66 protein-coding genes (2 of these 66 running past the window's edge) are annotated in these 53,659 nt (G+C 65.5%); 20 read left to right on the top strand and 46 right to left on the bottom strand.

All coding sequences use genetic code 11. The features are described 5' to 3' along the window. A protein-coding gene (locus NUH86_RS17350; protein ID WP_267250649.1) for an ABC transporter transmembrane domain-containing protein crosses the window boundary here: on the top strand, window positions 1–805 show its final stretch. It extends 980 nt beyond the left edge of the window; 805 of the gene's 1,785 nt are visible here — the last part of the coding sequence; its start codon lies off the left edge, out of view; it ends in the stop codon at window positions 803–805. A gap of 169 nt (window positions 806–974) precedes the next feature. Here NUH86_RS17350 and NUH86_RS17345 read toward each other — a convergent pair whose 3' ends face one another. The 5 genes from NUH86_RS17345 to NUH86_RS17325 form a co-directional block, all read right to left on the bottom strand. Then, a complete protein-coding gene (locus NUH86_RS17345) occupies window positions 975–1,292 on the bottom strand; it encodes a PilZ domain-containing protein (protein WP_267250648.1) in 318 nt (105 codons plus the stop codon). A 338-nt stretch (window positions 1,293–1,630) separates the two neighbouring features. Continuing rightward, entirely contained in the window at window positions 1,631–2,053 is a 423-nt protein-coding gene (locus tag NUH86_RS17340; RefSeq protein WP_267250647.1) for an ExbD/TolR family protein, read from the bottom strand. 20 nt (window positions 2,054–2,073) lie between these two features. Further along, complete coding sequence (locus NUH86_RS17335; protein WP_267250646.1) at window positions 2,074–2,562, bottom strand: ExbD/TolR family protein; 489 nt, start codon at window positions 2,560–2,562, stop codon at window positions 2,074–2,076. 114 nt (window positions 2,563–2,676) lie between these two features. Further along, window positions 2,677–3,435 (bottom strand): MotA/TolQ/ExbB proton channel family protein, encoded by a 759-nt coding sequence (locus tag NUH86_RS17330; RefSeq protein ID WP_267250645.1) that lies wholly within the window; start codon window positions 3,433–3,435, stop codon window positions 2,677–2,679. A 69-nt stretch (window positions 3,436–3,504) separates the two neighbouring features. Next, window positions 3,505–4,161 carry an energy transducer TonB gene (locus NUH86_RS17325; RefSeq protein WP_267250644.1) on the bottom strand — a complete coding sequence of 219 codons (657 nt, stop codon included), beginning with the start codon at window positions 4,159–4,161 and terminating at the stop codon, window positions 3,505–3,507. 250 nt (window positions 4,162–4,411) lie between these two features. On the opposite strand from NUH86_RS17325, the gene NUH86_RS17320 reads away from it, so the two are divergent. The 3 genes from NUH86_RS17320 (at window position 4,412) to glpX (ending at window position 7,865) form a co-directional block, all read left to right on the top strand. Next, entirely contained in the window at window positions 4,412–5,290 is an 879-nt protein-coding gene (locus NUH86_RS17320; RefSeq protein ID WP_267250643.1) for a hypothetical protein, read from the top strand. A 94-nt stretch (window positions 5,291–5,384) separates the two neighbouring features. Continuing rightward, the gene (locus NUH86_RS17315; RefSeq protein WP_267250642.1) at window positions 5,385–6,704 is read left to right on the top strand and encodes a homoserine dehydrogenase; all 1,320 of its coding nucleotides are present in this window, start codon (window positions 5,385–5,387) and stop codon (window positions 6,702–6,704) included. 177 nt (window positions 6,705–6,881) lie between these two features. Further along, entirely contained in the window at window positions 6,882–7,865 is a 984-nt protein-coding gene (gene glpX / locus NUH86_RS17310; RefSeq protein WP_267250641.1) for a class II fructose-bisphosphatase, read from the top strand. A gap of 89 nt (window positions 7,866–7,954) precedes the next feature. Here the strand turns inward: glpX and NUH86_RS17305 are convergent, their stop codons facing one another. From NUH86_RS17305 to NUH86_RS17275, 7 genes are all read right to left on the bottom strand, one after another. Further along, window positions 7,955–8,332 carry a MerC domain-containing protein gene (locus NUH86_RS17305; RefSeq protein ID WP_267250640.1) on the bottom strand — a complete coding sequence of 126 codons (378 nt, stop codon included), beginning with the start codon at window positions 8,330–8,332 and terminating at the stop codon, window positions 7,955–7,957. 207 nt (window positions 8,333–8,539) lie between these two features. Continuing rightward, a complete protein-coding gene (locus NUH86_RS17300; protein WP_267250639.1) occupies window positions 8,540–10,321 on the bottom strand; it encodes a sensor domain-containing diguanylate cyclase in 1,782 nt (593 codons plus the stop codon). A gap of 52 nt (window positions 10,322–10,373) precedes the next feature. Further along, a complete protein-coding gene (locus NUH86_RS17295) occupies window positions 10,374–11,855 on the bottom strand; it encodes an FGGY family carbohydrate kinase (RefSeq protein WP_267250638.1) in 1,482 nt (493 codons plus the stop codon). Then, window positions 11,852–13,360 (bottom strand): glycerol-3-phosphate dehydrogenase, encoded by a 1,509-nt coding sequence (locus NUH86_RS17290; RefSeq protein WP_267250637.1) that lies wholly within the window; start codon window positions 13,358–13,360, stop codon window positions 11,852–11,854. The genes NUH86_RS17295 and NUH86_RS17290 overlap by 4 nt, the downstream gene beginning before the upstream one ends. An 84-nt stretch (window positions 13,361–13,444) precedes the next feature. Beyond that, window positions 13,445–13,852: an ATP-dependent Clp protease adapter ClpS gene (gene clpS, locus NUH86_RS17285; protein WP_267250636.1), complete on the bottom strand. Its 408-nt coding sequence runs from the start codon at window positions 13,850–13,852 to the stop codon at window positions 13,445–13,447. Window positions 13,853–13,916: 64 nt separating this feature from the next. Continuing rightward, a complete protein-coding gene (locus NUH86_RS17280; RefSeq protein WP_267250635.1) occupies window positions 13,917–14,120 on the bottom strand; it encodes a hypothetical protein in 204 nt (67 codons plus the stop codon). A gap of 39 nt (window positions 14,121–14,159) precedes the next feature. Further along, the gene (locus tag NUH86_RS17275) at window positions 14,160–15,098 is read right to left on the bottom strand and encodes a right-handed parallel beta-helix repeat-containing protein (RefSeq protein ID WP_267250634.1); all 939 of its coding nucleotides are present in this window, start codon (window positions 15,096–15,098) and stop codon (window positions 14,160–14,162) included. Window positions 15,099–15,283: 185 nt separating this feature from the next. On the opposite strand from NUH86_RS17275, the gene NUH86_RS17270 reads away from it, so the two are divergent. Together NUH86_RS17270 and NUH86_RS17265 are read left to right on the top strand one after the other, a co-directional pair. Beyond that, window positions 15,284–16,771 (top strand): ABC transporter substrate-binding protein, encoded by a 1,488-nt coding sequence (locus NUH86_RS17270; protein WP_416365372.1) that lies wholly within the window; start codon window positions 15,284–15,286, stop codon window positions 16,769–16,771. Between the two features lie 20 nt (window positions 16,772–16,791). Beyond that, window positions 16,792–17,214: a DUF4112 domain-containing protein gene (locus tag NUH86_RS17265; RefSeq protein ID WP_267252175.1), complete on the top strand. Its 423-nt coding sequence runs from the start codon at window positions 16,792–16,794 to the stop codon at window positions 17,212–17,214. A 127-nt stretch (window positions 17,215–17,341) separates the two neighbouring features. On the opposite strand, the gene NUH86_RS17260 is transcribed toward NUH86_RS17265, so the two are convergent. Both NUH86_RS17260 and NUH86_RS17255 read right to left on the bottom strand, forming a co-directional pair. Beyond that, the gene (locus tag NUH86_RS17260) at window positions 17,342–18,472 is read right to left on the bottom strand and encodes a M14-type cytosolic carboxypeptidase (protein ID WP_267250632.1); all 1,131 of its coding nucleotides are present in this window, start codon (window positions 18,470–18,472) and stop codon (window positions 17,342–17,344) included. Further along, window positions 18,469–19,068: a DUF4136 domain-containing protein gene (locus tag NUH86_RS17255; protein WP_267250631.1), complete on the bottom strand. Its 600-nt coding sequence runs from the start codon at window positions 19,066–19,068 to the stop codon at window positions 18,469–18,471. The genes NUH86_RS17260 and NUH86_RS17255 overlap by 4 nt, the downstream gene beginning before the upstream one ends. Before the next feature lie 200 nt (window positions 19,069–19,268). On the opposite strand from NUH86_RS17255, the gene ykgO reads away from it, so the two are divergent. After that, complete coding sequence (gene ykgO, locus NUH86_RS17250) at window positions 19,269–19,394, top strand: type B 50S ribosomal protein L36 (protein WP_004210176.1); 126 nt, start codon at window positions 19,269–19,271, stop codon at window positions 19,392–19,394. 62 nt (window positions 19,395–19,456) lie between these two features. Next, window positions 19,457–20,092 carry an HAD family hydrolase gene (locus NUH86_RS17245; RefSeq protein ID WP_267250630.1) on the top strand — a complete coding sequence of 212 codons (636 nt, stop codon included), beginning with the start codon at window positions 19,457–19,459 and terminating at the stop codon, window positions 20,090–20,092. 46 nt (window positions 20,093–20,138) lie between these two features. On the opposite strand, the gene pyk is transcribed toward NUH86_RS17245, so the two are convergent. Further along, a complete protein-coding gene (gene pyk, locus NUH86_RS17240) occupies window positions 20,139–21,596 on the bottom strand; it encodes a pyruvate kinase (RefSeq protein WP_267250629.1) in 1,458 nt (485 codons plus the stop codon). A gap of 106 nt (window positions 21,597–21,702) precedes the next feature. Between pyk and NUH86_RS17235 the strand changes: the two genes are divergently transcribed. The 5 genes from NUH86_RS17235 to ruvC all read left to right on the top strand — a co-directional run bounded on the left by NUH86_RS17235 (window position 21,703) and on the right by ruvC (window position 23,983). Then, window positions 21,703–22,002, top strand: coding sequence for a DUF1244 domain-containing protein (locus NUH86_RS17235; protein ID WP_267250628.1), 300 nt, complete (start codon window positions 21,703–21,705; stop codon window positions 22,000–22,002). Window positions 22,003–22,043: 41 nt separating this feature from the next. Beyond that, window positions 22,044–22,286 (top strand): DUF2312 domain-containing protein, encoded by a 243-nt coding sequence (locus tag NUH86_RS17230; protein WP_267250627.1) that lies wholly within the window; start codon window positions 22,044–22,046, stop codon window positions 22,284–22,286. A gap of 24 nt (window positions 22,287–22,310) precedes the next feature. Next, window positions 22,311–22,637 (top strand): heavy metal-binding domain-containing protein, encoded by a 327-nt coding sequence (locus NUH86_RS17225; RefSeq protein ID WP_267250626.1) that lies wholly within the window; start codon window positions 22,311–22,313, stop codon window positions 22,635–22,637. Window positions 22,638–22,705: 68 nt separating this feature from the next. Then, window positions 22,706–23,449 carry a YebC/PmpR family DNA-binding transcriptional regulator gene (locus tag NUH86_RS17220; protein WP_267250625.1) on the top strand — a complete coding sequence of 248 codons (744 nt, stop codon included), beginning with the start codon at window positions 22,706–22,708 and terminating at the stop codon, window positions 23,447–23,449. Window positions 23,450–23,491: 42 nt separating this feature from the next. Then, the gene (gene ruvC / locus NUH86_RS17215) at window positions 23,492–23,983 is read left to right on the top strand and encodes a crossover junction endodeoxyribonuclease RuvC (RefSeq protein WP_267250624.1); all 492 of its coding nucleotides are present in this window, start codon (window positions 23,492–23,494) and stop codon (window positions 23,981–23,983) included. A gap of 182 nt (window positions 23,984–24,165) precedes the next feature. Here ruvC and grpE read toward each other — a convergent pair whose 3' ends face one another. The 3 genes from grpE to NUH86_RS17200 are packed head-to-tail and all read right to left on the bottom strand — an operon-like array spanning window position 24,166 to window position 26,317. Then, window positions 24,166–24,717: a nucleotide exchange factor GrpE gene (grpE, locus tag NUH86_RS17210; protein ID WP_267250623.1), complete on the bottom strand. Its 552-nt coding sequence runs from the start codon at window positions 24,715–24,717 to the stop codon at window positions 24,166–24,168. Further along, window positions 24,714–25,757, bottom strand: a complete 1,044-nt coding sequence (gene hrcA, locus NUH86_RS17205; RefSeq protein WP_267250622.1) for a heat-inducible transcriptional repressor HrcA — start codon at window positions 25,755–25,757, stop codon at window positions 24,714–24,716. Before hrcA ends, grpE begins: the two co-directional genes overlap by 4 nt. 44 nt (window positions 25,758–25,801) lie before the next feature. Further along, complete coding sequence (locus tag NUH86_RS17200) at window positions 25,802–26,317, bottom strand: DUF6438 domain-containing protein (protein WP_267250621.1); 516 nt, start codon at window positions 26,315–26,317, stop codon at window positions 25,802–25,804. Between the two features lie 96 nt (window positions 26,318–26,413). On the opposite strand from NUH86_RS17200, the gene rph reads away from it, so the two are divergent. Together rph and rdgB are read left to right on the top strand one after the other, a co-directional pair. After that, entirely contained in the window at window positions 26,414–27,130 is a 717-nt protein-coding gene (gene rph / locus NUH86_RS17195; protein WP_267250620.1) for a ribonuclease PH, read from the top strand. A gap of 1 nt (window position 27,131) precedes the next feature. After that, entirely contained in the window at window positions 27,132–27,761 is a 630-nt protein-coding gene (rdgB, locus tag NUH86_RS17190; protein WP_267250619.1) for an RdgB/HAM1 family non-canonical purine NTP pyrophosphatase, read from the top strand. 19 nt (window positions 27,762–27,780) lie between these two features. Here rdgB and NUH86_RS17185 read toward each other — a convergent pair whose 3' ends face one another. Further along, window positions 27,781–28,440: a CAP domain-containing protein gene (locus NUH86_RS17185; protein ID WP_416365332.1), complete on the bottom strand. Its 660-nt coding sequence runs from the start codon at window positions 28,438–28,440 to the stop codon at window positions 27,781–27,783. Here NUH86_RS17185 and hemW point away from each other — a divergent pair. Beyond that, window positions 28,439–29,629, top strand: a complete 1,191-nt coding sequence (gene hemW, locus NUH86_RS17180; RefSeq protein WP_267250618.1) for a radical SAM family heme chaperone HemW — start codon at window positions 28,439–28,441, stop codon at window positions 29,627–29,629. The two genes, NUH86_RS17185 and hemW, sit on opposite strands and share 2 nt — an antisense overlap. 262 nt (window positions 29,630–29,891) lie before the next feature. On the opposite strand, the gene NUH86_RS17175 is transcribed toward hemW, so the two are convergent. The 10 genes from NUH86_RS17175 to NUH86_RS17130 form a co-directional block, all read right to left on the bottom strand. Beyond that, window positions 29,892–31,352: a M56 family metallopeptidase gene (locus tag NUH86_RS17175; protein WP_267250617.1), complete on the bottom strand. Its 1,461-nt coding sequence runs from the start codon at window positions 31,350–31,352 to the stop codon at window positions 29,892–29,894. Then, window positions 31,349–31,717, bottom strand: a complete 369-nt coding sequence (locus NUH86_RS17170; RefSeq protein ID WP_267250616.1) for a BlaI/MecI/CopY family transcriptional regulator — start codon at window positions 31,715–31,717, stop codon at window positions 31,349–31,351. The genes NUH86_RS17175 and NUH86_RS17170 overlap by 4 nt, the downstream gene beginning before the upstream one ends. Before the next feature lie 352 nt (window positions 31,718–32,069). Beyond that, window positions 32,070–32,402 (bottom strand): Grx4 family monothiol glutaredoxin, encoded by a 333-nt coding sequence (gene grxD / locus NUH86_RS17165; protein ID WP_267250615.1) that lies wholly within the window; start codon window positions 32,400–32,402, stop codon window positions 32,070–32,072. A gap of 56 nt (window positions 32,403–32,458) precedes the next feature. Then, window positions 32,459–32,692, bottom strand: a complete 234-nt coding sequence (locus tag NUH86_RS17160) for a BolA family transcriptional regulator (RefSeq protein WP_267250614.1) — start codon at window positions 32,690–32,692, stop codon at window positions 32,459–32,461. Window positions 32,693–32,711: 19 nt separating this feature from the next. Then, window positions 32,712–33,035, bottom strand: coding sequence for a DUF1476 domain-containing protein (locus NUH86_RS17155; protein WP_267250613.1), 324 nt, complete (start codon window positions 33,033–33,035; stop codon window positions 32,712–32,714). Window positions 33,036–33,095: 60 nt separating this feature from the next. Further along, window positions 33,096–33,689 carry a 3-isopropylmalate dehydratase small subunit gene (gene leuD, locus NUH86_RS17150; protein ID WP_267250612.1) on the bottom strand — a complete coding sequence of 198 codons (594 nt, stop codon included), beginning with the start codon at window positions 33,687–33,689 and terminating at the stop codon, window positions 33,096–33,098. Next, window positions 33,689–33,817, bottom strand: a complete 129-nt coding sequence (locus NUH86_RS17145) for a hypothetical protein (RefSeq protein ID WP_267250611.1) — start codon at window positions 33,815–33,817, stop codon at window positions 33,689–33,691. The genes leuD and NUH86_RS17145 overlap by 1 nt, the downstream gene beginning before the upstream one ends. Beyond that, window positions 33,814–35,268 carry a 3-isopropylmalate dehydratase large subunit gene (leuC, locus tag NUH86_RS17140; protein WP_267250610.1) on the bottom strand — a complete coding sequence of 485 codons (1,455 nt, stop codon included), beginning with the start codon at window positions 35,266–35,268 and terminating at the stop codon, window positions 33,814–33,816. The genes NUH86_RS17145 and leuC overlap by 4 nt, the downstream gene beginning before the upstream one ends. 104 nt (window positions 35,269–35,372) lie before the next feature. Further along, window positions 35,373–36,059, bottom strand: coding sequence for a glutathione S-transferase family protein (locus tag NUH86_RS17135; RefSeq protein WP_267250609.1), 687 nt, complete (start codon window positions 36,057–36,059; stop codon window positions 35,373–35,375). 250 nt (window positions 36,060–36,309) lie between these two features. Next, a complete protein-coding gene (locus NUH86_RS17130) occupies window positions 36,310–37,902 on the bottom strand; it encodes an isocitrate lyase (RefSeq protein WP_267250608.1) in 1,593 nt (530 codons plus the stop codon). 142 nt (window positions 37,903–38,044) lie between these two features. On the opposite strand from NUH86_RS17130, the gene NUH86_RS17125 reads away from it, so the two are divergent. Then, window positions 38,045–39,442, top strand: a complete 1,398-nt coding sequence (locus tag NUH86_RS17125; RefSeq protein ID WP_267250607.1) for a helix-turn-helix domain-containing protein — start codon at window positions 38,045–38,047, stop codon at window positions 39,440–39,442. A gap of 59 nt (window positions 39,443–39,501) precedes the next feature. Here NUH86_RS17125 and NUH86_RS17120 read toward each other — a convergent pair whose 3' ends face one another. The 6 genes from NUH86_RS17120 to NUH86_RS17095 form a co-directional block, all read right to left on the bottom strand. Next, window positions 39,502–39,672 (bottom strand): Trm112 family protein, encoded by a 171-nt coding sequence (locus NUH86_RS17120; protein ID WP_267250606.1) that lies wholly within the window; start codon window positions 39,670–39,672, stop codon window positions 39,502–39,504. Window positions 39,673–39,682: 10 nt separating this feature from the next. Beyond that, a complete protein-coding gene (locus NUH86_RS17115) occupies window positions 39,683–40,291 on the bottom strand; it encodes an LON peptidase substrate-binding domain-containing protein (RefSeq protein ID WP_267250605.1) in 609 nt (202 codons plus the stop codon). Window positions 40,292–40,305: 14 nt separating this feature from the next. After that, complete coding sequence (locus tag NUH86_RS17110; protein ID WP_267250604.1) at window positions 40,306–41,217, bottom strand: tetratricopeptide repeat protein; 912 nt, start codon at window positions 41,215–41,217, stop codon at window positions 40,306–40,308. A gap of 111 nt (window positions 41,218–41,328) precedes the next feature. Continuing rightward, on the bottom strand, window positions 41,329–41,727 hold the full coding sequence (locus NUH86_RS17105; protein ID WP_267252173.1) for a DUF2141 domain-containing protein: 399 nt from the start codon (window positions 41,725–41,727) through the stop codon (window positions 41,329–41,331). A gap of 35 nt (window positions 41,728–41,762) precedes the next feature. Then, on the bottom strand, window positions 41,763–42,488 hold the full coding sequence (locus tag NUH86_RS17100; protein WP_267250603.1) for a sterol desaturase family protein: 726 nt from the start codon (window positions 42,486–42,488) through the stop codon (window positions 41,763–41,765). Between the two features lie 31 nt (window positions 42,489–42,519). Further along, window positions 42,520–43,410 carry a prephenate dehydratase gene (locus tag NUH86_RS17095; protein WP_267250602.1) on the bottom strand — a complete coding sequence of 297 codons (891 nt, stop codon included), beginning with the start codon at window positions 43,408–43,410 and terminating at the stop codon, window positions 42,520–42,522. Between the two features lie 187 nt (window positions 43,411–43,597). Between NUH86_RS17095 and NUH86_RS17090 the strand changes: the two genes are divergently transcribed. Further along, entirely contained in the window at window positions 43,598–44,224 is a 627-nt protein-coding gene (locus tag NUH86_RS17090; RefSeq protein WP_267250601.1) for a c-type cytochrome, read from the top strand. A 198-nt stretch (window positions 44,225–44,422) separates the two neighbouring features. Here the strand turns inward: NUH86_RS17090 and NUH86_RS17085 are convergent, their stop codons facing one another. Then, window positions 44,423–44,584: a hypothetical protein gene (locus NUH86_RS17085; RefSeq protein WP_267250600.1), complete on the bottom strand. Its 162-nt coding sequence runs from the start codon at window positions 44,582–44,584 to the stop codon at window positions 44,423–44,425. Between NUH86_RS17085 and NUH86_RS17080 the strand changes: the two genes are divergently transcribed. Continuing rightward, the gene (locus tag NUH86_RS17080) at window positions 44,516–44,944 is read left to right on the top strand and encodes a GNAT family N-acetyltransferase (protein WP_323749025.1); all 429 of its coding nucleotides are present in this window, start codon (window positions 44,516–44,518) and stop codon (window positions 44,942–44,944) included. The two genes, NUH86_RS17085 and NUH86_RS17080, sit on opposite strands and share 69 nt — an antisense overlap. Before the next feature lie 26 nt (window positions 44,945–44,970). Here the strand turns inward: NUH86_RS17080 and NUH86_RS17075 are convergent, their stop codons facing one another. Beyond that, window positions 44,971–45,786: a kinase gene (locus NUH86_RS17075; RefSeq protein ID WP_267250599.1), complete on the bottom strand. Its 816-nt coding sequence runs from the start codon at window positions 45,784–45,786 to the stop codon at window positions 44,971–44,973. Window positions 45,787–45,788: 2 nt separating this feature from the next. Continuing rightward, complete coding sequence (locus tag NUH86_RS17070; protein ID WP_267250598.1) at window positions 45,789–47,105, bottom strand: hemolysin family protein; 1,317 nt, start codon at window positions 47,103–47,105, stop codon at window positions 45,789–45,791. A 154-nt stretch (window positions 47,106–47,259) separates the two neighbouring features. Here NUH86_RS17070 and NUH86_RS17065 point away from each other — a divergent pair, with 154 nt between their 5' ends. Then, window positions 47,260–47,940, top strand: a complete 681-nt coding sequence (locus NUH86_RS17065; protein ID WP_267250597.1) for an OmpA family protein — start codon at window positions 47,260–47,262, stop codon at window positions 47,938–47,940. 45 nt (window positions 47,941–47,985) lie between these two features. Here NUH86_RS17065 and NUH86_RS17060 read toward each other — a convergent pair whose 3' ends face one another. The 8 genes from NUH86_RS17060 to NUH86_RS17025 all read right to left on the bottom strand — a co-directional run. Then, complete coding sequence (locus tag NUH86_RS17060) at window positions 47,986–48,603, bottom strand: MarC family protein (RefSeq protein ID WP_267250596.1); 618 nt, start codon at window positions 48,601–48,603, stop codon at window positions 47,986–47,988. Then, a complete protein-coding gene (locus NUH86_RS17055) occupies window positions 48,600–49,226 on the bottom strand; it encodes a hypothetical protein (RefSeq protein ID WP_267250595.1) in 627 nt (208 codons plus the stop codon). Before NUH86_RS17055 ends, NUH86_RS17060 begins: the two co-directional genes overlap by 4 nt. Beyond that, window positions 49,223–50,116 (bottom strand): bifunctional methylenetetrahydrofolate dehydrogenase/methenyltetrahydrofolate cyclohydrolase FolD, encoded by an 894-nt coding sequence (gene folD / locus NUH86_RS17050; protein WP_267250594.1) that lies wholly within the window; start codon window positions 50,114–50,116, stop codon window positions 49,223–49,225. The genes NUH86_RS17055 and folD overlap by 4 nt, the downstream gene beginning before the upstream one ends. Then, window positions 50,113–50,442 carry a DUF167 family protein gene (locus NUH86_RS17045; protein WP_267250593.1) on the bottom strand — a complete coding sequence of 110 codons (330 nt, stop codon included), beginning with the start codon at window positions 50,440–50,442 and terminating at the stop codon, window positions 50,113–50,115. Before NUH86_RS17045 ends, folD begins: the two co-directional genes overlap by 4 nt. Then, window positions 50,439–50,729 (bottom strand): YggT family protein, encoded by a 291-nt coding sequence (locus NUH86_RS17040; RefSeq protein ID WP_007688568.1) that lies wholly within the window; start codon window positions 50,727–50,729, stop codon window positions 50,439–50,441. The genes NUH86_RS17045 and NUH86_RS17040 overlap by 4 nt, the downstream gene beginning before the upstream one ends. 120 nt (window positions 50,730–50,849) lie before the next feature. Next, window positions 50,850–51,767, bottom strand: coding sequence for an acetylglutamate kinase (gene argB, locus NUH86_RS17035; RefSeq protein ID WP_267250592.1), 918 nt, complete (start codon window positions 51,765–51,767; stop codon window positions 50,850–50,852). A 25-nt stretch (window positions 51,768–51,792) separates the two neighbouring features. Next, window positions 51,793–52,464 (bottom strand): queuosine precursor transporter, encoded by a 672-nt coding sequence (locus tag NUH86_RS17030; RefSeq protein ID WP_267250591.1) that lies wholly within the window; start codon window positions 52,462–52,464, stop codon window positions 51,793–51,795. 178 nt (window positions 52,465–52,642) lie between these two features. Next, on the bottom strand, window positions 52,643–53,659 hold the 3' portion of the coding sequence (locus tag NUH86_RS17025) for a Ppx/GppA family phosphatase (RefSeq protein WP_267250590.1). It continues 498 nt past the right edge of the window; only the last 1,017 of its 1,515 coding nucleotides appear in the window; its start codon lies off the right edge, out of view — the gene reads right to left on this strand; its stop codon occupies window positions 52,643–52,645.

The following is a 53,659-nucleotide window of genomic DNA, read 5'->3' as shown; positions in this document are numbered from 1 at the left end:
CGCGACGCCGCAGATCATGGCCCCGCCACGCCCCGTGCCGGTGCCGCGAACCGAGCATGGCGCGCATATCCAGTTCGAGGATGTGCATTTCCGTTACCCCACCCGGCCCGATCAGGCGGCCCTGCATGGCATTTCGATCGACATCGCGCCGGGCGAGACGGTGGCCATCGTCGGCCCGTCCGGTGCCGGAAAATCGACGCTGATCCAATTGGCGCTGCGCTTCTACGATCCCGATTCGGGGGTGATTCGGCTGAATGGGGTTCCCCTGCCCCAGGCCGATCCGGCGGCGGTGCGCGACATGATGGCGATGGTGCCGCAGGAAAGCATCATCTTCGCCGCGTCGGCGCGCGACAATCTACGCTATGGCCGGTGGGATGCCAGCGATGAGCAGATCTGGGCGGCGGCCCGCGCCGCCAATGCGGAAACATTCCTGCGCGCCCTGCCGGAAGGCCTCGACAGTTTTCTGGGCGAGGGGGGCGCGCGCCTTTCGGGCGGCCAGCGCCAGCGCCTGTCGATTGCCCGCGCCCTGCTGCGCGATGCGCCGATCCTGCTGCTGGACGAAGCGACCTCCGCGCTGGACGCCGAATCGGAACGATTGGTGCAGGATGCGTTGGGGCGGCTGATGCAGGGCCGCACGACCATCGTCATCGCCCATCGCCTGGCCACGGTGCGGGCGGCGGATCGCATCCTCGTGCTCGATGAAGGGCGGTTGGTCGAACAGGGCGATCATGCCGCGCTGATGCAGCGCAAAGGCCTCTATGCCCGGCTCGCCAGCCTTCAGTTTCAGGATGTTCCCGTGGCTTGACGGGCCGTTATTCTTGGGTGGAAGCCCGACATCATTTCGTCATCCCATCGAAAGCTGGGATCTGAGGCGATAGCGCACGACCTGGCCTCACGAGATCCCAGCTTCCGCCGGGATGACGTCGGCCAATGGTCAAATCCGCTACGCTAAGCACTTGCCCGGTAAAGGGAATTTACTGGCCGATTTTGAGGATATGATCTAGAATTGCCGGATGCAGCGGGCGCTCGAAAACGCAGCCCGACTCATGGGAACGGCTCCACAACACGCGGGCGCGGCGGCCTTCGAAACCTGGCAGCATGATCCACAGATCGTCATCCGCCGCCAACTTCATGAAGCTCTTCAGGCGAAAGCCGACCTCGGAAACGTCGGCAATATGGCTCTTGAACCAGGTTTCGCCGGGGCGACGGACCCGGACGCCGATCAAGGCCGCACGACGGTCTGCCAGACGGTTATTGCCGTGATACGGGTTTGTCTGAAGTTTGGCGCCCATGATCCAATGCCGATTTTGACCGTAGGCATCATCGCTCTTCCCGATGAAGAAAGCATTAAGCCGCAATCGGTCCGAAACATGGGAGGCACATAAGAAAGGGGCCGCCGAAGCAGCCCCTATCCAGGTCGGCGCATCACAAGGCCGATTGCGTCACCCCAGCCCGCGCCCGGAAACGGGAAGTCGAACATTCCCGGCCAGACGGCGGCGGCGTATTCGTCCCTTGGGAACCCGGCGGCGTCCGACGATCTGTCCGACACCGATTCCGCGCTCCTGTTCGATGCGCACTTTATTCTTTCCTGAACCGGGCTTCGGCGCTGCCGGACCCGGTCCCGGTGGCTTTAGAAATTGCCGTACTGTTCGTTGCCGACGAAGCCAAGCTTCGTCACGCCAGCACGCTTGATCTCCGCCAGCACCTCGTCGACCACGACATAGCGGGTCGCCGCATTCGGCTGGAACTGCAGTTCAGGCTCGACTGGCAACCGCAGCGACTGCTGCAGATACTGACGCAGGGTCAGCAGGTCGATGGCCGAACCATTCCATGTGATGACCCCGCCCGCATCGATCGCCACCTTGTTCTTGACAGGGTCGATGACGCTGTCGGTCGGCGGCGCGTTTTGCGGTAGGTCGATTTTGACCGCGTGGGTCTGGATCGGGATGGTGATGATGAACATGATGAGAAGAACGAGCATGACGTCAATCAACGGCGTCGTGTTCATTTCGACCATCGGTTCGCCATCTTCTGATCCGGCACTCATTGCCATGGCGATACTCCTAAAACTTCTTAAAGCCGCTTCGTCGTCGTGCCCGGTTCGGGCTCGGAGATGAAGCCGACCTTCGGGAAACCGGCGCGCTGCATCGTGTAGATGGTGCCGCCGATGCACCGATAGGGGACGTTGATGTCACCGCGAATATGCACTTCGGGCAGATCCTCCGGCGTCAGGTTTTCAACGCCGCCGGCCTTCTTGATGTCCGCCTCCAGCTTCGCGACCGCGCGGTCGAGCAGCTCGTTGGAGGACACGCGGGTCAGGTTCCAATAAACCGCGCAGCTACCGTCGGAAGCCTGCGTGATCGACAGGGAAACATTTTCCGGTTTCGTCGTCGTCGGCTCGAACGCGACCTTGGGAAGCTGCAGCTGAACCGTCTGGACGACGACCGGGACCGCGATGAGAAAGATGATGAGCAACACCAGCATGACGTCGACGAGCGGCGTCGTGTTGATGTCGGACATCGGCTTGTCGTCACCGCCGTCAGAGCCAACACTCATTGCCATTGATTATTTCCTAACATGCTTGTCGATGGCGCCCCGGCAATCCGGGACCCACGTCCGGCAAGGGGAACTCGGCAGTCGCAGCCGCCGCCGGCCCCTTGTCGGCATCTCAGCCTATCAGGCCTTGGTCGCGGCGGCAGCCGGCTTGGCGGCGGCAGCGGCCGGAGCAGCGGTGACCACGGGCTTCACGGCGCCGTTCGACACCAGATAGGCCAGCAGGTCGACGGTGAAGCCGCTCAACTGTTCCGCGATCGACTTGTTACGGCGCTGCAGGAAGTTGTAGGCGAGCACCGCGGGAACGGCCACGGCCAGACCCAGCGCGGTCATGATCAGAGCTTCACCGACCGGGCCGGCGACGGCGTCGATCGAGGCCTGACCGGCGGCGCCGATCTTGATCAGGGCGCGGTAGATGCCGATAACCGTACCGAACAGACCGATGAACGGCGAGGTCGAACCGACGGTCGCGAGGAACGCCAGGCCACCGCCGAGCTTCGAGTTGATCGAGGCTTCCGAACGCGCCAGCGAGCCGTGCAGCCAGTCATGCGCCTCGACCGGGTCGGTCAGCTTGGTGTGTTCTTCCTGGGCCTTGATGCCGTCGTCGACGATCTGCTTGTAGGCCGAGTTCTTTTCGAGCTTGGCGGCGCCTTCCTTCAGGCTGGCCGCGCGCCAGAAGGTCGCGCGAACCTTCTTGCCCTGGTTGATCACCTTCTGCTGTTCGATCAGCTTGGTGAACAGGATGTAGAAGGTACCGACCGACATACCGCAAAGGATGATGAAGACGGTCCAGGCGATGGTGCCGCCCTGTTCCAGGGCTTCCATCAGGCCATAGGGGTTCTCCGGCTTGGGCGCCGCAGCAGCTGCGAGATACATCAACATGTTCAAGACTTCCCTCTCAAAGGATCAATAAAGGGGAAGGCGGCGACGACGCCAGCCTTCCCATTACAATTATTCCGGCAAACGCCACGTGATGCGGCCATTGTACGTGTCCGACATCGGACCACCCCCGGCTGCCACCGCGGGCTTGAACCTCGCGCGCCTGGGCAGAAGGCGACAGGTCGCCTCGTCGAGGTCGGCATGGCCGGTCGAAGAGGTGATCGTACAATTGGTCACACGACCGTCCGGACCGATTTCCAGCCGGAACCCTGCCGTCCCCGAACGTTCTTCACGCTGAGCGCGGCTCGGATAATCGGCGTCGCTGAGCCAACTGCCGGGGGCGCTGCGCGGAGACGCACGAGAGGCGGGAACCTCCGGCGGCGGTGGAGCGGGCGGCGGCGGAGCGGCGACCGGGACCGGATTGAAGACCGGTGGCGGGGTCCGAACCGTCTGAATCGACGGCGCGGGGGCCGGGGTCTGAACGATCGGCGGAGGCGCGACGACCGGCGGCGGTTCGACCGGCTGGTCTGGCGGCGGCGGCGGCGGCTCCTCGTCCGGTGGTGGCGGTTCCTCCTTCACGTCGATCACGTTCAGCTGTTCCGCCGCCTTTTTGACATATTTCATGCCAAGACCGGTGACGAAGGCATAACCCAGAACAGCGTGAATCAGGGCGACGATGATGATCGAGATCGTGCGACTCGATCCTTGCGAGTGGTCAGCATAGGCCATTCGGCAACGACACTCCTTAACTCAGCTTTACCAGTTGATTATCGGCAAATAAGCCAAAAACGGCCCGAGCTGGCCAGGTCCCCCTGGTCATCTTGGCCCCTATCCGTCCATTTGCTACCGTGCGAACTCCTATCGCGGCGCATCGTGGCACGCAAACGCTTTATCGATATGATCATTTGCGACCGCCATTACACACCAGAAAGACTTGCATGTGACAAACTTGTCACGGACTGCCATTAGTAGGACGAAGATGAAAATGAAATCCACCATCGCCTTGCGGAAGCTGGCCCTGTTTTGCCTCATTTCCGCCGCACAATCGCAGATTTCCGTGGCTCAGACGCCGTCGAACCGGTCGGCGGCGGCGGCGTCGGAACGGGTCGCGGGCCTCTCCTACGCCGATATCGCCGACCTTGCGGACGGCGCGGCGCTGGTGGCGCAGGCGCGGATTGGCAACATCGTCAAATTGAAGCCGGAGCAGGCCGGCGCCGTCCCGGCAGGGTATCAAAGGGTCTATGTGGAGGCGAACGTCGCCAATCTGATTCGCGGCGAAGGCGGAATCAGCCCGACCGTCCGTTACCTGTACGACGCGCCGCTTGACGCGCGGGGCAAGTTGCCCAAGCTGAAGAAGGCCCAGGTCATCCTGTTCGCCCGGCCCGGGGCGCGCCCCGGGGAAATTCAACTTATCGCGCGCGATGCGCAGATCGTCGCCTCCCCCGCCGAAATCGAGCGGGTGAAGGCAATTCTCTCCGAATTGGTCGCCCATGACGCGCCGCCGCGTATCATCGGCCTTGGCGACGCTTTCCATGTCGCCGGCACGATCGCCGACGAGGGCGAGACGCAAATTTTCCTGCGCACCGAAAATGGCGACCCCGTGTCGCTGTCGATCCTGCGCCGACCCGGGCAGGAACCGCGCTGGGCCGTGGCGCTGGGGGAAATTGTGGACGAAGCGGCCCGTCCCCCGGCGCAGGGCAGCCTGCTCTGGTATCGCCTGGCCTGCGGCCTGCCCGATTCGCTGCCGGCGCGGTCGGTGCGCGCCCTTTCTCCTCAGGACGCCGCGGCGGCCCGCGCGGATTACCAGGTGGTTCTGAGCGCCCTGGGCGCGTGCGGCCGGACTCGCGCCGTCCGCTGATCGCGGGAGGCGGGGCGGTTCCTTTTCCTTGGACAGACGCGCAGAGGCGGCTATCAGCGCGGCTTCGCATGATCAGTAAGGATGAAGAGAAGCCATGACCAATCTGCACCGCCATGCCCCGCTGCGCGTCGCGCTCGTCGGCCTCGGCACGGTGGGCGGCGGGGTCATTCGGCTGCTTCAGACCAATGCGGACCTGATCGCCCGCCGCGCCGGATGCCCGATCCAGATCGTCGCCATCTCCGCGCGCGACCGGAACAAGGATCGCGGCGTCGACCTGTCGCCCTATGAATGGGTGGACGACATGACGACGCTGGCGATGCGGGACGATATCGACGTGGTGGTGGAACTGATCGGCGGGGCGGACGGCCCTGCCCTCACCCTCGCCCGCCAGTGCCTGACCGTCGGCAAGCCCTTCGTCACCGCGAACAAGGCGATGCTGGCCCATCATGGCCTGGACCTGGCCGGACTGGCGGAGAAGGCCGGCGTCGCGCTCAAATATGAAGCGGCGGTGGCAGGCGGCATCCCGGTCATCAAGGGCATGCGCGAAGGCGCGGCGGCGAACGAGATCAGCCGGGTCTACGGCATTCTGAACGGCACCTGCAACTATATCCTGACCACCATGGAGAAGGCCCAGGAATCCGGAAATCCCCGGGGCTTCGACGATGTGCTGAAGGAAGCGCAGGAACTGGGCTATGCCGAGGCCGATCCCAGCTTCGACATCGACGGCGTGGATGCCGCGCACAAGCTGACCATCCTTGCCAGCCTGGCCTTCGGCACGGAACTGGATTTCGATTCGGTCGCGACCACCGGCATCCGCCACGTCATCGCCGCCGACATCGCAGAGGCGGCGGCCTTGGGCTATCGCATCCGTCTGGTCGGCATGGCGGAAAATGGCCCGGACGGGCTGTTCCAGCGCGTCCACCCCATGCTGGTGCCGCTGAATCATCCGCTGGCCCATGTCGACGGTTCGCTGAACGCCGTGGTGGCGGAGGGCAATTTCGTCGGCCGCCTCTTCTTCCAGGGGCGCGGCGCGGGCGACGGGCCGACCGCTTCGGCGGTGGTCGCTGACCTGATCGACGTGGCGCGCGACGAATATGGCGATGCGCTCGCCATGCCGGTCGCGGCGCTGGCGCAGCAGAAACCGGCCGATGCGGGCAAGCGGGTGGGCCGCGCCTATATGCGCTTCAAGGTGCAGGACCGCCCCGGCGTGCTGGCGGAGATCGCGGCGGCGACCCGGGACGCGGGCGTCTCGATCGAGAGCATGATCCAGCGCGGCGCCAACCAGGCGGACGGCGTGCTGGTGGCGATCGTCACCCATGCGGGCGAGGAGCGCTGCGTGCGCGAAACGCTGGACCGGCTCGCCGGGTCGGACAGCCTGCTCCAGACGCCGATCGTCATGCATATTCTGGATTGAGGCGTGAAGGACGCATTTGGCCCAAGGCCGGGAGTCATTTGCGGACGTCGATGATATCGTCACCCCATCCGGCAAACGTCCTTCCATTGCATCGGCTTCACGAAAAGCGCACCCTCGACATTGGTAGAGCGACATCCTATCGCGCTCCCCAAAATAGCGGCTGAAGAGGGAAACGACATGGTGCAGGCAAGCTCGATACTCGATCGCGTGCTGGTGCTGGAAATGGTGCGCGTGACCGAGGCGGCCGCCATCGCCGCTTCGAAGCTGATCGGCCGGGGCGACGAAAAGGCCGCCGACGCCGCGGCGGTCGAAGCGATGCGGCTGGCCTTCAACGACCTCTATATGGACGGCACCGTCGTCATCGGCGAGGGCGAGCGCGACGAGGCGCCGATGCTCTATATCGGCGAAAAGGTCGGCAATGCGATCGGCACCGGGCCGAAAATCGACATCGCGCTCGATCCGCTGGAAGGCACGACCATCACTGCCAAGGCCGGTCCCAACGCGCTTGCCGTGCTGGCCATTTCGGAGGAAGGCGGCCTGCTCAACGCCCCCGACGTCTATATGGAGAAGCTGGCGGTCGGCCCCGGCCTGCCCGACGGCATCATCGACCTCAACAAATCGGTGAAGGAGAATGTGGAGGCCGTCGCCAACGCCAAGGGCGTCGACGCGCATGAGATCATCGTCTGCGTGCTCGACCGGCCCCGTCATGAAAAGCTGATCGCGGAACTGCGCGCCATCGGTTGCGGCATCATGCTGATCCCGGACGGCGACGTGGCGGGGGTGATCGCCACCACCAATCCCGAAACCAATATCGACATGTATATGGGGTCGGGCGGCGCGCCCGAAGGCGTTCTGGCCTGCGCGGCGCTGCGCTGCGTGGGCGGGCAGTTCAAGGGCAAGCTGCTGTTCCGCAATGAAGATGAACGGGCCCGCGCCCGCAAATGGGGCATCACCGATCTCGACAGAATCTATGACCTGAAGGAACTGGCGAAGGGCGACTGCATCTTCGCGGCGACCGGGGTCACGGACGGATCGCTGCTGAACGGGGTCAAGCGGCTGCCGGGCGGCAAGCTCACCACCGACAGCGTCGTGATGCGCGCCAGCACCGGCACGGTGCGCTGGGTGAAGGGCGAGCATCGGCTGGACCGGAAGCCGATCTGACCGAACTCCGTTAAATCAGACGCAGGACGCGCGCTCCAGGTTTTTGTTTTCGCATCGCCTTTGCGCGCGATGCTCTATCGGAGCCGTGCCTACCGGCCCGCGCGGTGGTTCAGATCATGCCCCAGCGCCAGGATCGCAACGCCCAGCAGCGTATAGGCGCTTTCCTGCCAGCCATGATCCATGGTGAGCGCCCCGGCCATGATGCCCAGGCCCAACGATCCGATGGCGGCCGGCATCATATAGCCGTGCGCCACCGCGCCATGGCCCAGCGCCACCGCGCCAAGCAGGATCGCCAGCGCCAGACCGGCTTCATGGAAGATCGGGCTTTCGAAAATTCCGCCCGCCGACGCCAGCACGCCCAGCAACACGGCGGTGCCGAAGCAATGCGCCACGCACATGCCCGACAGCGCTATCGCGATGCGGTCTATCCGACCGTTAAGCAGATGCTGGCGAAGAGTGATTGGCATGACGCATGCAACATAGGCGAGGCGGAGAAAAGTTACAACATATCATCGCTCGATTTTATGCGGTGATGTGATAGCGGGTTTTGGCCAATGGCTGACGCTGAAAATATCGTCATCCCAGCGAAAGCTGGGATCTCAGGCGATAGGACACGCCCTAGCCTCACGAGATCCCAGCTTCCGCTGGGATGACGGATTTAAATGGCCGCCACCCTAAGCCGCCAGGCGCAGGCAGTTCCGTCCGCTATGCTTGGCGTCGTAAAGGGCTTTATCCGCAGCATCCAGCACTGCCTGGCCGTCGCTCCGATTGCCCAGCGCCACCAATCCCGCGCTGAACGTCACCCGGATCGCCTCTCCCGAATCGATTTGCACGGGATGGGCCGACACCATTTCGCGCAGCCGTTCGCAGATCATGCTCGCCCGCTGGACATCGGTGCCGCTCAGCAGGATGGCGAATTCCTCACCGCCCAGGCGGCCGATGCTGTCGACGCCGCGCAGCCCCGGACGCAGCCGTTCGACAAAGGCCGCCAACACGCGGTCGCCGGCGCCATGCCCATGGCAATCGTTGACCGCCTTGAAATGATCGATGTCGATCAGCAACAGGCAGGCGCGCCCGCCCCGCCGCACAAGCGACATCTCCTCCTCCAGCTTTTCCAGGAAGGCGCGCCGCGTATCGGCCCCGGTCAGCGAATCGAGCGACGCCGCCTGCTGCAACGCCTGTTGCCGCGCCTTGTGCCGGGACATGTCGCGGATCGTGCTGATGAGGCCGGTGGGCATGCCGCGCTCGTCGACCACGGCGCGCACCACCATCTCGCACCATTCCCGGCCCTCGTCGGATATGAAGGGCCTGAATTCGACCGTCTGCACATCGCCCGGATGCGCCAGCGCACGATGCAGCGCCGCGATCATCTGTTCCCGATCCTTCGGATCGACCAGATTGGCGGCGTCCTGTCCGATCAGCAGTTCCGGCGCGCAGCCAATCTGTTCCGCGACGGCGGGCGATGCATATTCGATGACGCCCTCTACACTGATGTTGAGCACGATATCGCCGCTATTTTCCGCGATGGCGCGATAACGCGCCTCGCTTTCCTGCAACATCTGGCACAGGCGGCGGCGGCTGTTCAACTCCGCCGCGATCGGCATGGACAGCAGGAAGCTGAAAGCCAGGAAAAGCTGAAAATATTGCGTCCTTTCGCCCAGCGTGCCGGGGATCATGTGCAACGGCCCATGGCCGGTCATGGTCGCCATGCCGCCGATGATCGCCAGGACCATGACCGATGCCGCCGCCCCCAGATTGCCGACCCGAAAAACGATGGCCACCATCGGCAGCAGCAGCGCGAACAGCATCGGAAAATGCGCGAGGTAGAAGACATAGGCCGTCGCCAGCGCGAACAGCAGCAGCAAACCCACCGCTTCCCATTTCGCATTGCTGGTGGTCTGGCCGAACCAGCGCCGCAATTCGCCCTGCATCAGCATCATCAGGATCGGCGCGCAGGTCAGCCCGCCCAGCACATGCCCGGCATACCATTGCAACCAGGATGCGCCGAAGGGCACCGGAGTCAGCGTCGACGCGACCAACGCGGCCGCCAACCCCGCGATCAGATTCGCCGGACCGCAAAGGGCCAGGATGAAGACGAACAGCGGCCGCATCGATCCGGCAAACTTCCCGTCCGGCACGAACCGGCGGCAAATCAGCACGACGATCAGCGCTTCCAGCAGGTTGACCGCCGCCATCGGCACGGCGGCCGGCAATCCCATGCCCCACAGCGCCGTCGACAGCGCGCTCGCCACGGCGCAGGCGATCAGGGCCGATGGCCAGCCGCTGGTCCGCGACGTCAGCAAATAAGCCATCAACAGCGCATTGGCGCCCCAGACGAAGGCCAGTCCACCTTCAAAGCGCGAACTGACGAGCGCCAGCGACGCCATCAGGAAATAGGCGCAACCCAGCGCGACCGGCGCAAGATGGGATGAAGAATGTCGAAGAGACGTCTGCATGTTCCCTCCGGCCATAGACGCTTATCGTTAAAATATACTCACGATCACGATCTTACACAGGAGAAAATGCGGAAGCCGCCAACAGCGCCCGCCATCCGTCCAGCCTTGCCGCCCGCCGATCGTCGGGCAAGGCCGGGGTGAATCGCCGCGCCCCGGCCCCCATCGCCGCCGACGCGGCGGGGAGCGTGGGGAACAGGCCGCCGCCCACCGCCGCCAGCATCGCCGCTCCCTTGGCGGTCGTCTCCACATCGGCGGGACGGTCGACGGGCAGGTCCAGAATGTCGGCCAGATCCTGCGCGATCCAGTCATTCGCGCTCATCCCGCCATCCACCTTCAGGCCGCGCCACGGCACGCCGTCTGCGGCGAAGGCGCTGGCCAGGTCATGAATCTGGTGCGACAGCGATTCGAGGGCCGCGCGCACGATATGCGCCCGCTTCGTGCCCAGCGTCAGGCCATGGATCATGCCCTTGGCCTCCGCCCGCCAGTGCGGCGCGCCCAGCCCCGCCAGCGCGGGCAGCATGGCGACGCCGCCACTGTCCGGCACCGACCGGGCCAGCGCCTCCGTCTCTTCCGCCGTGGCGATCAGGCGCAGTTCGTCGCGCAGCCATTGGATCAGGCTGCCCGCGACGAACAGCGATCCTTCCAGCGCATAGCTCGTCTCGCCCGGCAACCGGCAGAGCAAGGTTCCCAGCAGGCGATGCCGCGAAACCGGCACGGCGCTGCCCATATGGGCGAGGACGAAGGCCCCCGTGCCCAATGTCGCCTTGGCGTCGCCCGGCGTCAGGCAACCCTGGCCGATGGTCGCCGCCTGCTGGTCCCCCATCAATCCCCGGATCGCGATGGGCCGCCGGAACCATTCCGCCCGCGTCTCGCCAACGGCGCCGATATTGTCGCAAATCTCCGGCAGGGCGCGCAGCGGCACGCCGAACAGGTCGCAAAGGCCCCGGTCCCATTGCGCGCCGTCCAGCGCCATGAGCTGGGTGCGGCTGGCGTTGCTGGCGTCGCTGACATGCAGGCCGCCGGTCAGCTTCCAGACCAGCCAGCTTTCCACCGTGCCGAAGGCCAGCGCGTCCCCCGCCTCCGCCACCCCGGGCGCATGGTCCAGCAGCCAGCGCATCTTGGTCGCGGAAAAATAGGGATCGAGCACCAGCCCGGTCCGCCGCTGGATCGCCTCCTCCTCGCCCGCCTCGCGCAGGGCCGCGCAATGACTGGCGGTGCGGCGGTCCTGCCAGACGATGGCGGGGGCCAGCGGTTCGCCCGTCCGCCGGTCCCAGGCGACCACTGTTTCGCGCTGGTTGGCGATGCCGATGGCGGCGATATGATCCGCCCCGCCCGCCAGCGCCACCATCTCGCGTGCGCAGGCCAGCGTCTTTTCCCAGATTTCCGCCGCGTCATGTTCGACCCAGCCGGGCTGCGGATAATATTGGACGAGGTCCGCCTGCGCCATGCCCAGCCGCCGCCCGTCCGGCGCATAGAGCATCGCCCGCGTCGACGTGGTGCCTTCGTCCAGCACCAATATACGCGGTTCGCTCATGCCCTTTCCCCCAGCCATCGCTCGACCCGCGCTTTCTGCTGCGCGTCCAGGCGCAGGCCCAGCTTGGTCCGGCGCCACAATATATCGTCGGCGGTCATCGCCCATTCCCGCTCCACCAGATAGCGCAACTCCGCCTCCGTCAGGCCATGGCCGAAATAAGTCCCCAACCCGTCCCTGTCCTGCGCCCCGCCCAGCCAGTCCCAGGCGCGGGTGCCGTAGGCGCAGGCGATGCGCTGCACCGACGCAAAGTCCAGAAAGGGATAGTCGCAGCCCAGATCGGCGATGAGTCGATCGCGCCCCTGCATCGGGAAATCGCCGCCCGGCAACGGCGCCTTCGCGGTCCAGTCGCTGCCCGACAGGCTGGGGAGAAAGGGTTTCAGCATCGCCACCGCTTCAGCGGCGAGATGACGATAGGTGGTGATCTTGCCGCCGAACAGGCTGAGCAGCGGCGCCTCGCCCTGCGGCGCGTCCAGCTCCAGCCGGTAGCCCCGTGTCGCCGCCTCCGGCCTGGCGGAGCCGTCGTCGATCAACGGGCGCACCCCGGCATAGGACCACAGCACATCCCGCGGCGCGATGGCCTTGCGGAAATAGCGATTGGCCCCGTCGCACAGATAGGCGATTTCCTCCGGCTCCGGACGCACATCGTCGACCGGCCCGGTATGATCGCGGTCGGTCGTGCCGATCAGGGTGAAGTCCCGCTCATAGGGCAGAGCGAAAAAAATCCGGCCATCGGGCAGTTGGAAGAAATAGGCGAAGCCATGGTCGAACAGGCGCGGCACGACGATATGCGATCCGCGCACCAGCCGCATGTGGCGCGTCGTGTCGCCATGGGCGCGATGGAGCAGGTCCAGGACCCGCGGCCCGGCTGCGTTGACCACCGCCCTTGCCCGGAAACGCGCCGCCGGACCGTCCGGCCCCTGCGCATGAATCGTCCAGCCGCCATTTTCCCGTTCCAGATGCAGCACTTCGGTCCGGGTGCGGATATCGGCGCCCCGGTCGGCGGCGTCACGGGCGTTCAGGATGACGAGGCGCGCATCGTCCACCCATCCGTCCGAGTAAATATAGGCCTTGCCGAAGCCTGTTTTCAGCGGTCGTCCGGCGGGATGGCGGCGCAGGTCGACCCCCTCCGTCGCTGGCAAGGCGCGGCGGCCGCCAATATGGTCGTAGACGAACAGGCCCAGGCGCAGCAGCCAGCGGGGCCGCAAGCCCGGCACCCAGGGCAGCACGAAGCGCAGCGGATGGATGATGTGCGGCGCGATCGCCCAGAGCCGCTCGCGTTCGGCCAGCGATTCGCGCACCAGGCCGAATTCGCGATGCTCCAGATAGCGCAGCCCGCCATGGATCAGCTTGGTGGAGGCGGAGGACGTGCCCTGCGCCAGATCGCCGCGTTCCAGCAACAGCACCCTGGCCCCGCGCCCGGCGGCATCGCGGGCGACGCCGCAGCCATTGACGCCGCCGCCGATCACGGCGAGGTCATAGTCGGCTGGTTCCGTCTCCCTTGTCACGGGAGGATGTTAGCGTGGTTGGGTGGCGTGGGGAACAGGATTGCCATTTTGCTCCCCCGCGTCATGCAAGGGGAGAATAATCCGTCAGGCCTTTTCCAGCGTGCACTGGAGCGGATGCTGATTCTGCCGGGCGAAGTCCATCACCTGGTTCACCTTGGTCTCCGCCACCTCATAGCTGAAGATGCCGCAGACGCCGACGCCGCGCTGGTGGACGTGCAGCATCACGCGGGTCGCCTCCTCCATGTCCATGCGGAAGAATTGCTGGAGGACATGGACGACGAATTCCATCGGCGTATAATCGTCGTTCAGCATCAGCACCTTGTAGAGCGAGGGCTTTTTCGTCCGGGCGCGGGTGCGCGTGGCGATGCCGACATTGGGTCCGCCCGGCCCATCGCCCTGGTCGTCCTGATCCCTGCCCGCCATCATCGCGGGATATGCCGATGTCGAAATATTGGTCATGATGCGGGAGGATATGGCGATTCTCCCGTTCATGGCAAGGGGTCGGGCAGGGCGTAAACCATGGTTCCGCCAGGCCGGGCCAGGATAGGCGCCGGAATCATCCCTCCAGCAAATCCAGATAGGCCACCACATCATTGTCGGTGGCGAGGAACAGGCCGTCCTGCACATCCTGCGGCTGCCGCTCCGCAATCGCCATGGCTTCGCTCAGCGAACCGTAGAACAGGGTGGTCGCGGCCCCGCCGCCATCGGCGTCGCTCAGATGATAAAGGCGGACGGTGGCCGAATTATAGGTGGTGCGCATAGACCGCATATCGGACGGACGGCGCCGCCGCGCAAGCGGTCAACGCCGGTCGGTGATCCTGATCCCGCTGGCGAGCCGGTTCGGCCCGATCTTCACCGCGTCGCCGGTGAAGTTGGCGACGAAGCTGCTGCTGCGCTGCAACCCCGGCACGAAGGAGGCGCTGTTGTTTACGATGGAGAGATGTGCGCTGTCCTGTTCCCGTCCCTCCGGCGCGACGGTGATGAAGGCGCTGTAATTGTCCTTGTCCCGGCCCTGCACCATTTCATTGCCGCTGATCGTGCCGCTCGCCCCGTTGGACAGGTCGATCATATAGTTGGTGAGGCGGCCCGCGCTGTCGTCGAAACTATTGTCGGTGATGGTGACGCGCGGCGTGCGGGTCTTCAGATAATGACCGCCATCCCCCTGGTCGAAACGCGAACGGGTGACGGTCAGGCTGCCATAGCGGCCCACATAAACGCCGTGCGCGCAGGCAAGGTCGCGGTCGCACCGGCCCAGATGGCGGAAGGTCGATTTGTCGATGCTGATGGCGTTGCCGGGGGCGTCGCCCGTCAATATGCCTTCCTCGCTGTCGCGGAACAGGCTGTTGCTGACGGTCAGATCGCCGCTTTCCAGCCTGATGCCCGCGCCATTGCCGTCGGGCACGCGCAGATTCTGGAAGATCAGGCCGTCGACCGTGCTGGACCGTCCGCGCAGGACCAGCGCCGCCTTCTGCTCGCAGGCCACGCCGTCCAGGATCGCGGTGCCCGGCTTCTGCGCGCGGATGGTGACGTCGCCGCCCTGCTGCACCGCGCATTGGGCGTATCTGCCCGGCGCCACCAGAACGGTGCCGCGACCATTGCCGATGGCGTTGATCGCATCGCTCAGCGTCGCATAGCTCCGTCCGCTTTCCGCCACGGTGAAGGGCGACGTCACGCCCTGCGCCAGCGCGGTTGCCGTCACGGCGGCGGACACGAGCAGGATGGTGGAGAAGAGACGCATATCGAAGGATATAGCCGGGAGCGCCCCATCGACCAATGCAGAGTCATGGTTAACAAAATATTGTGCCGCTATGGGACATTCGGGAAGATAATCTTAATCCTGCGCGCACTCTTTTCGTCCACGCGCGAAACCATGCCATGGCGGTTGGCGCGGGCGCGGTTGCGGGTTAAGGCTTTCGGGACATGATGTCCCGCCGCCCCCGCCTGCCCCTTGCCTGCCTGACCCTTGGCGGGGCCGCCCTGATGGCGGCGATGCTGACCGGCTGCTCGGACGAAGGCAGCGGGACGGTGACGGTCAGTGTCGTGGGCGACCCCGCCGATTTCGCCAAGCCGCTGGAAAACCTGCCCGATCCGGGAGCGAAACTGTTCCTGGAAACCACCGCGCAGGGGCTGGTGGCGTTCGACGCCAGCGGAGAGATATTGCCCGCCCTGGCCCAGCGCTGGATCGTCGAGGATGAAGGGCGCAGCTATATCTTCCGCCTGCGCCGCGCCTTCTGGCCGGACGGTAGGAAGGTCATGGCGAAGGATGTCGGGCGGCTGCTGATGGCGCGGATAGAGGCGCTGCGGCGGCTGGACCCCGCCGGGCCGCTCGACGCGGTGCAGGATGTCGTGGCGATGACCGGCGAAGTGATCGAGATCCGCCTCGCCGCGCCGCGCCCCTATGTGCTGCAAATGCTGGCCCAGCCGCAAATGGCGATCCTGTCCCGCGACGGCGGCACAGGCCCTTATCGGCGCGCCGCGCGGGGCAAGGCGCTGGTGCTGACGCCGGTGGAGCGGGCGACGAACGAGTCCGGCGACGAATTGCCGGTGCCCGCCTGGCAGACCCGGATCGTCCGGGCGGAGCGGGCGGCGCTGGCCATCACCCGTTTCCAGCAGGGGAAATCCGCGCTGGTGCTGGGCGGGCGCTTTGCCGACCTGCCGCTGCTGGTGCCCGCCGGGGTCGACCGGGACGATGTGCGGATCGATCCGGTGCAGGGGCTGCTGGGGCTGGCGGTGACTGGTACCGGCAAGCTGCTGGACGATGACGGCGTGCGGCGGGCGATCAACATGGCCATCGACCGCAGCCAGCTCCCCACCATGTTCCCCGTCGGCGGATGGGCCACGACGGAGCAGATCGTGCCGGGGCAGATCGACCTGCCGGCACCCCCCGCGGCGCCGGACTGGACGGGGCTGTCGCTGGAGGATCGCCGGGCGCAGGGGCAGGCCGTCATGAAACGCTGGCGCAGCGAGCATGGCGATCCGCCGGTGCTGCGCGTGGCGTTGCCGAAGGGGCCAGGCGCGACGCTGCTGTTCGGGCTGGTGCGGCATGACCTCAGCATGATCGGCCTGTCGGTGGAGCGGGTCGACATGAAGGCCGACGCCGACCTGCGGCTGGTGGACGAGGTCGCGGCCTATGACAGCGCGCTCTGGTATCTGGGGCGGATCGGCTGCGCGCGGAAAGTGCATTGCTCCCCGCAGGCCGAGGCGCAGTTGCAGGCGGCAAGCCTTTCCAACAGCCTGGACGAACGCATGGCGCGGGTGGCGCAGGCGGTGGCGCTGATGCAGGCGCATAACGGTTATATCGCCCTGGGATCGCCGGTGCGCTGGTCGCTGGTGGCGCGGCGGCTGACCGGCTTCATGCCGTCGCCACGCGCGCGGCACCCATTGAACCATCTGTTCAGCAGCACCAATTAGGCTGTGTTGGAGGACAGATGATGGCGATTTCCCAGGACCAGTTCGACCGGATCATGCGCGACATGCCGGGATTCGGCCGCGATCCGGCTTCGGTGCGCAAGCGGATCGAGGCGATGGAGGCGTTGCTGGAGGGGCTGTTCGTCCTGCCCGGCACCAACCGGCGCGTCGGCCTGGACAGCCTTGTCGGCCTTATCCCGGTGGTGGGCGATTTCGCCACGGCGGCGGTGGGCGCGTGGATGGTGTGGGAAGCACGGAATCTGGGCATGTCGAAATGGCAACTCACCCGCATGGCGGCCAATGTCGGCTTCGATACGCTGATCGGCGCCATTCCCTTCGCCGGGGATATTTTCGACTTTTTCTACAAGTCCAATACGAAGAATCTGCGGATCATCCGCAAGCATCTGGACCGGCATCATCCCTCGACGGTGATCATCGAGGGCTAGAGCGATTTCCAGGCAGATGGCATCATCTGATGTTTAAGAAATCGCGGTAAAACAAAGGAATAGAGCGGTCGATCTGATTCAATCGGATCGAGAACCGCTCTAGAGCCGATCCAGATTCACAAGACGATCAGATTTCGCCGATCATCTCCGCCAGCACGCCCAGGCAATCCTTGGCCAGTTGAGCAGACCGCGCCGGCGACCAGCCGAAATCGGCGTCGGGCAGGTCGTCATTATCCTTGAACGGCATTTCCAGCGTCATCGCCACCGCGCCGAACCGCTCGGCCAACTGGTTGGTGGACATGGACAGGTTCGCCTTGCCCTCCGGCGCAGTGGGATAGCCCTTCCTCATCTGGAAATCGGGCGTCCGGGCGGCGAGCGTGTCACGATAACGGCGATATAATTCCAACTGCCGCTCGGTGATCGAGGGAATCCCCTCGAACCCGGCCAGGAACACGGCGGCGATCGCCTCATCGCCATGCACGTCCATGGCGAAGTCGACCCCGGCCTCATCCATCGCCCCGCGCACCAGGAAAACCTCCGGACTCTTCTCCATCGATGGTTCATGCCATTCGCGGTTGAGGTTGATCCCCGCCGCATTGGTCCGCAAATGGCCGCGGCGGCTGCCGTCCGGGTTCATATTCGGCACGATGTAGAAGGTCGCCTTCTTCCGCAGCAGGCGCGCCACGGCGTCCTCCTCGTCGCACAGCCGCTCCAGCGCGCCTTCCATCCACCATTCGGCCATGCTCTCGCCCGGATGCTGGCGGGCATAGAGCCAGACCTTCTTCGGCCCCTCGCCCACGACCAGCAGGTCCAGCGGCTGCTTGTCCAGCGTCAGCCCCAGTTCGCGATGCTCCACCCCCGGCTGGGACGCCGCCCAGGCGACCAGATCATGATGCCGCTCCATCGAATAGGGCGCGAAATAGGCCACCCACACCGCATTGGCGCCCGGCGCCAGGCGAATCGTCAGCGTGCCGTCGGCATAGCCGGTGTCCGCCAGCAGCCAGTTCTCCCGATCCTCGCTATAGCGCGCCTTATAACCCGGCCAACCATCGGGATAGGCCGACGTGCCGCAATTGGTGATCGCCAGTTCGACCTCTCGCCCGGCCACGCCCGCCACGCGGAAGTGGAACCATTGGTAGAAGTCGCTCTGCCGGTCCTTGACGATCTCCAGCTCGGCGCGGACGCCGGAAGGGCTATCGTCAAGGGAAATAAGGCGAATATTGCCGCTGTCGAAAGCGCTCGTGATCGATGTGGTCATTTGACGGTTATAGTGCGGCCCGATTCTCCCGGATAGCCCCCGATGAGCGCCGCTGCGAGCTTCTGCGCCGCCAGCCCCGGCTGCGATGCGGGAGCGCCTTCCCGCGCTTCGGTCTGGGCGCGGCCTTCCCAGATGGTGGTCGAATCGGCGCGGCGCCGCAACTGCACCTGCAATTCGGTGACGACCTGCCCCTTGGGCTTGCCCGACAAATTGATGCCGATACCCACGCCCAGGCCGGAATAACCGCCGCTGCCCACGGCCCCGCCCACGCCGACGCTCACCGGCTTGCCATTGGCGCCATAGCTGTTCGGTTCGCGGAAGGTCCGGCGAAAGCCCACCAGCGCGACATAATCGCTCTTCGCCCCATCCCCGGCGCGGGTGAAGCCGACGCGCTGCAATTCCTGGTCCACAGCGGCGGCATAGGTCCGGAATTCCAGCCCGACATCGGGATTTCCGGCCATTTCCTCAATGGCGATTGTCCCGCTGCGCGCCGGATTGTCGATATGGAATCGCGTCACCTCCACTGGCGGAACGGCGGTCGCGCAGGCGCTCAGCGAAAGGGCGAGCAGGGAAGGAAAGACGATCTTTTTCAACATGGACTGAACTCCAGGGGATGCTGCCCCTTTACACGACACGGCGGCGCTAATCCCCTAAAAGCGTTGAACCCATGGCGTTGCTGCATGGGGGATGAACGGAGCTGATATAGGGGCAGTTCCCCTTGACTTTCGACCGCCTCGCCCATAGGGGCAGCGCTTCGATTTTTCGATCACGCAAGATTCATTCAGAGGCTGGTTCCATGAAGATCCGCAATTCGCTCAAGTCGCTCAAGGGCCGTCACCGGGATAACCGCGTGATTCGCCGTCGCGGCCGCACCTATGTCATCAACAAGACCAACCGCCGCTTCAAGGCCCGCCAGGGCTGATCCAAGCATCGCGAGGAAAAGTGGGAACCGGTTTTCCGCTTAAGCGATGCGATGAAAAAGAAGTGGCTGCGGTTGCCGCCGTCATATTCGACGTCGGCAATGTCCTCTACCACTGGAACCCCCGGGTTCTGTACGAGCGCCTGATCGATGACGATCGGGCGCTCGACGCATTTCTCGGCGATGTGGTGACGCTGGACTGGCATTTGCAGCATGACCAGGGCCGTCCTTTCGCGGAAACCAGCGCCGAACTGATCGCCCGCCATCCCGAACATGCCGGCCTGATTCGTCTCTGGGGCGAAAAGTTCATCGACAGCGTGGGACCGGCGATCGACGGCATGCCGGACATCGTCCGCGAACTGGACGATGGCGGCGTTCCGCTCTTCGCCATCACCAATTTCAGCGATGAATTCTGGACGCCCTTCCATGAACGGGAAGCCAGGCTGTTCGCACCCTTCCGCGACATCGTCGTATCCGGCGCGGAAAAGCTGGTGAAGCCCGATCCGGCAATCTACCGGCTGGCGCTCGACCGATTCGGCCTGTGTGCGGAACAGGCGCTTTTCGTGGACGACCGGGAGGACAATATCCTCGCCGCCCGGGCAGAGGGGATGCGCGGCCACCTGTTCCGCGACGCAGCGACATTGCGGAAAGAACTGGCCTCTCTCGGCCTGCTCAAAGTCGAAATCAACGCGCGGGGGTAGCCCGGCCGCCACAAAGGGAGAAGTCAGCTTCCCCCTCCCCAACACATCAACCCTCGTCCCGTCCCCTCAGTTCATCCCCCCGGATCGCGGCCACATGCAGCACATTGGTCGATCCCGGCGTCCCGAACGGCACGCCCGCCAGCACGACGATCTTGCCGCCCTTCCCGACCATATCGTGCCGCAGCGCCATCCGCCGGGCCTTGCCGACCATTTCCTCGAACGTGCCGATGTCCTTGGTCCGCACCGCATGCACGCCCCAGGTCAGCCCCAGCTTGCGCGCCGTGTCCGCCCGCGGCGTCAACGCCAGGATCGGCGTCATCGGCCGCTCGCGCGCAACGCGGCGCACGGTGCTGCCCGATGAGGTGAAGCAGGTGATCGCGCTCGCCCCGACCACCGAAACGATACCGCCCGCCCCCTCCGCCAGCGCGTCGGCGGTGGTCGGATCGGGCTTTGTCTCGGTATAGTGCAGGCGCCCGAAATAGCCCGGATCGCGTTCCACGCTATTTGCGATGCTGTCCATCATCGTCACCGCCTCGACCGGCCAGTCGCCCGCCGCCGTCTCCGCCGACAGCATGATCGCATCCGCCCCGTCATAGACCGCCGTCGCCACGTCCGACACTTCGGCGCGGGTGGGCGTCGGCGCCTTGATCATCGATTCCAGCATCTGGGTCGCCACCACGACAGGCCGCCCCATGCGCCGCGCCGCCGCCACGATCTGCTTCTGGAGCGGCGGCACGGCTTGAGGAGGAAGCTCCACGCCCAGATCACCCCGCGCCACCATCACGCCGTCGGCCAGTTCGATAATCTCCTCCAGCCGCTGCACGGCGGAGGGTTTCTCGATCTTCGCCATCAGCGCGCCATGGCCGCCCATCAGCTTGCGCGCCTCGGCCAGATCCTCCGGCCGCTGCACGAAGCTCAGGGCGATCCAGTCGCAGCCCTGCTCCACCGCGAAGCTCAGGTCGCGCCGGTCCTTCTCGGTCAGCGCCGGCACCGGCACGACCACGTCCGGCACATTGACGCCCTTGCGGTTGGACAGGGCGCCGCCGACCTCGACCACCGTGTCGATGCGATCCTCCGCCACCTTCTTGACCCGCAGCACCATCTTGCCGTCGTCCAGCAACAGCCGGGTTTCCGGCACCAGCGCCGCATAAATCTCCGGGTGCGGCAGGTTCACGCGGTTGGCGTCGCCCGGCGCCGGATTGCTGTCGAGAACGAAAGCGGCCCCGGTTTCCAGCACCGCCAGCCCGCGTTCGAAGGTGCCGACGCGCAGCTTCGGCCCCTGAAGGTCGCCCAGGATCGTCGTCGGGCGGCCGAATTCCTTCTCCAGCGCCCGGATCGCCGCGATGCGCGCCGCATGATCCTCATGCGTGCCATGGCTCATATTGATGCGAAAGGCATCGGCCCCGGCGACGAACAGCGCCCGGATCATCTCCGGACTGTCGCTCGCGGGCCCAAGGGTCGCGAGGATGCGGACCTTGCGCGTGCGGGGCGGTAATTTCGTCATTCTTCCCTAACTCCTGACCGTCATGGTCGCCGCTGGTTTGCCAGGGCGCGGTTTTCGATTATCCGTGCTGCACGACAGGATGATGTAGATCAGCGAAAGGTCCGCCGTGAGCGACAACATACTCAGCGACGCGGTTGCCGCAACCGCCTTCCGACGGCTGGTGGCGCATTTGCAGCACCGCACCGACGTGCAGAATATCGACCTGATGGGCGCGGCCGGCTTTTGCCGCAACTGCCTGGCCGACTGGATCGCGGAGGCCGACGGCACGCTCGGCAAGGATAAGGCGCGGGAAATCATCCACGGCATGCCCTTTGCCGAATGGAAATCCCGCTACCAGGGCGAAGCGACGCCGGAACAGATCGCCCGCATGCAGGAGAGTGTGGCGAAGAACGCCGACAATCATTAGGAGCGGTCGCCGACCGATTCACATTCGCATGGAGATTCAGAATGAGCGAGGGCAACGTCGCCGCCGAACAGCTACGCCTTTTCATCGAGCGCATCGAGCGCCTGGAGGAGGAGAAGAAGGGCATCGCGGATGACATCAAGGACGTCTATCTGGAGGCGAAGGCCAATGGGTATGACGTGAAGACGATGCGGTCGATCGTGCGCCTGCGCAAGATGGAGCGCAACGCCCGCATGGAAGCCGAGGCGCTGCTGGAAACGTACAAGAACGCGCTGGGGCTGGAATAACCCCAACAACGAAGGAGAACGCCCATGACCGGGATCATCGTCAGCACCACCCCCTCTCTGGAGGGGCGTCCCGCGAAGGAATATCTCGGCATCGTCACTGGCGAGGTGATCGTGGGCGCCAATCTCTTCCGCGACCTGTTCGCCAGCGTGCGCGACATCGTCGGCGGGCGCTCCGGCGCCTATGAGGATGTGCTCCAGCGCGCTCGCGAGCAGGCCATCGGCGAAATGCGCGCCCGCGCCGCGACGCTGGGCGCCAATGCGGTGGTCGGCGTCGATCTCGATTATGAGACGGTCGGCTCCAGCGGATCGATGTTGATGGTGACGGCTTCCGGAACCGCGATCCTCGTCTGAGTTGCGCTCGCCCGATGCGCCCGCTAGAGAGCGCGCTTCGGACAAACAGACAAGTTTAGGAGCAGGCCGTGGCCGGCCATAGCAAATTCAAGAACATCATGCATCGCAAGGGCGCGCAGGACAAGAAGCGCTCCTCGATGTTCTCCAAATTGAGCCGCGAAATCACCGTGGCGGCGAAGATGGGCATGCCCGACCCGGACATGAACCCGCGCCTTCGCCTGGCGATCAACGCCGCCAAGGCGCAGTCCATGCCCAAGGACAATATCCAGCGGGCCATCGACAAGGCGATCGGTGGCGACACGGAGAATTACGAGGAAATCCGCTACGAGGGCTATGGCCCCGGCGGCGTCGCGATCATCGTCGAAGCGCTGACCGACAATCGCAACCGCACAGCGACCAACGTGCGCACCGCCTTCTCGAAAAATGGCGGCAACCTTGGCGCTTCGGGCGCGGTGAGCCATGGTTTCGACCGGATGGGCCTCATCACCTATCCGGCGAGCGCGGGCGACGCCGACGCGATCTTCGAAGCGGCGCTGGAAGCGGGTGCGGAGGATGTCTCCTCCAACGAGGATGAGCATGAGATCTGGACCGCCATGGATGCCCTCCATGAAGTGGCCAAGGGTCTGGAGGCCAAGCTGGGCCCGGCCGAAGGCGCCAAGCTCGCCTGGAAGCCGCAGACCACCGTCGAGGTCGATGAAAGCAACGCTGCCACGCTGATGAAGCTGGTCGATACGCTGGAGGATGACGACGACGTCCAGACCGTGTGGGGCAATTACGAAGTGTCCGACGAGGTTATGGAGAAGCTGGGTTGATCAGCCCCCTTCCCTCTCCCCTGAAGGGGTGAGGAAAAGATCATGATCATCCTTGGTCTGGACCCCGGCCTCGGCACCACCGGCTGGGGGCTGATCGCGGCTGACGGCAATCGGCTCACCCATATCGCCAATGGCCAGATCAAGACCGACTCCGACATGGCGCTGGCGTCCCGCCTGCTGGTGCTGGACCTGGCGTTGACGGACCTGATCCTAGAACACCAGCCCAACGGCGCGGCGGTCGAGGAGGTGTTCGTCAACGTGAACCCGCAATCGACGCTGAAGCTGGGCCAGGCGCGGGGCGTGGTGCTGCTCGCCGCTTCACGCTCTGGCATGGAGGTGGGCGAATATGCCGCCCGGCTGGTCAAGAAATCCGTCGTCGGCGTCGGCAACGCATCGAAGGATCAGGTTCACGCCATGGTGGCGCGCCTGCTTCCCGGCGCGAAGGTCGCGGGGCCGGATGCGTCGGATGCGCTTGCGGTCGCGATCACCCACGCCCACCATCTGGCGAGCGCCCGGCGTATCCCGCGCAAATGATGCGCCAGCGATCCGGCGCTTTGCTTTAGAGCGATTTCCAGTCCGATGGCATCATCTGACGTTTAAGAAATCGCGGTAACAAAGAAATAGAGCGGTCGATCTGATTCAATCAGATCGAAAACCGCTCTAGAGCGTGCTCCGCTTCAACCCAAGCGGAGCACGCTCTAAAATTCAGGCAGCGATCAGTCGGGCTTCTTCGCCACGCTGACCAGCGCGGGACGCAGCAGCCGATCCTTGATCGTGTAACCCGCCTGCATTTCCACCAGCACCGTGCCCGGCTCGGCATCGGCGGAGGGCACTTCCATCATCGCCTGATGCTTGTTGGGGTCGAGCGGCTGGCCGACCGATACCAGCTTCTCGATGCCGTTGCGGCCGAACACGGCCTCCAGTTCACGGCCGGTGGCTTCCAATCCGGCGACCAACCCCTTGAACTTCTCATCCTCGCGCAGGTCGGCCGGGATCGTCTGGAGCGCCCGCCCCAGATTGTCCGCCACCGACAGCATGTCGCGGGCAAAGGCCGTCGCGGCATAGGCGCGCGCGTCGGCCAGTTCCTTTTCCAGCCGCCGCCGCACATTCTGCGTTTCGGCATGGGCGTAGAGGACTTCCTGCTTCGCCGTGGCCAGTTCATTCTCCAAGGCGGCAATCCGCTCCGCCGCGTCGCCGGCGGGCGCCGCATCCTCGGGCAGTTCGTCCACGACTTCGGTATTTTCGATATTCTGTTTATCTTCGCTCATCTCATCAATCTCGACAGCGTCTGTGCGGTGAAATCCACCATGGGGATCACCCGCGCATAGTTCAAGCGCGTCGGCCCGATTACGCCGACCACGCCGACCACCCGGCCATCCCCGCTCCGGTAAGGCGCGGCTATGACCGAAGAACCCGACAGGGAAAAGAGCTTGTTTTCCGATCCGATGAAGATTTTGGTCGCGCTGCCCGCCAGCGCGCTTTCCAGCAGGCTGGAAATTTCCTGCTTGCCCTCAAGCTGCTCCAGCAATTGCCGCACCCGCTCCAGATCGGCGGCGGTGCCGTCGTCCAGCAAATGCGCCTGTCCCCGCACGATCAGGACGGGACGGTCATCGGCATCCTGCGACCAGACCGCGATGCCCCGCGCCACCAGCTCCCGCGCCGCGCCCTGGAGCGCGTGACGCTCCTGCTCCAGTTCGCGCTGGAGCGCCTCACCCGCCTGCGCCAGCGTCAGCCCGCCGAAGCGCGCCGACATGAAATTGGCCGCCTCATTCAACATCATCGGCGTCACGCCCGGCGGCAGGTCGACCACGCGATTCTCGATCGATCCGTCCTGCCCCACCAGCACGGCCAGCGCCTGCCGCTCATTCAGGGGGACGAAGCCAAATTGCCGCAGCACCGGCTCGCGCTTGGGCACCATGACGATACCGGCGCAGGCGGAGAGGCCCGACAGCGCGGCAGTCGCGGCCGACAGCGCCTCCTCGATCGGGCCGCCCTCCGAAATGCCGGCCTCGATGGCGCGCCGCTCCTCGACCGAAGGTTCCGCCGCCTGCATCATGCCGTCGACGAACAGCCGGAGACCCGTTTCGGTCGGCATCCGTCCCGCCGAGGTGTGCGGCGCGGCGAGCAGGCCCAGTTCCTCCAGATCCTGCATCACATTGCGGATGGAGGCAGGCGACAGGCTGAGCGACGCCATCTTGCTGATCGTGCGCGAGCCGACAGGCAGTCCGGTGCCGAGATAACTCTCAACCACCAGCCGGAAAACGTCGCGGGCGCGCTCGTTCAATTCGGTGATCGGGGTGACCGCCATGGCCTTTATCTAGGCAAGCATCGGGCGGCGCTCAAGCCCGTCCGTCATTTGCCCTTGGCCAGCGTGGGCTTCACCATCGGCGCGATGTCGAGCATCCTGGGGATGGAGGCGATGGTGGCGCGCAGCTTGCCATAGTTGGCGTCCATGCAGCCGGACTGGAATTCCAGGCGCGTCGGCGGCGCTTCGCCCCGCGTCCATTCGATCAGATAGCCGGGCATATCGGTCGCGAAACGGGTGCAATTTTCCCCCTGCCCGATCCGCTTGACCGTCCCCTGCGCCGGGCGGAACTGCGCCAGCGCCGTGCGGAGGCGGCGATATTGCACCGGCGTCACCGTGAAGCGCGTCGGGCCAGGGACGGCGGTGAAACGCTGCGGCTCGATCAGTCCCGAACCGTCCGGCGTCACGCGCAATGTATAGCTGGGGCAGGCGCCGAAACAGGGACCGGCGGAAAATCGGATCGTATCCCCGGCGGCCGTCGGCTTTTCCAGTTCGGCCCGCTCCATCGCGCAAGCCCCCAACAGTGCGGTGGCCGCCAATATTCCTGTCGCTTTCGTCCCCATGCCCCACTCTCTACCATCTTTCGACTCGATCGCCACTGGCAAGACTGTGCGCCTGCCGCTAAGCCGCACCCGACCAACGCTTCGGAGAATAAAATTATGCGTCCTTCCGGCCGCGCGCCCGACCAGATGCGCGAAATCACCATGGAACCCGGCTTCACCATCCATGCCGAGGGTAGCTGCCTCATCAGCTTCGGCGACACGCGGGTTCTCTGCACCGCCTCGATCGAGGAGAAGGTGCCGCCCTTCCTGCGCGGCAAGGGTTCGGGCTGGGTCACGGCGGAATATGGCATGCTGCCCCGCGCCACCCACACCCGCGGCAGCCGTGAGGCCGCCAAGGGCAAGCAATCGGGCCGCACCCAGGAAATCCAGCGCCTGATCGGCCGGTCGCTGCGCGCCGTGGTCGACCTGGAAAAGCTGGGCGAGCGGCAGATCGTCATCGACTGCGACGTGATCCAGGCCGATGGCGGCACCCGCACCGCCGCCATTTCGGGAAGCTGGGTCGCGCTGCGCATCGCCGTCGACAAGCTGCTGGCCTCGGGCGCGCTGAAGGAAGACCCCATCGTGCAGAAGGTCGCGGCCATAAGCTGCGGCATCTACAACGGCACGCCGGTCCTCGACCTCGACTATATCGAGGACAGCAATGCGGAGGCTGACGCCAACCTGATCCTGACCGGCGACGGCAAATTTGCCGAGGTGCAGGCGACCGCCGAAGGCGCTACCTATGATGAGGAAGAACTGCTGCGCCTGCTGCGCCTTGCCCGCATCGGCTGCGCGCAGATCTTCGCGGCGCAGGACAAGGTTACGGGACGATAAGATGAGCGACGAGTTCGGACAGGAACAGGCGGTCCGCAAACTGGGGCCGGGCAAGCTGGTGATCGCCAGCCACAATCCCGGCAAGGTGCGAGAGATCGGCGCGTTGCTGGCGCCCTATGGCATTGAAACGGTGTCGGCGGGCGCGCTGGACCTGCCCGAACCCGACGAAACCGGCACGACCTTCATCGCCAATGCCGAATTGAAGGCGATGCAGGCGGCGGACCTTTCCGGCCTGCCCGCCCTGGCCGACGACAGCGGCCTGTGCGTGGAGGCGCTGAACGGCGATCCAGGCATTTTTTCCGCCCGCTGGGCTGGGGAGTCCAAGGATTTCGGCATCGCCATGCAACTGGTCTGGGACAATATCCAGGCGAAGGGGCCGGAAGCGGGCCATGGCGCGCATTTCGTCTGCGCGCTGGCGCTGGCCTGGCCGGATGGTCATGTCGAGGCGTTCGAAGGGCGGGTCGACGGCACCATCATCTGGCCGCCGCGGGGAGACAAGGGCTTCGGCTATGACCCGATCTTCCAGCCGCACGGTCACGCCATCAGCTTCGGCGAGATGGAGCCGGAGAAGAAGCATGGGATGAGCCACCGCGCCGACGCCTTCGCGCAACTGGTGGCGGCGGTTTTCTGATCGCTCCCATGCCGCCGGATCAGCGCCCGCCCCCGGCATATTGCGACGGCGCGCCCTCGTCCCGGTCCAGCGGGTTCCGGCCAAAGACATTCCCTGCCGGAAAATAACGGCAGACCAGATAGTCGTAGTTCCGGTTTTCGGCCAGCGCGCAGCCGACCTTGCGGGTGCCCCGCCAGATGATCTGGGTATAATGGCCGACATCCTCCCAGCGGCCCGTGGTGCTGAGGTCGGGCAAGGCGCCGCCGCGCCGGAAATAGCGCTTCTCGTCCAGGAACGAACCGACCATCACCTCATAATCGTAGAGGCGGCGCGATCCCATCCAGAGATTCTCGCCACTGGGCATGGCGCGGCTGGCGCGCACCGAATGGCGAAAGAGATTGGTCTGCGCCATTTCCCGCGCATAACGGGCCGCGTCCGCCGCCAAGGCGCTGTCCCAGGCCAGGGGAGAGAGGCCGAGCGCCTCGCGCTCCTCATTATGCATGCCCAGGACGATTTCGCGCATCAGCCCCTCATCCCGGTCCGCTTCCTCCATCCCGTAATAGGAGGCGGGCATGGCAGGCGGCAGGGGCCGCGCGCCCTCACGGGAAGGCGCGGCGCCGCCCTGCCCCGCAAGCGCCGGCAAAAGACCAGCCAAAGCTAGCCGGGCAAGCCAAAGCCGTTTAAGAACGCCCCCACTCATGCCATCCGACCTCTTTATACCCGCTTCCGCGCCGCACGCATCGGACCTGGCCGACCCCCTGGCTTTATATGTGCATTGGCCATTTTGCGTTTCCAAATGTCCTTATTGCGATTTTAACAGTCATGTGCGGGCGGACATCGATACGGATGCGTGGCGGGATGCGCTGCTGAAGGATCTCGCCCATGAAGCGGGACTGAACGGCGGGCGGCCGCTCTCCTCGATCTTCTTCGGCGGCGGGACGCCATCGCTGATGCCGCCCCGGATCGTGGAGGCGCTGATCGACGCGGCGGCGCGCCATTGGGCGCCGACGCCCGACATCGAAATCACGCTGGAGGCCAATCCCAGTTCGGTCGAGGCGGCGCGCTTCGCGGATCTGGCGGCGGCGGGGGTGAACCGCGTGTCGCTCGGCCTGCAGGCGCTGGAGGATGAAGCGCTGCATTTCCTGGGCCGCGCCCATGACGTGCGGGAGGGAGTGGCGGCGCTGGATGTCGCGCAATCGGTTTTCAAGCGGGTGAATTTCGACCTCATCTATGCCCGGCCCGGCCAGAGCGAGGCGGATTGGGAAGCGGAACTGGCGCGGGGCCTGTCCTTCGGCACCGATCATCTTTCGCTCTATCAACTGACCATAGAGCCGGGCACCCGCTTCGCGACGCTGGCGGCACAGGGCAGGCTGACCCCGGCCGATCCGGACCATGCCGCCACCCTCTATGAACAGACTCAGGCGATGACGGCGGCGGCGGGTATCCCCGCCTATGAGATCAGCAACCATGCCAGGCCGGGGCAGGAAAGCCGTCATAATCTCTCCTATTGGCGCTATGGCGACTATGCGGGCGTGGGGCCGGGCGCGCATGGCCGGCGCGGGGGGCTGGCGACGCTGCGGCACCGGAAGCCGGAGAATTGGATGAATGCGGTCACCCGCAACGGGCATGGACTGCAAAGCGAAGAACCGCTCGGCCCCGAAGACCGGGCGAGGGAAGCGTTGCTGATGGGGTTGCGGCTTGGCGAAGGCGTGGACCTGGAACGGATCGCGCGCTTGTCAGGGCTGGCGGTCGGAACTTTGGTGGATGCGGAGGCGGTGACGCGACTGACTGGCCATGGCCTGGTCCGGCGACAAGGCCAGCAGATCCTTATCGAACCGGCGGGCATGTTGCTGCTGGACGCTATCCTGCCGGAGATCGTGGCGGTTTAGGGTGGAGAGCGGACGTTCCAAATCCCTCTCCCTTGAGGGAGAGGGTTGCGCAGACTTGGCAGCTTGCTGCCTTAGTCGTAGCTGGGTGAGGGGGTTGCGATCCAACGGATCGCGCGGGCCGAAGGCCCGCTCCCCCTCATCCAACTCCGCCTAGGCTCCTTCGTCGCCAAGGCTCCATATCCTTCTCCCTCAAGGGAGAAGGAATGTCCGCCATTGCCCACTTCCCGACATTCCGAATTGGCCGATATGCTCCATAGCCGCCTCATTCTTCCCCATCCATCTGCGCGATTTCCTTGTCCAGATCGCGCAGCACATCGGCCTTGATCTTGTCGGACATCCTTGCGGCGGCGGCGATCTGTGCCCGTGCCGCGATCAGCCCGGCGCGGGCGGCACGATGCGCCTGCGCCGAAATCTGCGCTTCACAGATGCGGACGCGGATATGGCGGTGGCCATCGGCATCCACCGTCTCCCGTCGGCTCACGCCCTTGCCATCCTCGCAACCATTGGCGACGTCGACATGCGGCACCATGCGGCGGATTTCGGCTTCGCTGGGGATGGCATGGCCTTCATCGCGCAGGCCGAGCGGCGGCGCCATGTCCGCAACGGGCGCCGGAGGCGCGGGCGGAGCCGGAGGTGCAGGCGGCACGCCCTCGACCTCCGCCTCAACCCCGGCATGGGAGAGCGGCTGTGGCACGGGGGGGGCGTTCGGCGCTTCGGGCCGCGCAATCTCGCTGGCGGAGGCGGGCTGCGCGACCAGATCGGCAAGCCGGCCGAAATTCATCGACTCGACCTTCTCCGTGATCGCCGCGACCTGCCGCGCCGCCCGGCTTCCGGATGCGGTCAACATCAGTCCGGACACGGTGACCAAAGCGACCGCGGCCATGCCCCAGCTTATCCTGCGCAGCGACATTTCATGGGCAGACAGCATTTTCAGCCTCCCTTTGAGCGCGGTGACGCGATTGAGATGACAGGCGCCCGCAAATGGACGCCCTGCCGCAGCCTTCAATATGGCGCGGCCATAGATAGGGGCCTGATCCGGCCCGTAAAGCGCCAACACCCGCGCGTCGCAGGCCTGCTCCTGATCCGCCCGATAGGCGCGATAGGCGATCCAGGCGATGGGATTGCACCAGTGCAGGCCAAGCAGCAGCAGCGCGACCATATTGGCGGCCAGATCGCCGCCCCGATGATGGGCGCGTTCATGGGCGATGGCCATGGCCTGTTCCTGCCTGTCGAAGCGCAGGGCGAAATCGGCGGGCAGGACGATCATGGGCCGCAACACCCCGAAAGCGAGCGGCCCGGCCGCTTGCGGGCTGGCGACGATGCGGATGCGGCCTTCCTCTCCGACCGGGGCCGCGCCCCTCAGTATGCAATGACGGAAACGGACATAGCCGACCGCCTGCACGGCCAGGAAAAGGACAAGCCCCGCCAGCCAGAGCGACACACCGATCTCCAGCCAGGGAATGGCCCATTCCGGCTGGGCCGCCATGTTCGGTCCCGCGTCAAACAGGCTGGGCAGCCCCGCCTGATCCACCGCCACCTGCAAGGGCGAAGGCCTGGCGACATCCTGCGGCAGCGCGGGCAGCGCCATGCGCGCCAGCGGCAGCAGCCACAGCCAATAGGCCGCGCCCGCCCCCAGCCATCGCGCCACCGGCCGCCGCAACAGCATGACCAGCGCCATCAGCAGGGTCGATGCGATCAACGTTTCGGCGATCCAGACGCTCATGATTTCAATCCCTTCAGGATTTCCTCAAGCTCGGCGATATCCTCCGCCGTCAACCGGTCCTGGCTGGCGAGTTGGGCCACCAGCGGCGAGACGCGCCCGCCGAACAGCCGGTTGACCAGCCGTCCCGACTCGCCCGCAACATACTCCTCCCGGGGCACGAGCGGACGATATAAAAAGCGGCGGCCGTCCTGATCGGCGGCGATCACATCCTTGGCCATCAGGCGGAACAGCAGCGTCTTGACCGTCTGGACGCTCCAGTCGCGTCCGGCGGCGACGCGGTCCGCCACATCGGCGGCGGTCTGGGGCGCGCGTTCCCACAGCGCCTCCATCACCACCAGTTCCGCTTCGCTGATCTTCTCGCTCATTGCCCGCTCGCTCGACAGGGACTCGACAACTACAGATGTAATCGCATTGATTACATCTGTAGTCAAGCGGTGCGGCATAACTGTCGGAGGAGTTTACACAGCGCGTTTTCGCGAGTGCGCCATTAACCTTCACAAGCGCCGATATGCCGCATTCTCCCATGGCTGGCACGGGGCTTGCGACGATTTGGACATACCCAAGCGTTTAACTACCGGGAGGGTGCGGCGACAGTCTCCGCTGCATCCTCCCACCCGGTTTCACCCCAAATCCTTCAGTATCCGGCATTTTGCCCGATCAAAAAAAAGCGGCCCGGAAACCGGACCGCCTGCTCAGTTCGCGTTTTTTTCGAGCCGTTCAGTTGGCCGGGGCAACGCCCTGATCGGCCATCAACTGCTGCAATTCGCCAGCCTCATACATTTCCATCATGATGTCGCTGCCGCCGACAAATTCGCCCTTCACATAAAGCTGCGGAATGGTCGGCCAGTCGGAAAAGGCCTTGATCCCCTGACGGACGCCCTGATCCTGCAGGACATCGACGCTCTCATAGGCGACGCCCAGATGTTCCAGGATCGCGATGGCCCGGCTGGAAAAGCCGCATTGCGGAAAGAGCGGCGTGCCCTTCATGAAAAGCACGACGTCATTGCCGTTCACGATGTCGGCGATCCGCTGCTGCACGGCGTCGGTCATTATCTGGTCCATTCCTGTCAGGCGCCGCGATCAAGGCGCATTTTGTCCAATGGCCGTTAATTGGGAACGGCGGTGGTCAGTTGCAAGGCATGAAGCACGCCGCCCATGCGCCCGCCCAGCGCGGCATAAACCGCCCGCTGCTGCGCCACGCGGTTCATGCCCCGAAAACTCTCTGCCACGACGCGCGCCGCATAATGGTCGCCATCCCCGGCCAGATCGGTGATCTCCACCTGCGCATCGGGGATCGCGGCGCGGATCATGTCCGCTATTTCATCGGCTGCCATCGGCACGGTGGAACTATCCCGACGCTTATTGGGCTTCGATGAACATGCGGCGGGCGATGACCTGCTGCTCGTCCAGCGCGGCGCGGACGCCTGCTTCATCGATGTCGATGCCCGCCTGGGTCATGTCGCCCACCAGCTTGCGGATGACGTCCTCATCGCCCGCTTCCTCGAAATCGGCCTGAACCACCGCCTTGGCATAGGCGTCGGTCTCTTCGGGGGTCAGGCCCATTTTCACCGCCGCCCATTCGCCGAGCAGGCGGTTGCGTCGCGCCTGGATGCGGAACTGCAACTCCTGGTCGTGCGCGAACATATTTTCAAAGGCCTTTTCGCGGTCGTCGAAGGTGGTCATGCCTGTGCCCTGTACAAATGGAAACGGATCGTCTGGTCCGAAATAGGGGGAGCGCGCCGCTTACGCAACGGCCGGAACGAGCCAGGGCCGCGTTTCCGCGTCCTTTGCCTCGAAAGTGCCGATCCGGTCCGCCCGATCCAGCGTCAGGCCGATCTCGTCCAGGCCACCCAGCAGGCAATGTTTGCGGAACGGGTCGATCTCGAACTGGAAGCGGTCCTGGAACTGCGTCGTGACGGTCTGATGCTCCAGATCGACATGGATCGGGTCGGTCCTGGCGACCTCCATCAGCCGGTCGATCGCCTCCTGCGGCAGGACCACGGTCAATATGCCGTTCTTGAAGGCGTTGCCGGAGAAAATGTCGGAGAAACTGGGCGCGATCACCACCTTGATGCCCAGGTCGGCGAGCGCCCAGGCGGCATGCTCGCGGCTGGACCCGCAACCGAAATTGTCGCCCGCGATCAGGATCGGACTGCCCGCATAGTCGGGGTCGTCGAAGACATTGCCCGGTTCCTTGCGCAGCACTTCGAACGCGCCCTTGCCCAGGCCCGCGCGGCTGATGGTCTTCAGCCAATGCGCCGGGATGACGATGTCGGTGTCGACATTCTTCATCCCGAACGGATAGGCTTTGCCGTCAACGATATTCAACTTTTCCATCAATGCGCCTGTTTTTCGGCGGGGCGCGTTTTGGAAGCGGAGGACGAATCCTCCGCGCGCCCCAGGGTCGCCGCCATGGCGGCACTGGCCAGCGCGCCCAACGCCAGCACCCAGAATATCTTCTTCATGCGACCGCCTCTCCCCTTTTTTCACCCATCAGTTCGCGTACGTCCGTCAGATGTCCGGTGATGGCGGCGGCAGCGGCCATGACGGGCGAGACGAGATGCGTCCGCGATCCCGGCCCCTGCCGCCCCATGAAATTGCGGTTGCTGGTCGATGCGCAGCGCTCGCCGGCGGGCACCTTGTCCGGGTTCATGCCCAGGCAGGCGGAGCAGCCCGGCTCGCGCCATTCGAAACCCGCGTCGGTGAAGATGCGGTCCAGCCCCTCGGCTTCGGCCTGGCGCTTGACCAGGCCCGATCCGGGAACGACCATCGCATGCTTGATGCCACTCGAAATATGGCGGCCCTTCAACAGGTCGGCGGCGGCGCGCAGATCCTCGATCCGGCTGTTGGTGCAACTGCCGATGAAGACATGCTCGATCGCCACATCCTCCATCCGCTGCCCGGCGGTAAGGCCCATATAATCGAGCGACTTCTGCGCGGCTGCCCGCTTGGAGGCATCCGCGAAGCTTTCCGGATCGGGCACCACGCCGGTCACGGGCACGACGTCCTCAGGGCTGGTGCCCCAGGTGACGTTGGGCACGATGTCGGCGGCGTCGATCACGACGCTCTTGTCGAACACAGCGCCTTCGTCCGTCGCCAGCGTCTTCCAATAGGCGATGGCGGCATCCCATTCCGCGCCCTTGGGGGCCATGGGGCGGCCCTCCAGATAGGCGAAGGTTTTTTCGTCGGGCGCGAACAGGCCCGAACGCGCGCCCGCCTCGATCGACATGTTGGCGACGGTCAGACGTCCCTCGATCGACATGTCGCGGAACACCGATCCGCGATATTCCATGACATAGCCGGTACCGCCCGCCGTGCCGATGCGGCCGCAGATCGCCAGCGCCACATCCTTGGGCGTGACGCCGAAGCCCAGTTCGCCCTCGACCACGACTTCCATCGTCTTCGACTGTTTCAGCAGCAGCGTCTGGGTGGCGAGCACATGCTCGACCTCCGACGTGCCGATGCCGAAGGCCAACGCGCCCAGCGCGCCGTGCGAACTGGTATGGCTGTCGCCGCACACCAGCGTCGTGCCCGGCAGGGTGAAGCCCTGTTCCGGCCCGACGACATGGACGATGCCCTGCTCCGCATCGGCGTCGCCAATGTAGCGGATGCCGAATTCGGGTGCGTTCTTTTCCAGCGCGGCAAGCTGTTGCGCGCTTTCCGGATCGGCGATGGGAATGCGGTTGCCCGCCGCATCCCGGCGCGCCGTGGTCGGCAGGTTATGATCCGGCACTGCCAGCGTCAGGTCGGCGCGGCGCACCTTGCGGCCTGCAAGGCGCAGCCCTTCGAAAGCCTGTGGACTCGTCACCTCATGCACGAGGTGGCGGTCGATATAGATCAGGCATGTTCCGTCGGGCTGCCGTTCGACGACGTGCGCGTCCCAAATCTTCTCATAGAGCGTGCGGGGCTTTACCATAATGATTTCCCCCTAGACCCAGACAGGGCGAGGGAAAAGGGGGAAAGCGGCCAATTTTCCTGTTTTCGCGGATAGGCCCGGCACGATGACACAAGGTCGGACGGTCAGGCGGCGCGATGATCCTCCACGATGCGCCCGGCCGCGCCGACTTCCGCTTCATGGCTTTCCTCACGCCATGTTTCGGCAAGCGCCGCGCTTTCCCATTCGCGCATGGCGGGGATCGCCAGCATATGATCGACCCAGGCCTGCGCCAGCGGCCCGACATTCAGCCCATAGGTGCGCACCCGGAAAACCACCGGCGCGTAAAAGGCGTCGACGGCGGTGAAGGCGTCCCCGCCCAGAAACGGCCCGCCGAAACGGGAAAGCCCCTCCCCCCACAGTTCGGCAAGCCGGGCGATGTTCCGGTTGAGCGCGGGCGAAGGCAGATGCGGCTCCACCCGCACCCCGACATTCATCGGGCAATCGTTGCGCAACGTCGCGAAACCACCGTGCATCTCTGCGACAGCGCATTGCGCCCAGGCCCGCGCCGCCTCTTCCTGCGGCCAGACGCCGGGATGACGGTCCGCCAGATAAAGTGCGATGCCCAGCGAATCCCATAGCGTCCGGTCGCCGTCGATCAGCACGGGCACCTGCCCCGTCGGCGAAAACTCCCGGAAGACCGCGTAATTTTCCGTGGCGGCGAATGGCTCCATCCGGTCGGTAAAGGCTATGCCCAACGCCTTCATCAGCACCCAGGGGCGCAGCGACCAGCTTGAATAATTCCGGTTGGCGGTGATGAGGGTGTAGGACATCGGCTGTTCCCCTTTGCTGAACGGCGCGAAGGATAAGCGTCTTCTCTTCAAGGCAAAAGCGGGAACGGCCGAGGCGTACACAAGCTGCGCTTATGAAAAAACGGCCCGGAGCGCGAAGCTCCGGGCCGTCCAGTCCTTCCACCCTGATCGCGGGGCTTGCACCCCCACGACCCGGACTCGTTAGCAGCCTTTAGGCCGCAAACTGGTTCCCCCGCAGCCTTCAGGCTGCAAACTGGTTCCCCCGCGGCCTTTAGGCCGCAAACTGATTCATCGTATTGTGGATGCCGCCCGCCTTCAGCGCCGCTTCACCCGCGAAATATTCCTTGTGGTCGTCGCCGATGTCGGAACCCGACATGTTCTGATGCTTGACGCAGGCGATGCCCTGACGGATTTCCTTGCGCTGGACGCCCTCGACATAGCCGAGCATGCCCGCCTCCCCGAAATATTCCTTGGCCAGATTGTCGGTCGACAAGGCAGCCGTGTGATAGGTCGGCAGGGTGATAAGGTGATGGAAGATGCCGGCCCGCGCCGCCGCATCCTTCTGGAAGGTGCGGATCTTCTCATCGGCTTCACGGCCCAGATCGGTCGCGTCATAATCGGCGCTCATCAGCTTCGCCCGGTCGTAGGCGCTGACGTCCTTGCCCTCGGCGGCCCATGCGTCGAACACCTGCTGACGGAAGTTCAGCGTCCAGTTGAAGCTGGGCGAGTTATTGTACACCAGCTTCGCATTGGGAACGACTTCACGGATGCGGTCGACCATGCCGGCGATCTGCTGGATGTGGGGCTTTTCGGTTTCGATCCACAGCAGGTCCGCGCCGTTCTGGAGCGAGGTGATGCAGTCGAGGACGCAGCGGTCCTCGCCGGTTCCCGCGCGGAACTGGAACAGGTTCGACGGCAGGCGCTTGGGACGGAACAGCTTGCCGTCGCGGGCCAGGACGACATCGCCGCGCAGGCTGTTCAAGTCCGTGACCTCCTCGACGTCGAGGAAGCTGTTATACTGGTCGCCCAGGTCACCCTCTTCCTTGCTGTAGGCGATCTGCTTGGTCAGGCCCGCACCCAGCGAGTCGGTGCGCGCCACGATGATGCCGTCGTCGACGCCCAGTTCCAGGAAGGCGTAGCGGACGGCGCGGATCTTCGCGAGGAAGTCCTCATGTGGCACGGTGACCTTGCCGTCCTGGTGACCGCACTGCTTTTCGTCCGAGACCTGGTTCTCGATCTGGATGCAGCAGGCGCCCGCTTCGATGAACTTCTTGGCCAGCAGATAGGTCGCCTCGGCATTGCCGAAGCCCGCGTCGATATCCGCGACAATGGGAACGACGTGGGTTTCATAATGGTCGATGTCGTGCTGGATCTTCTGCGTCTTGACCTCGTCGCCAGCTTCGCGGGCAGCATCCAGATCGCGGAACATCATGCCCAGTTCGCGGGCGTCGGCCTGCTTCAGGAAGGTGTAGAGTTCCTCGATCAGTGCGGGGACGCTGGTCTTCTCATGCATCGACTGGTCGGGCAGCGGACCAAATTCGCTGCGCAGCGCCGCGACCATCCAGCCGGACAGATACAGATAGCGGCCCTTGGTGGTGCCGAAATGCTTCTTGATGCTGATCATCTTCTGCTGACCGATGAAGCCGTGCCAGCAACCCAGCGACTGGGTGTAATTGGCCGGATCGGCGTCATAGGCGGCCATGTCGCGGCGCATGATCCCGGCAGTGTAGCGCGCGATGTCAAGGCCCGTGTGGAAACGGTTCTGAAGGCGCATGCGAGCGACCGATTCGGCCGCGATGCCGTCCCAATGGCCCTGTCCGCCGATGGTGGTCCCGGCCTTGGTGATTTCCTGCTGGTAGGTCATGCTCAAATCCTTGGTCGCTCTATGGATATGGGGCGGACCTAATCCCCTTTTGTGCGGCGCGGCAGAGGGCGCGAAGTTCAGTTGTAGAAGTTTACAAGATTTGCGTGTAAAGTTGTAAAGCCTGCACAGGAGCGTTTACGACATGGCCAAGGATCGTCCGGTTTATATGGGGCCGCGCCTGCGCAGGCTGCGCCGGGAACTTGGCTTGACGCAGGCGGACATGGCGGCGGACCTGGAGATTTCGGCCAGTTATGTCGCCCTGCTGGAGCGCAATCAGCGCCCCCTGACCGCCGACATGCTGCTGCGCCTCGCCCGCACCTACAGGATGGACATGAGCGAGCTGGCGGGCGACGGCGGCGCGGAGCAGACGGCGCGTTTGCAGGCGGTGCTGAAAGACCCGATGTTCGCGGACATCGACCTGCCGGTGCTGGCGACCGGGGATGTGGCGGTCAATTATCCGGGAATCACCGAAGCCTTGCTGCGGTTGCACACGGCCTATCGGGAGGAGCAACTGGCGCTCGCGGATCGCGGCGTCGAGCAGGAGGACGCCAACGACGCGCCCGATCCGGTGGCCGAATCGCGGCGCTTCCTGGGAGCGCGGCGCAACAGCTTTCCCCTGCTGGACGATGCGGGGGAAAAGCTGGCCCAGGAGGTGGAGGCGGCGGGCGGCCTGGCTGGGTGGCTGAAGGCGAAGCATAATCTGCGGGTCCGGCGGTTGCCGTCCCACGTGATGGCGGGATCGATGCGGCGGCTGGACCGGCATCGCGACGCGGTGCTGCTGGACGATGCGCTGGACGGGGCGAGCACCCAGTTCCAACTGGCGTTGCAGATCGCCTATCTGGAAATGCGGCGCGATTTCGACGCGCTGCTGAAGGACGGCCAGTTCGCCAGCGAGAGCGGGCGGCGGCTGACCCGGCGGGCGCTGGCCAGCTATGGCGCCGCGGCGATCCTGATGCCCTACACCGCCTTCGCCAGGGCGGTGGAGGCGCGGCGTTACGATGTGGAGGCGCTGGCCCGGCAGTTCGGCGCGAGTTTCGAACAGACCGCGCACCGGCTGACCACGCTGCAAAAGCCGGGGCAGGAGCGCATCCCCTTCTTCTTCCTGCGGGTCGACCATGCGGGCAATGTCAGCAAGCGGCTGGACGGCGCGGGTTTTCCCTTCGCCCGCCATGGCGGCTCCTGCCCGCTCTGGTCGGTGCATCATGCGTTCGAGCGCCCCCGCGAGGTGCTGACGCAATGGCTGGAACTGCCGGACGGGCAGCGATTCTTCTCCATCGCGCGCACGGTGACGGCGGGCGGCGGCGGATGGGGCGCGCCGAAGATCGAGCGGGCCATCGCCTTATGCTGCGCGGCGGAGCATGCCCATCGGCTGATCTATACGGCGGGAGAGGCGCCGCCGGAGCCTACGCCCATTGGGGTGACGTGCCGCCTGTGCCATCGCAGCCAGTGCATGGCGCGATCCGCCCCGCCGATCGGGCGCGACATGCTGCCGGAGGATTTTCGGCGGGCTCATGCGCCGTTCGGCTTTGCGGGGGGGTGATTTTTTGGGGTCTTTGGCGAACCCAAGACATTCCCCACCCTGACGCATCGTTTGCGGAATCAGTCGTTTAGGGCGCGCGCCTCGCGCACCACCAGCACCGGCACGCCGTCCCGCACCGGAAAGGCCAGCCCGGCCGCCGCCGACACCAGTTCGCTCCGCGCCGCGTCCCAGCGCAACGGCGTGCGCGTGACCGGGCATACCAGCTTGGCGAGCAAAGCCGGGTCGATCATTGCCCCACCCTCACTGCATCGTCGCGCCGCCGTCGCGCTCTATCCGGCCTACTATCTGCATCAACTGGATGATCCGGTCAGCCCGGTCGTTCAGGCTGTCCGCCTCCAGCAGCGTCTGCTTGGCCGCCGGGTCGAAGGGCACGATCTGCGCGATGCCGTTCACCAGCGCCATGTCGTCCAGCCGCGACACCGCCGTCCAATCCACCACATAGCCCAGCGCATCGGCAAAGCGCCGCGATTCCCGCTCCAGCGCCGCCCGCTCCACGGCGGAGAGGATTTCATCCTCTTGCGGAATCGGCTCCACATCCGCCTCGATCTGGCGAAAGGCGGTCGGCACGTCCAGTTCCCGTACCACGCGGAAGCGCGCCAGCCCCCTCAGCAGGATATTGTAACGCCCGCCCTCCAGCGCCTCGATATGGGTGATGTGGCCCAGGCAACCTATATCGAACAGGGCGGGCTTCACCCCCTCCTCCCGCGGCTGGATCATGCCGATGCGCCGGTCGCGGGCCATGGCGTCGTGGATCATCGCCTGATAGCGCGGTTCGAAGATATGCAGCGGCAATTCCATGCCCGGCAGCAGCAGCGCGCCAGGCAGGGGAAAGATCGAGACGCGCGACATGACGCCAGCGCCGGTCAGGAAAAGAGGATCTGGGAAAGCTTGCGCCGCTGCCCCGCGACCCAGGGGTCTTCCAGACCCGTCGCCTCGAACAGCTTCAGCAATTGCGCCCGCGCCGCGCCGTCGTTCCACGCCCGGTCGCGCCGCACCAGTTCCAGCAACTCCTCCGCCGCCCGGTCGCGGTCGCCATTGGACATCAGGCCATTGGCCAGTTCGAAGCGCGCCTCATGATCGTCGGGATCGGCGGCCAGCTTCGCCTCGACACCCGACAGGTCGGCCACCGGCTTCGCGTCGCGGGCCAGCGCGATGGCGGCGCGGGCGCGCTCCACCGCCTGATCCTTCGCCGCATCGGCGGACAAGGCCGCCAGCGCCGCTTCCGCCTGATCCAACTGACCCAAAGCCACCAGCGCCCGCGCCTGGCCCGACGCCACATCGGCATTATCGGGCGCCATCTGCGCGATCTGCTGGAACACGGACAGGGCGCGATCCGCCTCTCCGCCCGCAAGCAATTCCTCGCCCATGGCGATCAGCGGGGCGATTTCCTCAAGCTGCGCCTTCTCCTCCGATTCGATCGGCAACTGGCCCAGCAACTGGTCGAGATATTGCTTGAACTGCCCCTCCGTCCGGGCCTGGCTGAGGTCGGCGACCGGCTGGCCCTGGAACATGGCATAGACGGTCGGGATCGACTGGACGCGGAACTGCGCGGCGATGAACTTGTCCTCATCGACATTGACCTTCACCAGCTTGACGCCCTTGGCCGCATAGTCGGCGCAGACCTTTTCGATCACGGGGGCTAGCTGCTTGCAGGGGCCGCACCATTCGGCCCAGAAATCGACGATCACCAGGCTGGTGCGCGAAGGCTCCACCACATCGCGGCGAAATGCCTCCACCGATGCCTTGTCGGCCTCGCTCAGTCCAAGGGTCGCCACTTCACTTATCTCCTGCTGCAAAATGCGGGGGCCAGGCCGCCCTCATACAGCGCCTTATGTGGGGCGTCACCCCATAGGAACAAGGGAGATGGGCAGTTGCCGGCGCCATGCCTAAAGGAAATATTTGACCTTTATATCCTGCCGCACCGCCGCCCCCGCCACGGCGAACTGCGCCGACCGGAAGCTGGGCGCGCCGAAACGGATCGCCGGGTTGCGCGAAAAGCCCACCCCCTCGCGCGGAATGCCCGCAAAGGTGTCCAGCTTTCCATTGCCGTTTTCGTCGTGAATGATGGCAATGGCATAGGTTCCCGGCTCCATCCGCCCCAGCGCGACGTCACCGGACGTCACCGGCACGGTGAAATGCCGCCCGTCGGGATCTTTGCGGCAATCGGGAAAATGCGCCGCCTGCCGCGTCACGCAGATCAGGAAATCGCCCTTGGCCGACCGCAGGCCCTGCACGTCCAGACTGAGCGGCTGCGCCTGCTCCGGCGGGGCGGCGGCCGTCATCATTCCCGCCGCCGCGATCGACAAACCGGCCTTGATTCTCACGCCGCCTCCCCGAAGCTGCCCAATCCCCTGTCCGTCCCGCACAGCCGGTCCCAGAAGCGGAAATAAAGACCGTAATTGCAAGCATATCGGTCATGATGCCGCTGATGATGGCTGGCGGTGATCAGCCAGCGCCCGGCCGGCCCCTCCACCATCCGGCGGGGAAACATCTCCCACCCCATATGGTTGCTGACGCCCATCACGGTCATGATCGTCAGCACCGCGCCCAGCGCGCCGACATGGATCGGGATCAGGAAGACCAGCGCCGGGATCACCAGCGCGCCCGTCACCGCCTCCCACGGGTGGAAACTCATCGCCGCCCAGGCCGTGGGCGGGCGGCTGGCATGATGGACGGCATGGGCGATGCGGAACAGCCGGGGCCGGTGCATCCAGCGATGCGTCCAATAGAACCAGGCGTCATGCGCAATCAGATAGAGCAGAACCGACAGCGGCAGATACCAGAGCGGAAAGGCGTGGACATCGGTATAGACATGCGTCCAGCCATGCGCCTGCCACCCCCAGGCGACGACGCCCGCAGGCACGCCATAGATCAGCGCGGACGCCAGCGACCAGGCGATTTCCCGCCGGATCTGGCGATCCAATCCGCGATACAGCCCCGGCTTGCGCACCCTGGTCGCCAGCGCGAAGCCGCCGCTCGCCAACAGATAGCGCAGGCCGACAATGGCGCTCATGGCAAGAGCGGACAGGAGCATGGCGGCGATCATGGCGCGGACTATAGCAGTCCCACGCCCGGCGTCACGTGCGCGGACGCCCCTGCCGATAGCTGCCCAGCATCCGCACCCATTTGGTGTGGAATTCCAGTTCCGCCAGCGCCCGGTCGACCGCCGGTTCGCCGGGCATCCCCTCTATGTCGCAGAAGAATTCGGTCGCGGCGAAGCTGGCGCCCCGCTGATAGCTTTCCAGCTTGGTCATGTTGACGCCGTTGGTGGCGAAGCCGCCCATCGCCTTGTAGAGGGCGGCGGGAATATTCTTCACCTCGAACAGGAAAGTCGTCATCACCGGTCCCACGCCCCCCTCCGGCATCTTCGGCTCGCGGGAGAGGACCAGGAAGCGGGTCATATTGTCGTCGCTATCCTCGATATTCTCCGCCACCAGGCGCAGGCCGTACAGTTCCGCCGCCAGATAGGGGGCTATGGCGCCTTCGCCCGGCACCCTGGTTTCCGCGACCAGCGCCGCCGCGCCCGCCGTGTCGGCATAGCTGACCGGCTGGATGCCCCGTTCACGCAGATAATGGCGGCACTGGCCCAGCGCCTGCGGATGGCTGACCGCGCTCGTCACCGGGGCGGCGTCGGCCGCCATCAGGCAGTGCCGGATGCGCAGGAAATATTCGTCGACGATGTGCAGCCCGGATTCGGGCAGCAGGAAATGCATGTCGGCCACGCGCCCGTGCAGGCTGTTCTCGATCGGGATGATCGCCCGCGCCGCGTCGCCGTTGCGCACCGCGTCGATCGCATCCTCGAACGCGAAGCAGGGCAGCGGCACGCAATCGGGCGCGTAATCCAGCGCGGCGAGATGCGAATTGGCCCCCGGCGCGCCCTGAAAGGCGACGGCGCGGGCCGGATCGACGGCGGCCTTCGCAGCGAGGTCCGCGACCAGAATGCGGGCAGGGGCGGGATAGTTTTCCATGGGCGCTAGCGCGCTTATTCACTTCATGGCGCGCGTGCAAGCATCCTGTCCTGACGCAAAGCCATGAAAAAGCGTGCGCGAACCCGTTCAACCATGCTTGCGCGTTCGCACTTGCGCCATTATGGCAGCGCGCTAGAGGGGCCGCGACACAAGCGGCCAGAAGAGAAATCCAGGGGAATCCGAGCGAATGGGCGATCGTTTCAACACCGCTGCCGGTTGGGCTTTGTTCGCGGGCATCATCGCACTGGGCGGTGCCATCGTCAGTTCCAAATTCTTCCATGAGGAACGGCCCGAGAAAATGGGCTATGCCATCGAGGGCGTCGAGGCGGAGGGTGAAGGCGGCGCTGCTGCCGGACCGGGCCTCAACACCCTGCTGGCCAGCGCGGACGTCGCGGCGGGCGAGAAGGTGTTCGCCAAGTGCGCGGCATGCCACACCGTCAACCAGGGCGGCGCCAACGGCATCGGCCCGAATCTCTTCGGCACGGTCGGCGAGGGGGTTGCGCAGGGCAAGGGCGGCTTCGCCTTTTCCGACGCGCTGAAGAGCAAAGGCGGAAACTGGACGTTCGAGGCGCTGGATCATTGGCTGACCAGCCCGCGTGAATTCGCGCCGGGCACGAAGATGACCTTTGCGGGCCTGGGCAATCCGGCGGATCGCGCCAACCTGATCGCCTGGCTGAACACCCAGGGTTCGAACCTGCCGCTGCCTGCCGCCGATGCGGCTCCGGCCGCGGCGGAGGGCGGAAATGCCGCTCCGGCCGAAGCCGCCAACGCCGCGTCCAATGCGGCCGAGGCTCCTGCCCCCGCCGGCAAGTAAAGCTGACCGGCGAACCCGTTCGGGTCGAGGATTTGACGGGCGCGGCCTTGCTGGCCGCGCTCGATGCGTTAGCGGAACTGCGCATCGCCGTGTTTCGCGCCTTTCCCTATCTCTAGAGCGATTTCCAGTCAGATGGCATCATCTGACGTTTAAGAAATCGCGGTAAAACAAAGAAATAGAGCGGTCGATCTGATTCAATCAGATCGAAAACCGCTCTATGACGGATCGGGCGAAGCGGGCCTCGCCTATGAGCGCGATTATCTCACCGCCTATGCGAACAGTCCCGGCGCGCTGATCGCGGGCGCTTTCGCAGGCGACCGGCTGGTCGGCGCCGCCACCGCCGCCCCGATGACGGACCATGCCGCCGAATTCGCGGCCCCCTTCCGCGAACGGGGCATGGACATCGGCCGCATCTATTATTTCGGCGAATCGGTGTTGCTGCCCGAATGGCGCGGGCGCGGCATCGGCCATGCCTTTTTCGATCGGCGAGAGGTCATGGCGCGGGAACTGGGATTCGCCACGACCAGCTTCTGCGCTGTCGTCCGGCCACCGGATCATCCTGCCCGGCCGGCCGGCTATGCTCCGCTGGACCCCTTCTGGCGCGGGCGGGGCTATGCGCCGGTGGAGGGGTTGGTCGGCCAGTTCCGCTGGAGGGATCTGGGCGATGGCGGCGAAAGCGACCATGCGATGCAGTTCTGGGTGAAACGGCTGGCCGCCTGACCGATGCGTCCGCGCGCCGGACGCTGTCAGCCGGTACGGCCCTCGCCGTCGATGGCGGTGACGCGCCGCCCCTCGTCCAGCGCGATCGTCAGGTCGGCGCGGTCCGGCATCTCGTGCAGGATATGCCGGGTCAGCCGCTCATAATGCTGGATGAAGCGCGCCACCTGCGCGTCCGACATGCCGCCGGACGTGACCCCGCGCAGATCATGTTCCTGCTGCGTCCGCCAGCGCCGGACGATAGCGAATCCCGGCGCGGCCAGCAGCGCCAGCCGGTCCAGACGCCCGAACAGCGCCTGATATTCGCCCGCCAGCGCGTGATTCACATAGGCGCGCCAGATGCCGTCCGGGTCTTCATCCCGCTCCAGCGCATTGACCGGGGCCGCCAGCGCCGCCGCTTGCTGGGGCCGGGCGCCGACGCACCAGCCCTCCAGCAGCAACAGGCGCGTTCCCGCCGCCGCCCTTTCCCATCGCGCCTCAGGCAGGCGGTCGTCCGCCGCCTTGTCGAAGCGGGGCAATAAAGCCGCCTCCCCCCGTTCCAGCGCTTCGATCACGCGCAGGCCCAGGTCCACGTCATGCGTCCCCGGCACGCCGCGCGTGCGCAGCAGCGGATGCACCGCATTCGCCAGCGCCGTTCGCTCCGCCCGCGTGCGGTAGAGGTCGTCGATGGACAGAATCGCCGCCGGAATCCCATCCCGCACCAGCCGCGCCTGCAATCCTGCCGCCAAAGTGGATTTGCCGCTGCCCTGCGCCCCGCACAGCCCGACCACCAGCAGCCGGTCATCGCGTTCCGCCAGCGCCCGCCGCACCAGTCCGTCGACCGCGTCCAGCGCCTCCCGCGCCATCGCTAGCGCGCCGCGATCAGCAGCTTGTCGATCTTGCGCCCGTCCATGTCGACAATCTCGAATCGCCAGCCCTGATCGTCGATGAAATCGCCCACTTCGGGCAAACGCTTGAGCAGCCACAGCGCGTGGCCCGCGACCGTCGCATAATCCCGATCGTCCGGCAGGTCGATGCCGATCCGATCCGCCAGCAGGTCGACCGGCATCTGGCCCGACACCAGCAGGCTGCCATCCTCCCGCTCGACCAGGTCGGGTTCATCCTCGCTGTCCAGATCGGACACGAAATGGCCGGCAATGGCGGACAGCAGGTCGGCGGGCGTCGCAATCCCTTCGAAATGGCCATATTCGTCATGCACCATGACCATCGGCACCTCGGCCCGGCGCAGCACTTCCAGCGCGTCCATGGCGTCGACCTGATCGGGCACGACCTCCACCTTGCGCATCAGCGTCTCCAGGTTCAGCCCTTCGCCCCGGAACAGCGCCGTCATGATGTCGCGCGCCTGCACGACGCCGATAATGTCCTCCACCGTGCCCCGGCCCACCGGCAGGCGGGTGTGCGGCGTATCGAGCAGCTTGGCGCGAATCGCCTCCTCATCGGCATGGATGTCGATCCAGTCCACATCCATGCGCTGGGTCATCACCTCGCGCACCGGGCGGTCGGCCAGACGCACCACGCCCGAAATGATGGCGCGCTCGCTTTCCTCGATCACGCCGGACTTGCTCGCCTCGGCCACGATCAGGTGCAGTTCCTCCGCCGTCACATGATGTTCCGATTCGCGGGTCATTCGGAGCAGGCGGAAGATCAGCGCGCTCGACCTGTCCAGCAGCCAGACGATGGGCGCGGTCAGCTTCGCCAGCCACAGCATCGGCGCCGCCATCACCACGGCGATGGATTCCGGGGCGCGCAGGGCGAACTGCTTGGGCACCAGTTCCCCGACGATCAGCGAGGCATAGGTGGTGAACCCGATCACCAGCGCGAAGCCGGTATTTTGCGCGACATTGGCCGACAGGCCCAGCATCGCCAGCCGCTCCCCCGTCGGTCCGCCCAGGCTGGCGCCCGAATAGGCGCCCGCGACGATGCCGATCAGCGTGATGCCGATCTGAACGGTGGACAGGAACTTGCCCGGATCGGCCTGCGCCGCGAGGGCGGAGCGCGCACCGCGCCGTCCCGCTTTCTCCATCGCCTGAAGGCGCGGCTTGCGGGCGGACACGATGGCCAGTTCCGACATGGCGAAAACGCCGTTCAGCGCGACGAGCGCCAATATGATGACGAGGTCGACCCAGGGAAAGGGCGTCGGAGCGTGCGGGGGGATATTGGCCATGGTGGTCGAGGGCCACCTATAACCGTAATTCTTACAATTTCACAACCGTCCCATCATCCGCCGTTCAGTTCGCTTGTGGAACAAATCCCCCCACTCGACCATTGGGGCCGTATCCGCCGCTTGTCGGAAGCACGAGAAAAGGGAATTGAAATCCATGCGGAATTTAAATCGCATCATCGGCGCGGCCAGCCTGGCCGCCATGCTGGCCACCACGGCCTGCACCACCGATCCGAACACCGGCAACCGCACCATTTCCAAGGCCGCGATAGGCGGCATCGGCGGCGCGCTGGGCGGCTATCTGCTGGGCGATCTGGTCGGCGGGCGGCATGATCGCACCGAAAAGATATTGGGCGCGGGCATCGGCGCGGTCGCGGGCGCGGGCATCGGCGCCTATATGGACGCGCAGGAACGCAAGCTGCGCGAACAAACCGCCGGCAGCGGCGTGGACGTGATCCGCGACGGCGACAATCTGGTGCTGCGCATGCCGTCGGGCATCACCTTCGCCACCGACAGTTCGGCGGTGCAGCCGCAGTTCCAGCCGACGCTGAACGACGTGTCATCGGTGCTGGCGCAATATCCCAAAACCTATATCGACGTGTACGGCCATACCGACAGCGACGGGACGGACGTCTATAATCAGGCCCTGTCGGAACGGCGCGCCCAGTCGGTGGGCGATTATCTGACCAGCCATGGCGTCCAGTCGGCGCGCATCGCCACGCGCGGCTTTGGCGAGACCCAGCCGATCGCATCCAACGCGACGGCGGAGGGCAAGGCCTCCAACCGCCGGGTCGAAATCAAGATCGCGCCGGTGACGGAACAGGACGTGCGGAGCTGATGAAAGACAATGCCGGTGCGCCCGGCATGGGCGCGCCGGTATTTTTCAAAAACTCGCCTTCAATCCGTCGATCACGAACTGCGCGGCCAGCGCCGCCAGCAATACGCCCAGCAGCCGCGTGATCACCGCCTCGATCTTGGCGCCCAGCAGCGCCATGATCGGCCCGGCCGCCAGCAGCGATCCCAGCATCAGCATCAGCGTCAGGCCCACCGCGCCGATCACCGCCAGCCGTTCGCTGATCCCTTCCGCCCGCGACATCAGCAGCATGACCGTGGCGATCGACCCCGGCCCGGCGATCATCGGCATCGCCATGGGGAAGACCGACACATCCTCCACCTCCGGCGTTTCCGCGATCTTCTGCGCCCGGTCCTCGCGACGCTGGGTGCGCTTTTCGAACACCATGTCCATGGCGATCATGAACAGCATGATCCCGCCTGCGATGCGGAAACTGTCCAGTTCGATCCCCAGCACGCCCAGCAACTGCTTGCCCCAGAGCGCGAACAGCAACAGGATAGCGGCCGCGATCCCCACGGCGCGGATCGCCATCCCGCGCCGCTGCGCCTGGCTCGCGCCGGTGGTCAGGCTGGCGTAGATCGGCGCGCAGCCCGGCGGATCGATCACCACGAACAGGGTGACGAAGGCGGAGATGAACAATTCCGTCATCCGCCCGCCGCCACTTTGTCGTCGATCACGGTTTCATAGTCCGAACCGTTCCACATGCGCACGGTCACGCGGCGGCTGCCGTCTGTCGATATGTCGGCGGTCCAGGTCAGGCTGTCGTCGCCGGGTACCGGCGCGCCCTCCCCGCCCGGCCCGCGCCGCTTGCAGGTCGCGACCCTGCCGATCAGAAATTCCGGAGCTTCGCGGGCCACGGCAAGCCTGTCGCCATGGTCCATGATCCACTTCCAATCGCCCTTTTTGTCGCGCCGCCAGATGGTGGTGAAATAGCCGACCGATCCGTCGGGCCGTTTCCAGTTGCCGGTGCTGGCCGCCAGATTGCCGTCGCAGGACACGGTGATGGCGGATGGCGACCATGTCACCGGGGCGGGCGGATCGGCGCGCCCCTTCAGCCATATTTTCGCCAGCACCCGCTGCGGCACGAACATCACCGCGTCCTCCGCCGCGGTCTCGCGGAAGGCGGTCCATTGCCCCTTCTGCTGCGCCAGCCGGTTGAAGGCCAGTTCAGCGGCAAAGACGGAACTGGGGTCGGGCTGATAGCGCATCGGCGGACGCGCGCCCGCCAATGCCAGGAAAGTCAGGATCAGGAAGGCGGATCGCGCCTTCACAGCCCCTCCGGCTTCGCCAGCCCGGCCCGCGCATGCGCCGCCACCAGCGTGTTGCGCAGCAGCACCGCGATGGTCATCGGCCCCACGCCGCCCGGAACCGGGGTGATGGCGCGAACATGGGCCAGCGCCTCCGCCGTGGCGACGTCGCCGACGATCCGGCTCTTGCCGTCCTCCGTATCGGCGACGCGGTTGATGCCGACGTCGATCACCGTCGCGCCGGGCTTGATCCATTCGCCCTTCACCATCTCCGCCCGGCCCACCGCCGCGACCACGATGTCGGCGCGATGCACGACCGAGGCGAGGTCGCGGGTGCGGCTGTGCGCGATGGTCACGGTGCAATTTTCCGCCAGCAGCAGTTGCGCCATCGGCTTGCCCACGATGTTGGATCGGCCCACGACCACCGCCTCCATGCCCGAAAGGTCGCCCAACTCATCCTTCAACAGCATGATGCAACCCAGCGGCGTGCAGGGCACCAGCGCGTCCTGCCCCGTCGCCAGCAGGCCCGAATTGACGACATGGAATCCGTCCACATCCTTGGCGGGATCGACAGCCCCGATCACGGACGCTTCGTTGATATGCGCGGGCAGCGGCAACTGGACGAGGATGCCGTCGACCCGTTCGTCGGCGTTCAGTTCCTCCACCAGGTCGAGCAGCTCCTCCTCGCCGATCCCGGCGGGCAGCTTGAACTCCATGCTCTCCATGCCGACGGCGACCGTCATCTTGCCCTTGTTGCGGACATAGACGGAACTGGCCGGATCCTCGCCCACCAGCACGACGGCCAGCCCCGGCTTGCGCCCCGCCTTCGCGATGAAGGCGCTCACCCCGTCCGCGACCTTGCCGCGAAGCGTCTCCGCGAACGCCTTGCCGTCAATGATCTTGCCGATGGTCATGATGCGTCACCCTGTTCGTTGATGATGGCGGAAAGCCGGACATATGCCAACGCTTCGCCCCCTCCCTTGATCCGCAGCCGCTTTAGCCGGTTGGTGTCGCCCGATTCCAGAGAAATCGCGCTGCGCGGCCAATCCAGCCGCTTCGCCAGCAGAGCGACCAGCGCCGCATTGGCCTTGCCCTTCTCCGGCACGGCGCGGACGCGGGCGCCCAGCCACCGCGCGCCCTTTTCATCCGTCCAGACGCCGCCGACCTCCTCCCGCGTCGCGCCCGGCGTCAGCCGGACGGCCAGCAGCAGATCATCGCCGTCCCGGACGAAAGCCGTCACACCAGCCCGAACAGCGGCGGCAATATGGCCTGACGGATGATCAGAATGCCCAGCAGCACCACCATCGGCGACAGGTCCAGCGCCCCCAGATCGGGCAGCACCCGGCGGATGGGATTATAGATGGGCGCGGTCATCCGATCCAGCGCGACCATCACCGTGCGCACGAAATCATTGGAAAGATTGACGACGTTGAAGGCGATCAGCCAGCTCATGATGGCCTGGATGATGATGATCCACCACAGCACATCGAGCAGGATGACGATGATCTGATAGAGGGCGTAGGCCATGCGGTCTCCAAATTGATTGGGACTCGCTCTAGCCGAGGCGGGCGGCGCGGGACAAGCCATGGCGCGAGAATGTGGTGGATCTTCTTGATCCTCCCCATCGGAAGATGGGGAGGATGGGGGTTACCGGCGCACTAAAGTCCCCGCACCGCGATCGGTGAAGATTTCCAGCAGCATCGCATGGGGTACCCGCCCGTCCAGGATGACGGCGGCGTCCACCCCGCCCTCGACCGCGCGCACGCAGGTTTCCAGCTTCGGGATCATGCCGCCGCTGATCGTGCCGTCGGCTTCCAGCCCCCGGATCGCATCCGGGTTGAGATCGGTCATCAACTGGCCCTGCTTGTCCAGCACGCCCGCCACGTCGGTCAGCAGGAAGAAGCGCGACGCGCCCAGTTCCGCCGCGATGGCGCCCGCCATGGTGTCGGCATTGACATTATAGGTGTGGCCGTCCGCGCCGATGCCCACCGGCGCGACCACGGGAATGATCCCGTCCCGCGACAGCGTGTCCAGGATGCTGCGGTCGACCTTCACCGGATCGCCGACGAAGCCCAGGTCGACATTGCGCTCTATGCCGGAATTGGGGTCCGCCTCGCGCTTGCCCAGCACCTTTTCGCAGAGGACCAGGCCGCCATCCTTGCCCGAAATGCCCACCGCCCGGCCGCCCGCGCCGGAAATCCAGCCGACGATTTCCTTGTTGATGGAGCCGGCCAGCACCATTTCCGCGATCTGCGCGGTTTCCTTGTCGGTGACGCGCAAGCCGCCGATGAATTGCGATTCGACGCCCAGCTTCTTCAGCATCGCGCCGATCTGCGGCCCGCCGCCATGGACGACGACGACGTTGATGCCGACCGCCTTCATCAGCACCACATCTTCCGCGAAATCGCGGGCCGCTTCGGGATCGCCCATGGCGTGGCCGCCATATTTCACGACGAAGGTCTTGCCCGCATATCGCTGCATATAGGGCAATGCCTCGACGAGGGTTTCGGCCTTGGCGAGGAGCGCCGGATCGGGGGCGTGCTTGCTGTTCATGCGCGGGCGCATAGGGCACTAAGCCCGGCTCCGCAAGCTAGCGGTCCAGCCGCCGTCCCAGCGCGACCAGCCCATAGATGACCGGCGGCACCAATATGGCCGACAGGACGACCTTCGCCAGCATCTGCCCCAACAGCAGTTCCCCGATCGGGAAGATGCCGTAAAAGGCGATGGAAACGAACAGCAGCGTGTCCGCGATCTGCGAAAGGATGCTCGCCACGGCGGCGCGCAGCCAGAGCAGGCGGCTGCCCTCCTGCCCCTTGAGCGCGGCGAACAGCGTGACGTTCAGCGTCTGGGAAATGCCGTAGGCGACGATCCCGCCCAGCCAGATGCGCGGCGTACCGCCCATCATCAGCGCGAAGGCGTCGCGCCGCGCCGGGTCCATGCCGCTCGCCGCTGGCACGGACAGCACGATGATGGACAGCAGGATGGAGGCGATCAGCGGCAGGAATCCCACCTGGACCAGCCAATTCGCGACCGCCCGGCCATGGAGTTCAGCGACGGCGCTGGAAATCGTCACCAGCAGGAGGAAAGCGAAAATCCCCGCCTCCACCGCCAGCGGGCCAAGGCCGAACCACGGACCGACGGCGGAGAGCGGCCCCAATGCGACCTGCTTGTTCCCGAGCACGCCCGCGATGCAGACCATGCCGCCATAGAAGATGGAGAAGACGAAAAGCGAACGCGCAATCGGCACGGAAGGGGAAGTCATTGCCGGGACTTAACGGGATTTCATCAGGGTGGGAAGGGTTGCCCCAGGACATTCCTTCTCCCTTGAGGGAGAAGGATATGAAGCCTTGGCGACGAAGGAGCCTAGGCGGAGTTGGATGAGGGGGAGCGGGCCTGCGGCCCGCGCGATCCGGAGGATCGCAACCCCCTCACCCAGTTCCCTACCAGGCCAACCGGTACTTGACCCCCATGGCCTGAGCCAGTTGCCGCTGCCGCCGCTCCACCGCTTCCCCGAACAGGTCGGCGTCCACGCCGCGCAGGCGCAGTTCCAGCACATTGCCCTCCATCTCCAGCCGGGAGGCGAGCAACGGCCCCTCGACCCCGCCGGACAAGCGCTGGCCCAACCGGATCGCCAGCCCCCAAAGAGTCGCCCGCTGCAACGCCTCCGGCGAAGCCAGCCGCTCGATTCCCGGCGGGGTCGACAGGCCGCCGCCGAAATTGCTGTGCAGCGCCTGCGCCAGCATCGCCCGTTCCGCCGCGTCGATGCCCACCCAATTGCTGTGCAGCGCGATCTCCACTCCCCTTTCCGACCGGAAATCGGGGTTGGCGCGCCAGCCGACATCGGCCAGCAGGCAGGCGGCCCGGCGGATGCGGCGCCAGGCGCTGCCATCCTCCAGGAACAGGGGCGCGATCCAGCGTTCGATCATGTCGCCATGGCCGGTGAAGCGGGACTGCGCCTCCCCCTCCGCCTCGGCCGCGACCAGCAGCGGGTCGTGCGCCTGGATGTCCGGCGGCAGGTCGCGGAACAGCAACCCTTCGCGCAGGCCATAGGCCGACACCACCAGCCGGCTCGCCTTCAACTGCCGCACGATCACCGACAGCAGCGCCGCCGCGTCCGGCAGGGTCGGCACGCGCGATCCGGTGATCTGGGGGATATCCTTGAACCGCGCCTTGTCGACATGGGACACGATGCGCGTCAACTGCTCGGCGCGGGCGGCGGGCATCTCATATTGATGGACGACGGGGAGCGGAAATTGCGTGAGTTCCATGTCGAACCGCGCCAATGCGCGCCACGACCCCCCGACCAGATAGAAGGGCAGGCCCATGGGCGCGTCCCACCCCGCCTTCGCCAGCATCTTCTTGACCAGCCGCTCCAGCACGGCAGGCCCCTTGGCCCGGATTTGCGGCAGGCGCAGCACGCCCAGCGGCAGCGAGATCGTCTCATGCACCGCGCCGTC

The sequence above is a fragment of the Sphingobium sp. JS3065 genome, from assembly GCF_026427355.1.
In the GTDB taxonomy this organism is placed as follows: domain Bacteria; phylum Pseudomonadota; class Alphaproteobacteria; order Sphingomonadales; family Sphingomonadaceae; genus Sphingobium.
This window is presented reverse-complemented; position numbering and strand designations above follow the sequence as displayed.

Bases quoted from the DNA above. Each gene is read 5' to 3' on its own strand.
- NUH86_RS17345 (WP_267250648.1), bottom strand. From the start codon at position 1,292: ATGGGCGCCAAACTTCAGACAAACCCGTATCACGGCAATAACCGTCTG.
- NUH86_RS17340 (WP_267250647.1), bottom strand. From the start codon at position 2,053: ATGGCAATGAGTGCCGGATCAGAAGATGGCGAACCGATGGTCGAAATG.
- NUH86_RS17335 (WP_267250646.1), bottom strand. From the start codon at position 2,562: ATGGCAATGAGTGTTGGCTCTGACGGCGGTGACGACAAGCCGATGTCC.
- NUH86_RS17330 (WP_267250645.1), bottom strand. From the start codon at position 3,435: ATGTTGATGTATCTCGCAGCTGCTGCGGCGCCCAAGCCGGAGAACCCC.
- NUH86_RS17325 (WP_267250644.1), bottom strand. From the start codon at position 4,161: ATGGCCTATGCTGACCACTCGCAAGGATCGAGTCGCACGATCTCGATC.
- NUH86_RS17320 (WP_267250643.1), top strand. From the start codon at position 4,412: ATGAAAATGAAATCCACCATCGCCTTGCGGAAGCTGGCCCTGTTTTGC.
- NUH86_RS17315 (WP_267250642.1), top strand. From the start codon at position 5,385: ATGACCAATCTGCACCGCCATGCCCCGCTGCGCGTCGCGCTCGTCGGC.
- glpX (WP_267250641.1), top strand. From the start codon at position 6,882: ATGGTGCAGGCAAGCTCGATACTCGATCGCGTGCTGGTGCTGGAAATG.
- NUH86_RS17305 (WP_267250640.1), bottom strand. From the start codon at position 8,332: ATGCCAATCACTCTTCGCCAGCATCTGCTTAACGGTCGGATAGACCGC.
- NUH86_RS17300 (WP_267250639.1), bottom strand. From the start codon at position 10,321: ATGCAGACGTCTCTTCGACATTCTTCATCCCATCTTGCGCCGGTCGCG.
- NUH86_RS17295 (WP_267250638.1), bottom strand. From the start codon at position 11,855: ATGAGCGAACCGCGTATATTGGTGCTGGACGAAGGCACCACGTCGACG.
- clpS (WP_267250636.1), bottom strand. From the start codon at position 13,852: ATGAACGGGAGAATCGCCATATCCTCCCGCATCATGACCAATATTTCG.
- NUH86_RS17280 (WP_267250635.1), bottom strand. From the start codon at position 14,120: ATGCGCACCACCTATAATTCGGCCACCGTCCGCCTTTATCATCTGAGC.
- NUH86_RS17275 (WP_267250634.1), bottom strand. From the start codon at position 15,098: ATGCGTCTCTTCTCCACCATCCTGCTCGTGTCCGCCGCCGTGACGGCA.
- NUH86_RS17270 (WP_416365372.1), top strand. From the start codon at position 15,284: ATGTCCCGCCGCCCCCGCCTGCCCCTTGCCTGCCTGACCCTTGGCGGG.
- NUH86_RS17265 (WP_267252175.1), top strand. From the start codon at position 16,792: ATGGCGATTTCCCAGGACCAGTTCGACCGGATCATGCGCGACATGCCG.
- NUH86_RS17260 (WP_267250632.1), bottom strand. From the start codon at position 18,472: ATGACCACATCGATCACGAGCGCTTTCGACAGCGGCAATATTCGCCTT.
- NUH86_RS17255 (WP_267250631.1), bottom strand. From the start codon at position 19,068: ATGTTGAAAAAGATCGTCTTTCCTTCCCTGCTCGCCCTTTCGCTGAGC.
- ykgO (WP_004210176.1), top strand. From the start codon at position 19,269: ATGAAGATCCGCAATTCGCTCAAGTCGCTCAAGGGCCGTCACCGGGAT.
- pyk (WP_267250629.1), bottom strand. From the start codon at position 21,596: ATGACGAAATTACCGCCCCGCACGCGCAAGGTCCGCATCCTCGCGACC.
- NUH86_RS17230 (WP_267250627.1), top strand. From the start codon at position 22,044: ATGAGCGAGGGCAACGTCGCCGCCGAACAGCTACGCCTTTTCATCGAG.
- NUH86_RS17225 (WP_267250626.1), top strand. From the start codon at position 22,311: ATGACCGGGATCATCGTCAGCACCACCCCCTCTCTGGAGGGGCGTCCC.
- ruvC (WP_267250624.1), top strand. From the start codon at position 23,492: ATGATCATCCTTGGTCTGGACCCCGGCCTCGGCACCACCGGCTGGGGG.
- grpE (WP_267250623.1), bottom strand. From the start codon at position 24,717: ATGAGCGAAGATAAACAGAATATCGAAAATACCGAAGTCGTGGACGAA.
- hrcA (WP_267250622.1), bottom strand. From the start codon at position 25,757: ATGGCGGTCACCCCGATCACCGAATTGAACGAGCGCGCCCGCGACGTT.
- NUH86_RS17200 (WP_267250621.1), bottom strand. From the start codon at position 26,317: ATGGGGACGAAAGCGACAGGAATATTGGCGGCCACCGCACTGTTGGGG.
- rph (WP_267250620.1), top strand. From the start codon at position 26,414: ATGCGTCCTTCCGGCCGCGCGCCCGACCAGATGCGCGAAATCACCATG.
- rdgB (WP_267250619.1), top strand. From the start codon at position 27,132: ATGAGCGACGAGTTCGGACAGGAACAGGCGGTCCGCAAACTGGGGCCG.
- hemW (WP_267250618.1), top strand. From the start codon at position 28,439: ATGCCATCCGACCTCTTTATACCCGCTTCCGCGCCGCACGCATCGGAC.
- NUH86_RS17185 (WP_416365332.1), bottom strand. From the start codon at position 28,440: ATGAGTGGGGGCGTTCTTAAACGGCTTTGGCTTGCCCGGCTAGCTTTG.
- NUH86_RS17175 (WP_267250617.1), bottom strand. From the start codon at position 31,352: ATGAGCGTCTGGATCGCCGAAACGTTGATCGCATCGACCCTGCTGATG.
- NUH86_RS17170 (WP_267250616.1), bottom strand. From the start codon at position 31,717: ATGAGCGAGAAGATCAGCGAAGCGGAACTGGTGGTGATGGAGGCGCTG.
- grxD (WP_267250615.1), bottom strand. From the start codon at position 32,402: ATGACCGACGCCGTGCAGCAGCGGATCGCCGACATCGTGAACGGCAAT.
- NUH86_RS17155 (WP_267250613.1), bottom strand. From the start codon at position 33,035: ATGACCACCTTCGACGACCGCGAAAAGGCCTTTGAAAATATGTTCGCG.
- leuD (WP_267250612.1), bottom strand. From the start codon at position 33,689: ATGGAAAAGTTGAATATCGTTGACGGCAAAGCCTATCCGTTCGGGATG.
- NUH86_RS17145 (WP_267250611.1), bottom strand. From the start codon at position 33,817: ATGAAGAAGATATTCTGGGTGCTGGCGTTGGGCGCGCTGGCCAGTGCC.
- leuC (WP_267250610.1), bottom strand. From the start codon at position 35,268: ATGGTAAAGCCCCGCACGCTCTATGAGAAGATTTGGGACGCGCACGTC.
- NUH86_RS17135 (WP_267250609.1), bottom strand. From the start codon at position 36,059: ATGTCCTACACCCTCATCACCGCCAACCGGAATTATTCAAGCTGGTCG.
- NUH86_RS17130 (WP_267250608.1), bottom strand. From the start codon at position 37,902: ATGACCTACCAGCAGGAAATCACCAAGGCCGGGACCACCATCGGCGGA.
- NUH86_RS17125 (WP_267250607.1), top strand. From the start codon at position 38,045: ATGGCCAAGGATCGTCCGGTTTATATGGGGCCGCGCCTGCGCAGGCTG.
- NUH86_RS17120 (WP_267250606.1), bottom strand. From the start codon at position 39,672: ATGATCGACCCGGCTTTGCTCGCCAAGCTGGTATGCCCGGTCACGCGC.
- NUH86_RS17115 (WP_267250605.1), bottom strand. From the start codon at position 40,291: ATGTCGCGCGTCTCGATCTTTCCCCTGCCTGGCGCGCTGCTGCTGCCG.
- NUH86_RS17105 (WP_267252173.1), bottom strand. From the start codon at position 41,727: ATGATGACGGCCGCCGCCCCGCCGGAGCAGGCGCAGCCGCTCAGTCTG.
- NUH86_RS17100 (WP_267250603.1), bottom strand. From the start codon at position 42,488: ATGATCGCCGCCATGCTCCTGTCCGCTCTTGCCATGAGCGCCATTGTC.
- NUH86_RS17095 (WP_267250602.1), bottom strand. From the start codon at position 43,410: ATGGAAAACTATCCCGCCCCTGCCCGCATTCTGGTCGCGGACCTCGCT.
- NUH86_RS17090 (WP_267250601.1), top strand. From the start codon at position 43,598: ATGGGCGATCGTTTCAACACCGCTGCCGGTTGGGCTTTGTTCGCGGGC.
- NUH86_RS17085 (WP_267250600.1), bottom strand. From the start codon at position 44,584: ATGGTCCGTCATCGGGGCGGCGGTGGCGGCGCCGACCAGCCGGTCGCC.
- NUH86_RS17075 (WP_267250599.1), bottom strand. From the start codon at position 45,786: ATGGCGCGGGAGGCGCTGGACGCGGTCGACGGACTGGTGCGGCGGGCG.
- NUH86_RS17070 (WP_267250598.1), bottom strand. From the start codon at position 47,105: ATGGCCAATATCCCCCCGCACGCTCCGACGCCCTTTCCCTGGGTCGAC.
- NUH86_RS17065 (WP_267250597.1), top strand. From the start codon at position 47,260: ATGCGGAATTTAAATCGCATCATCGGCGCGGCCAGCCTGGCCGCCATG.
- NUH86_RS17060 (WP_267250596.1), bottom strand. From the start codon at position 48,603: ATGACGGAATTGTTCATCTCCGCCTTCGTCACCCTGTTCGTGGTGATC.
- folD (WP_267250594.1), bottom strand. From the start codon at position 50,116: ATGACCATCGGCAAGATCATTGACGGCAAGGCGTTCGCGGAGACGCTT.
- NUH86_RS17040 (WP_007688568.1), bottom strand. From the start codon at position 50,729: ATGGCCTACGCCCTCTATCAGATCATCGTCATCCTGCTCGATGTGCTG.
- argB (WP_267250592.1), bottom strand. From the start codon at position 51,767: ATGCGCCCGCGCATGAACAGCAAGCACGCCCCCGATCCGGCGCTCCTC.
- NUH86_RS17030 (WP_267250591.1), bottom strand. From the start codon at position 52,464: ATGACTTCCCCTTCCGTGCCGATTGCGCGTTCGCTTTTCGTCTTCTCC.